General features: G+C 45.3%; 37 protein-coding genes (1 of these 37 running past the window's edge). 8 read left to right on the top strand and 29 right to left on the bottom strand.

From position 1 onward, the window contains the following. Window positions 1–517 precede the first annotated feature (517 nt). Both ACED45_RS09065 and ACED45_RS09060 read right to left on the bottom strand, forming a co-directional pair. A complete protein-coding gene (locus ACED45_RS09065) occupies window positions 518–2,146 on the bottom strand; it encodes an ABC transporter ATP-binding protein (RefSeq protein ID WP_371713822.1) in 1,629 nt (542 codons plus the stop codon). 12 nt (window positions 2,147–2,158) lie between these two features. Further along, window positions 2,159–2,653: a hypothetical protein gene (locus ACED45_RS09060; RefSeq protein ID WP_146490225.1), complete on the bottom strand. Its 495-nt coding sequence runs from the start codon at window positions 2,651–2,653 to the stop codon at window positions 2,159–2,161. A 240-nt stretch (window positions 2,654–2,893) separates the two neighbouring features. Here ACED45_RS09060 and ACED45_RS09055 point away from each other — a divergent pair, with 240 nt between their 5' ends. Continuing rightward, on the top strand, window positions 2,894–5,254 hold the full coding sequence (locus ACED45_RS09055; protein ID WP_371713821.1) for a Lon protease family protein: 2,361 nt from the start codon (window positions 2,894–2,896) through the stop codon (window positions 5,252–5,254). A 173-nt stretch (window positions 5,255–5,427) separates the two neighbouring features. Here the strand turns inward: ACED45_RS09055 and ACED45_RS09050 are convergent, their stop codons facing one another. Continuing rightward, window positions 5,428–6,174, bottom strand: a complete 747-nt coding sequence (locus tag ACED45_RS09050; protein WP_146490227.1) for a flagellar brake protein — start codon at window positions 6,172–6,174, stop codon at window positions 5,428–5,430. Window positions 6,175–6,447: 273 nt separating this feature from the next. Between ACED45_RS09050 and ACED45_RS09045 the strand changes: the two genes are divergently transcribed. Both ACED45_RS09045 and ACED45_RS09040 read left to right on the top strand, forming a co-directional pair. Then, a complete protein-coding gene (locus ACED45_RS09045; RefSeq protein ID WP_146490228.1) occupies window positions 6,448–6,732 on the top strand; it encodes a GNAT family N-acetyltransferase in 285 nt (94 codons plus the stop codon). Between the two features lie 11 nt (window positions 6,733–6,743). Then, window positions 6,744–7,874 (top strand): phosphotransferase, encoded by a 1,131-nt coding sequence (locus ACED45_RS09040; protein ID WP_371713820.1) that lies wholly within the window; start codon window positions 6,744–6,746, stop codon window positions 7,872–7,874. A gap of 82 nt (window positions 7,875–7,956) precedes the next feature. Here ACED45_RS09040 and dsbD read toward each other — a convergent pair whose 3' ends face one another. From dsbD to ACED45_RS08950, 18 genes are all read right to left on the bottom strand, one after another. After that, the gene (gene dsbD, locus ACED45_RS09035; RefSeq protein ID WP_371713819.1) at window positions 7,957–9,753 is read right to left on the bottom strand and encodes a protein-disulfide reductase DsbD; all 1,797 of its coding nucleotides are present in this window, start codon (window positions 9,751–9,753) and stop codon (window positions 7,957–7,959) included. Further along, window positions 9,750–10,709, bottom strand: a complete 960-nt coding sequence (locus tag ACED45_RS09030) for an FAD:protein FMN transferase (protein WP_371713818.1) — start codon at window positions 10,707–10,709, stop codon at window positions 9,750–9,752. The genes dsbD and ACED45_RS09030 overlap by 4 nt, the downstream gene beginning before the upstream one ends. Next, complete coding sequence (locus ACED45_RS09025) at window positions 10,699–11,925, bottom strand: DUF3570 domain-containing protein (RefSeq protein WP_371713817.1); 1,227 nt, start codon at window positions 11,923–11,925, stop codon at window positions 10,699–10,701. Before ACED45_RS09025 ends, ACED45_RS09030 begins: the two co-directional genes overlap by 11 nt. Before the next feature lie 51 nt (window positions 11,926–11,976). Then, window positions 11,977–12,468, bottom strand: a complete 492-nt coding sequence (locus tag ACED45_RS09020) for a DUF4266 domain-containing protein (RefSeq protein WP_004732808.1) — start codon at window positions 12,466–12,468, stop codon at window positions 11,977–11,979. Further along, window positions 12,468–12,932 carry a TlpA family protein disulfide reductase gene (locus ACED45_RS09015; RefSeq protein WP_004732809.1) on the bottom strand — a complete coding sequence of 155 codons (465 nt, stop codon included), beginning with the start codon at window positions 12,930–12,932 and terminating at the stop codon, window positions 12,468–12,470. The genes ACED45_RS09020 and ACED45_RS09015 overlap by 1 nt, the downstream gene beginning before the upstream one ends. An 84-nt stretch (window positions 12,933–13,016) precedes the next feature. Then, window positions 13,017–14,231 (bottom strand): VWA domain-containing protein, encoded by a 1,215-nt coding sequence (locus ACED45_RS09010; RefSeq protein ID WP_371713816.1) that lies wholly within the window; start codon window positions 14,229–14,231, stop codon window positions 13,017–13,019. After that, window positions 14,224–14,784 (bottom strand): tight adherence pilus pseudopilin TadF, encoded by a 561-nt coding sequence (tadF, locus tag ACED45_RS09005; protein ID WP_054541441.1) that lies wholly within the window; start codon window positions 14,782–14,784, stop codon window positions 14,224–14,226. The genes ACED45_RS09010 and tadF overlap by 8 nt, the downstream gene beginning before the upstream one ends. Further along, complete coding sequence (locus ACED45_RS09000) at window positions 14,771–15,220, bottom strand: TadE/TadG family type IV pilus assembly protein (RefSeq protein ID WP_004732812.1); 450 nt, start codon at window positions 15,218–15,220, stop codon at window positions 14,771–14,773. Before ACED45_RS09000 ends, tadF begins: the two co-directional genes overlap by 14 nt. After that, window positions 15,220–15,960, bottom strand: a complete 741-nt coding sequence (locus ACED45_RS08995; RefSeq protein WP_371713815.1) for a tetratricopeptide repeat protein — start codon at window positions 15,958–15,960, stop codon at window positions 15,220–15,222. Before ACED45_RS08995 ends, ACED45_RS09000 begins: the two co-directional genes overlap by 1 nt. Beyond that, on the bottom strand, window positions 15,957–16,808 hold the full coding sequence (locus tag ACED45_RS08990) for a type II secretion system F family protein (RefSeq protein ID WP_017076994.1): 852 nt from the start codon (window positions 16,806–16,808) through the stop codon (window positions 15,957–15,959). The genes ACED45_RS08995 and ACED45_RS08990 overlap by 4 nt, the downstream gene beginning before the upstream one ends. Next, window positions 16,805–17,719, bottom strand: a complete 915-nt coding sequence (locus ACED45_RS08985; RefSeq protein WP_371713814.1) for a type II secretion system F family protein — start codon at window positions 17,717–17,719, stop codon at window positions 16,805–16,807. The genes ACED45_RS08990 and ACED45_RS08985 overlap by 4 nt, the downstream gene beginning before the upstream one ends. Then, entirely contained in the window at window positions 17,716–19,062 is a 1,347-nt protein-coding gene (locus ACED45_RS08980; protein ID WP_371713813.1) for a CpaF family protein, read from the bottom strand. The genes ACED45_RS08985 and ACED45_RS08980 overlap by 4 nt, the downstream gene beginning before the upstream one ends. After that, a complete protein-coding gene (locus tag ACED45_RS08975) occupies window positions 19,062–20,222 on the bottom strand; it encodes an AAA family ATPase (RefSeq protein WP_371713812.1) in 1,161 nt (386 codons plus the stop codon). The genes ACED45_RS08980 and ACED45_RS08975 overlap by 1 nt, the downstream gene beginning before the upstream one ends. Then, window positions 20,219–20,842, bottom strand: coding sequence for a CpaD family pilus assembly lipoprotein (locus ACED45_RS08970; protein WP_017092306.1), 624 nt, complete (start codon window positions 20,840–20,842; stop codon window positions 20,219–20,221). Before ACED45_RS08970 ends, ACED45_RS08975 begins: the two co-directional genes overlap by 4 nt. 7 nt (window positions 20,843–20,849) lie before the next feature. Continuing rightward, window positions 20,850–22,247 (bottom strand): type II and III secretion system protein family protein, encoded by a 1,398-nt coding sequence (locus tag ACED45_RS08965; RefSeq protein ID WP_371713811.1) that lies wholly within the window; start codon window positions 22,245–22,247, stop codon window positions 20,850–20,852. Next, window positions 22,240–23,121, bottom strand: coding sequence for a Flp pilus assembly protein CpaB (gene cpaB / locus ACED45_RS08960; protein WP_371713810.1), 882 nt, complete (start codon window positions 23,119–23,121; stop codon window positions 22,240–22,242). Before cpaB ends, ACED45_RS08965 begins: the two co-directional genes overlap by 8 nt. Before the next feature lie 30 nt (window positions 23,122–23,151). Further along, window positions 23,152–23,331 (bottom strand): Flp family type IVb pilin, encoded by a 180-nt coding sequence (locus ACED45_RS08955; RefSeq protein ID WP_371713809.1) that lies wholly within the window; start codon window positions 23,329–23,331, stop codon window positions 23,152–23,154. A 64-nt stretch (window positions 23,332–23,395) separates the two neighbouring features. Then, entirely contained in the window at window positions 23,396–28,246 is a 4,851-nt protein-coding gene (locus tag ACED45_RS08950) for a DUF1566 domain-containing protein (RefSeq protein ID WP_371713808.1), read from the bottom strand. Window positions 28,247–28,488: 242 nt separating this feature from the next. Here ACED45_RS08950 and ACED45_RS08945 point away from each other — a divergent pair, with 242 nt between their 5' ends. Together ACED45_RS08945 and ACED45_RS08940 are read left to right on the top strand one after the other, a co-directional pair. Continuing rightward, window positions 28,489–30,495: a hypothetical protein gene (locus ACED45_RS08945; RefSeq protein ID WP_371713823.1), complete on the top strand. Its 2,007-nt coding sequence runs from the start codon at window positions 28,489–28,491 to the stop codon at window positions 30,493–30,495. Between the two features lie 215 nt (window positions 30,496–30,710). Next, window positions 30,711–31,892: an MFS transporter gene (locus ACED45_RS08940; RefSeq protein ID WP_065607971.1), complete on the top strand. Its 1,182-nt coding sequence runs from the start codon at window positions 30,711–30,713 to the stop codon at window positions 31,890–31,892. A gap of 109 nt (window positions 31,893–32,001) precedes the next feature. Here the strand turns inward: ACED45_RS08940 and ACED45_RS08935 are convergent, their stop codons facing one another. From ACED45_RS08935 to ACED45_RS08920, 4 genes are all read right to left on the bottom strand, one after another. Then, on the bottom strand, window positions 32,002–33,348 hold the full coding sequence (locus ACED45_RS08935) for an MATE family efflux transporter (RefSeq protein WP_108161102.1): 1,347 nt from the start codon (window positions 33,346–33,348) through the stop codon (window positions 32,002–32,004). A gap of 101 nt (window positions 33,349–33,449) precedes the next feature. Further along, on the bottom strand, window positions 33,450–34,292 hold the full coding sequence (locus tag ACED45_RS08930) for a helix-turn-helix domain-containing protein (RefSeq protein ID WP_017096162.1): 843 nt from the start codon (window positions 34,290–34,292) through the stop codon (window positions 33,450–33,452). A gap of 247 nt (window positions 34,293–34,539) precedes the next feature. Continuing rightward, window positions 34,540–35,457, bottom strand: a complete 918-nt coding sequence (locus tag ACED45_RS08925) for a DMT family transporter (protein WP_371713807.1) — start codon at window positions 35,455–35,457, stop codon at window positions 34,540–34,542. Window positions 35,458–35,721: 264 nt separating this feature from the next. Next, window positions 35,722–36,624 carry a LysR family transcriptional regulator gene (locus ACED45_RS08920; RefSeq protein WP_371713806.1) on the bottom strand — a complete coding sequence of 301 codons (903 nt, stop codon included), beginning with the start codon at window positions 36,622–36,624 and terminating at the stop codon, window positions 35,722–35,724. Between the two features lie 114 nt (window positions 36,625–36,738). On the opposite strand from ACED45_RS08920, the gene ACED45_RS08915 reads away from it, so the two are divergent. Next, window positions 36,739–37,047, top strand: coding sequence for a putative quinol monooxygenase (locus tag ACED45_RS08915; RefSeq protein ID WP_102539496.1), 309 nt, complete (start codon window positions 36,739–36,741; stop codon window positions 37,045–37,047). Beyond that, window positions 37,047–37,442, top strand: coding sequence for a RidA family protein (locus tag ACED45_RS08910; protein ID WP_371713805.1), 396 nt, complete (start codon window positions 37,047–37,049; stop codon window positions 37,440–37,442). The genes ACED45_RS08915 and ACED45_RS08910 overlap by 1 nt, the downstream gene beginning before the upstream one ends. Window positions 37,443–37,725: 283 nt before the next feature. On the opposite strand, the gene ACED45_RS08905 is transcribed toward ACED45_RS08910, so the two are convergent. Both ACED45_RS08905 and ACED45_RS08900 read right to left on the bottom strand, forming a co-directional pair. After that, window positions 37,726–38,301, bottom strand: a complete 576-nt coding sequence (locus ACED45_RS08905) for an ABC transporter substrate-binding protein (protein ID WP_240701561.1) — start codon at window positions 38,299–38,301, stop codon at window positions 37,726–37,728. Window positions 38,302–38,387: 86 nt separating this feature from the next. Continuing rightward, on the bottom strand, window positions 38,388–39,281 hold the full coding sequence (locus tag ACED45_RS08900) for a DMT family transporter (protein WP_371713804.1): 894 nt from the start codon (window positions 39,279–39,281) through the stop codon (window positions 38,388–38,390). 123 nt (window positions 39,282–39,404) lie between these two features. Here ACED45_RS08900 and ACED45_RS08895 point away from each other — a divergent pair, with 123 nt between their 5' ends. Then, the gene (locus ACED45_RS08895; RefSeq protein ID WP_004732835.1) at window positions 39,405–39,887 is read left to right on the top strand and encodes a MarR family winged helix-turn-helix transcriptional regulator; all 483 of its coding nucleotides are present in this window, start codon (window positions 39,405–39,407) and stop codon (window positions 39,885–39,887) included. Between the two features lie 127 nt (window positions 39,888–40,014). Here ACED45_RS08895 and ACED45_RS08890 read toward each other — a convergent pair whose 3' ends face one another. Together ACED45_RS08890 and aceB are read right to left on the bottom strand one after the other, a co-directional pair. Then, the gene (locus ACED45_RS08890) at window positions 40,015–40,455 is read right to left on the bottom strand and encodes a GlcG/HbpS family heme-binding protein (RefSeq protein WP_004732837.1); all 441 of its coding nucleotides are present in this window, start codon (window positions 40,453–40,455) and stop codon (window positions 40,015–40,017) included. A gap of 102 nt (window positions 40,456–40,557) precedes the next feature. After that, window positions 40,558–41,860, bottom strand: the 3' portion of a protein-coding gene (gene aceB / locus ACED45_RS08885; protein ID WP_371713803.1) for a malate synthase A. It continues 323 nt past the right edge of the window; 1,303 of the gene's 1,626 nt are visible here — the last part of the coding sequence; its start codon lies off the right edge, out of view; its stop codon occupies window positions 40,558–40,560.

Genomic DNA, 41,860 nt, shown 5'->3' with positions numbered 1-41,860 from the left:
GAAGGTACAAACAACCTGAGTGACAATATCTGATATCACCTTTGTCACTCGCGCTCGTTAAAATGTAGAAATCAAGAAGCCTCCAGCATTGGAGGCTTCTTTATATTCACAATGTGTAAAAGGACTAAGCTCGGATGGGAAGGTGCAGTGGATAAATGAATTTGCCCTCAAGGTTAGAGGTTTTTCGATAACTAAGATAACCCGCTAAATGCTAATTTAGAAATGACGCTAACAAGGTTTTGTCCAAAAACGAGTTGAACGAATCTGCTCTGCGACTGTGATCCGACTATCAGCTAACCCTGTTTAATGTCCGTCAATTTTAGAAAACCTTCATAATCACTGGCTCGAATCACTGAGTTGATTTTTCATATACGCCAGAAACGAAAAATGCCGCATCCATGCGACATTTTTCTTTTGGCGGCCAAACCAGTTTTGCTATATCCATTCTAGATTTCAATCCATTAGGAGATTATTCAGAATGTACATATAAGACGCTGTTAATCTTGATTAGTTCCCTTTACGCGGCATTTTTTTTCGATTTATTTTCTAAGTCGAATGACGCTGCGATGAGTTTCTTGGTGTAGTCGTTTTTCGGTGCATTGAAAATCTCTTCTGCAGACCCTTCTTCCATCACTTCACCTTTCTGCATCACCAATACACGATCCGATAAGGCTTTGACTACCGAAAGGTCGTGGCTGATGAATAGGAAGCCGATATTGTGCTTGGCTTGAATGTCTTTCAGTAGGTCAATCACGGTCAGTTGTACAGAGCGATCGAGTGCTGAAGTCGGTTCATCCAATAGAATGAAAGACGGCTCAAGAATCAACGCGCGAGCAATCGCAATACGTTGTCTTTGTCCGCCCGAGAACTCATGCGGATAGCGGTTAATTGAATTGGGTTCTAAACGAACTTCAATCAATGCTTTGCGAGCTCTTTCTAAACGATCTTGTTTAGAGAGGTGAGGTTGATGTACCGTTAAACCTTCAGTGATGATTTCCCCAACGGTCATGCGTGGTGATAAAGAACCATAAGGGTCTTGGAATACCATCTGAACATCTTTCTTGAGCTTGTGACGTTCTTTATCGGTTAACAAACTTACGTCTTGGCCTTTGTAAACAATACGTCCTGTACTTGGCAGTAAGCCGATCAGTGCGCGTCCCAGCGTTGATTTACCTGATCCAGATTCACCAACAATGCCTAACGTTTCACCTTGTTTTAGGGTCAATGAGATGCCTTTAACTGCTTCGAAGTACTGGTTCTTACTTTGGATAAAGTGAGATTTGATCAAGAACTTCACGCGAATATTTTCTGCACAAAGCAGTTCAGGTGCGGATGCCTCAACAGGAACCTTAGCGCCTTTCGGAATGGAGTTAATCAGCATGCGTGTGTAGTCGTGTCTTGGGTTTTCGAATAAGGCTTGAGTCACCCCTTCTTCAACCAGTCCACCTTTACACATCACCAGAACACGGTCGGCAAAGTGCTTCACTACACCGAGATCATGGGTGATGAACAAAATCGCCATGCCCATTTTGCCTTGAATCTCTTTGATAAGAGAAAGCACTTCCGCCTGAACCGTTACGTCCAATGCGGTTGTGGGTTCATCGGCAATCAGAATATCTGGTTCATTGATCAGCGCCATTGCGATCATGATGCGCTGTAACTGACCACCTGAAAACTCATGCGGGTACTTGGTGTAAGCCTGCTCTGGCATTGGTAAATGAACCAGATTGAAGAGCTCTAATACGCGCTGTTTTGCTTTTGATCTCGATACCTTACGGTGACACATAATGGCTTCTGCCACTTGAGTGCCGACACGCAGGTATGGATTCAAAGATGTCATTGGCTCCTGAAAGATCATGCCGATTCTATCGCCACGAATCGACTGCATTTCTCGCTCAGTTTTGCCAAGAATCGATTGACCTTCAAACTCGATATCTGATTGTTCATCGATAATCGCGTTATCAGGCAGCAAACGCATCAGCGCGTTGGAAGAGACGGATTTACCTGAACCTGATTCACCAACAATGGCTAAGGTTTCGCTTGAGTTAAGGGTAAAGTTAATCTTTTTGACCGCATCAATGATTCCATCATTGGTTTTGAAACTTACGGAGAGGTTATTAACTTTAAGAATGGCCCGGTCCGACATGATATATCCTTATCAATTTAAGACATTAGGTGAAGATTGAACTTCTGACGTTGTTTTTAGTTGCCCAAAATGGTGATGAGCACGTTGAATTTGTTCTAGTTCGAGCATCCAATGCGAACTGCGCTGAGCACTGCAAAAAGCGATCAGGTGATTGAGTAAATCTTCGCTCTGCTTTTCCAGTAACCCAAAGGTACGTTGAATCAGATCAGTGTTCTCAAGAGAGATAAATTGCATCAGCGCGTAAGATTGATTCAAGGTATCGAAGGCTTGTTGATGCTGACCTAAGCGGTTGAGTATCTCGGATTGAGCGACACTGGCGTCTCTCAACCCGGCAAGCAGGCATGCAAATTGGCAGGGTTTGATATCGCTTTGGTATGCGGCATCTTGGATGTGATGAGGAAGAGAGGTTAGAACATCACCATAGAGGCGCTGTGCTTCGGGCCAGTGACCTTGTTCCATTAACTGTTCAGCTTTTAGGTAGTGCATCCAACATCGTTCAATTTCCATATCCACATCCTCAATTTATAATATCTTAAAATGTTAATGATATTTATTATCAATTGCAAATTAAAATCATTCACATGTTAAGTTGGTGAATTAAATGACGGGCTATTCCTAAATATGGCTTAAATTGTGTGTTATTTGTTCGGTTGAACAGCTGTGTAGCGTAAGTCACTAAATTTGTAGGAAATTACATCTACACTGATTTTATCTACACCCAAGTAATGAAGGACTAAGGAGGCGGCGATGGCGATGCAAAGGCTCAATACAGAACAACTGTATCAGGTAGCGGAATTAGACAAGCTACCATGTAAGTCGACCAAAGAACTGGCTCCAATTGACGAAATCGTCGGACAGGAACGGGCACAAAAAGCCGTTGAGTTCGCGATGTCAATTAAGGAAAAGGGTTACAACATTTATGCGATAGGGCGAAATGGTCTGGGTAAACGCACCATGATCTTGCGCTATCTAAACCGTCACCCTCAAGAAGTGCAGGAGCTTTTTGATTGGTGTTATATCGCGAACTTCGAAGATATTCGTACACCTAAGGTACTGAAATTGCCTCGTGGCGTAGGCAGCAGCTTAAAGCAAGATATTGAAAAATTGATGCGTAAGTTGCTAAAAGGTATGCCTCTAGCGTTTGATAACGAGATGTACTTTAGCCGTGCTGACAGGCTTAAAAACCAATTAGCAGCTAAGCAACAAGCCGCGTTAGAAAGCATTAGCCAAGAAGCGAAAGATAAAGGTATCAACCTGACGATCACCACTCAGGGTGATTACCAGTTCGTGGCAATGAATGGTGATGAGCTCCATACCGAAGAGAGCTTCGATCTACTTTCGCCGGAAGAGCAAGATCAATTTGATAAAACCATTGATGGATTGGAAGTCGGACTGCGAACCATTTCTCGTGAATTGACTGAGCTTGAAGAGACGTACACAGAGAAAATTCAAAAGCTAAATGATGATACGGCGCGAGATGTGATTACTCACTTTATCAAGCAGTTGAAGCAGGATTACAGTCAATATCCAGAGATCAAGAAGTATCTCACGGCATTACGTAAGGATATTGTTGATAACGCCGATATTTTTCTAGAAGAGAGCACAGAGCAAGCCGAAGTTGCAACGGCCTCTTTGGATAAGAAAATGCCGCGTCGCTACAAGGTCAATGTGATTGTGAGCCAGAAAGAGGAAGCGATGCCGATCGTGGTAGAGGAGAATCCGAATTACCACTCTCTGTTTGGCCATGTGGAAACCGCGACCTTTAAAGGCACCGTATTTACTGACTTTTCATTGATTCGCGCAGGTAGCTTGCACAGAGCAAACGGCGGCGTACTGTTGATGGATGCGGTCAAGGTACTTGAGCAGCCGTACGTTTGGGAAGGCTTGAAGCGAGCGCTGCGTTCACGTCAATTGAGTTTCACTTCACTAGAGAAAGAGGTGACCTTAACGGGGGCGGTATCGCTTGATCCTAAGCCTATTCCATTGGACGTTAAGATCATTCTGTTTGGTGATTACCGAACTTACCAGCTTCTGCAACACTACGATGCGGAGTTTGGTGAACTGTTCCGTGTGACAGCCGATTTTGAAGATGAGATGAAGCGTACTCCCGACTCTGAAATGCATTACGCGCGTTTCATTTCGAGCATCGTGCATGACAACAATATGCTGCATTGTGACCGTAAAGCGATTGCTCGCATCATTGAGCACAGCTCTCGTCAGGCGGGTGACCAAGGCAAGCTTTCCCTGCACTCAGCACACATTGCTAACCTGCTTCGTGAGTCAAACTACGTGGCTAGAGGATCAAAATCGAACCTGATTCGTGCAACACACGTCGACCAAGCGCTATCGAACCAACAGATGCGTGTCGGACGACTGCAAGACAGCGTGATGGAAACCTTCACTAATGGTACAACGCTAATCCATGTGGATGGTGAAGCGGTTGGACAGGTCAATGCTCTGTCTGTGTTAAGTACAACTGACCATATGTTTGGCGCGCCGAACCGAATCACGGCTACCACGGCTTACGGTGACGGCGAAGTAATTGATATCGAAAGAAACGTCGACCTAGGTGGCAGTATTCACTCGAAAGGTGTGATGATCTTGTCGGCTTATCTTTCTTCTGTGTTTGGTAAGACAGCGAAAGTACCGCTTACCACTAACATCACCTTCGAGCAATCGTATGGTGGCGTCGATGGTGACAGTGCGAGTATGGCCGAGTTCTGTGCGGTGGTGTCGGCGTTTTCTAAGCAGCCAAACCGTCAAGATATCGCAATTACTGGCTCGATGAACCAGTTTGGTGAGTCTCAACCAATTGGTGGCGTGAACGAGAAGATCGAAGGCTTCTTTGATGTGTGTGAAATTAAAGGTCGTTCAAGTGAGCAAGGTGTGATCATCCCGCGTTCGAATGTTCATAACCTGATGCTGCGCAGCGACATCGTCAAAGCGGTTGAAAAGGGAGAGTTCAACATCTGGGCCATCGACCATGTAACAGAAGCGATTGAACTGTTCACAGGTAAAGCTGCTGGTGAGGCTAGTGATGAGGGGAGCTACCCAATCGATACTATCTTTGGTATCGCGCAAGCTAAACTGAACGCACTGCGTAAATAACCGTATAGCTAATTAGTTTAATGCTTAGATAAACAGTTAAACAAATAGCTAGAACACAAAAGCCATCGATTTTAGAGTCGATGGCTTTTTTATTTGTTGAGGTTTGGCTCGCTAGGAGCCATTTGTTTTTGGTCAGCTTACGGTATTCGGAGAAAGTCGCGTCTTAAAAGGCGTTAACCGTTTCGTAAGCAGAGCTTGGTGCCATCGAACTTCAACTTTGCCAATAAGTGTTTGGCGTTAGCTCGGCCAATATCATCAAATTCAACACCGTATCGAGCGTAGTGCGTCGATTTTTGCAGATTACAGATAATGCCTCGCAATGGCGGAATCAGCGGACCGTTGTAATTCTCAGGAGTTATCTCAATAGACACTCGATCGGCAATCTGAATCGCACGAGAGGTCGGTGAGGTCACAAAGCGACAGCCACTTTTCGATAAGTCTCTTATCTCGCAGTTTGCTCGTTGGTCGTTGAAGATGATTCTTGAAGCTAAATTCACTTCATAGCGTGTCTCTTTACGCAGCTGAGTCACTTGCATCGTGCTTGGTGTAGACAGCACAAGAATAGGGAAGGGTTCACCAATCTTGTGGTGAATTTGGCTTCTAAAGTGGATAAGCGCACCTTCACCTCGTAGAGAATAAGCCCGAGCGGTCATCCAAAAACCTTCTTGAAAGAAAAAGTTCAGATCTTCATTGGATACATCAGGAACCTCAACCACAATACAATTATCACTGTGCGTACCGATAAATTTGGTGGTGGCGAGAAACTTAGTGCCAACGGGAGTTGAGACATTTAATGTCAGTTCACTGCCGTGCTCAATCATCGCTAGCGCATCAGTGCTATTGATGGTGGAAACGGTGCGATTACGAGGGTCTTGAAGTGCCTGATTATGCTCCAAAGGCTTCTTCAGGGGTGCGTTCATTATAGGTTCTCCATGCGCCAACATGCGTCTGTTAGTTATATTGGTAGCTTGCTAACAAGGGGTTATTACGTGCTAGATTTAGTGGACGTACTCACATAGATTTATAGAGTGCCTTTATCATTGCTGATTTTATATTAAGCCGATTGCACTAAATTATTTACTGTGTTTGTAAGTACTTAGTTTTATTTATATGCACTTGCGTTAGTCTATTACAAGGAACTCATACTTCAAACTTTTATTGTTTGTCGTATCAATTATTTGCAGGAGTTGAGAATGCAGGCAGTAAAATGGGATCAAGAAGTGAACCAGATCACGGTTGAGCTAGAACCCGACCAGTTCGCAGTCGTTAAGTATAAAAAGGACGGAGATGTACTACATATCACCTCGACACGCATTCCTGATGAGCTGCAAGGCAAGGGCTTTGGTAAGGTGATGATGGAGTCGGTTTTGCCCGAAATTGAACAAGCGGGCTTCAAAATTGTGCCGGTTTGTAGCTATGTTGTTCACTATATGAATAGGCAGCCACAGTGGTCACATCTTCTATCCGACAAAGCATAACAACGAGTAATATGTCTCAATCAATATCGTCGAATAATCGAGCTCAACTTCAAACTAGCTCAGATAAAAATCAGTCGGAACTCTATCAAAAAATTGCCGTCTCACTTGGCTTTAACCAAGGGTTTGGTGTCCAAGTGATTCAAAGCCTGTGGGGCGGGTATGGCGAGTTAGTTCGCTTGGTCTTTTCTCAAGAAAACAGTGCTGAACTCAAGAGTGTGATTGTTAAACATGTCGCATTGCCAGATAAAGCCGAACACCCAAAGGGTTGGAACACCAAACTCTCTCACCAACGCAAGGTGCACTCTTATCAAGTTGAGACGGAATGGTATCAATCGTTCACTCAAGAATGGGATGAGCGTTGCCCCGTACCTGTTGGGCTGCAATGTGAGTTGCAAGAGAACGAATGGCTGATTGTGATGCAAGACTTAGCGGATATCGGTTTTCCGTTAACCTCTCAATTTGATGTGCTTGCTGTGTCTGACGATCTGGCAACCAAAGATACTCAGTCTGAACTGGCGTCTGCTTACACTCTAGAAGAGCAGAAACAACGCGATGCTTGCCTTAAATGGCTCGCTAACTTTCACGCAAAGCACATCAATGTAGATCAAGAACAATCAGCCTCATTGTGGCAAGTCGGTACATACTGGCATTTAGACACACGCCCTGATGAGCTGAACGCATTGTCCGATTTACAATTAAAGCACCAAGCACAGCACATCGACCGCATACTCCGAGAGTGTCCATATCCAACCTTAGTGCATGGTGATGCCAAGCTCGCCAACTTCTGCTTTGATCCTGAGAGTGAAAAAGTCGCTGCAGTCGATTTCCAGTACGTCGGTCACGGATGTGCGATGAAAGACGTGGCTCTGTTTATGAGCAGTGCTGTCAGGCCGCAAGATTGCGCTGAACTTGAGTCACATATGTTAGAGACATACTTCCGATACTTGGAAGAGGCATTGACGTACTATCAGCCACAGCTTTCGTTTGATGAAGTCGAAGCCGCTTGGCGACCAATGTTCTATGTGGCGTGGGCTGATTTTCAACGTTTTGTCAAAGGTTGGAGTCCAGAACACTGGAAGATCAATCCGTATACTGAGCAATTGACTCAAACGGTGATTGAGCAGCTAGAAAGCCCAGAATAAATTGCCTTATATCTGTAAACCACAAAAGAAAAAATCGCCCAATTTATGATTGGGCGATTTTGATTTTATCTAGCGTGTGTTTTTAATTCGTTAGGCTATCAGCTTCTGTCGTTCGTGTGTAAGCGAGCTTATTGGCAAGTTTGAGTTTGTTATTGAACCCCTCTTTATCAATATCCCCCATTACTCGCGCAGGCTTTATTTCACCGCTGGCGGGTGAGTAAAAGAAAATCGCTGGAGGGCCAAATACATTCTTATCATTGAGCCACGCCATTTGCTCTGGAGAGCTTTCTGTCACATCAAGTTTTATTGTCTTCCACTCTTTAAGTTTTTGGCTCACTTGTTGGTCGTTGAACACGTTGGTTTCAATCACTTTACAAGACACACACCAATCTGCGTAAAGGTCGACTAGCACCTTTTGGTCGCTGCTCGCTGCGGTTTGCAACTGTTGTTCTAGCTGAACAATAGAGTCTGTTTTTTCAAAGGGAGTGATCGCAATGGATTGGACTGAGTCCCTGTTTTCAAGTGGGTTCAGAGGGTCTGTATTACCTAAGAAAAATCCGACAAATAAAATTAAACCATAGCTCAATGGTAGCAAAGCAGAGAACTTACGAGTACGCGTCCAACCCGGTTGTGCGGCTTCTAAAGCACCGAAATGTACACCAGAACCGATGGCGAGCAGCGCCCATAAGATCATAATGACCGATGGAGCGACAAAGCGGCTTAATAGCACGATAGCAACAGCCAATAGCAGCACGCCAAACACTTGTTTAACTGAAACCATCCAAGCGCCACTTCTTAATAACAGACGCCCGCCACTTGCGCCGATAGCGATAAGCGGTATGCCCATACCAAGCGCCATAACGAACAGAGTCGCCCCACCAAACATCCAATCTTGAGTTGTTGAGACGTACAGCAACGCACCAGCCAATGGAGCACTGACACAAGGTGACACAACCAAGGCTGATATTGCGCCCATGGCAAAGACACTGGCGATCTTACCGCCTCCAAGCTTGTCTGAGCCGCTGTTGAGCTTTTGCTGGAGGGCGGCAGGCAGTTGGAGTTCATAGAATCCGAACATCGCCAATGCGAGCAGAACAAAAACCGCTGCAAAGCTACTTAACAACCAAGGCTGTTGCATCGCGGCTTGCAGGTTGACGCCTTTTGCCAAGGTGGTGACTAAGATCCCCGTCATGGCATAGCTGGTCGCCATACCCAGAACATAGGAACTGGAGAGTGCCGCACCTTTTTTGCCTGTCATCGCTTTTTCGCCACCGATGATACTGGCTAAGATTGGAATCATCGGCAGTACACATGGCGTCAGAGACAAGCCTAGGCCAAGCAAGAAGAACACAAGAAGCGCTTGTAACTTACCGGCTTGGGATAGGAACGAAGATAAGCCATTCGTATCCTCACTGATCTCACCTAAGGTTTGATATAGAGAGTTTGATGTCTCCTCAACTTGGGCTTCAGCTACGGTTTCGAGCATCGGCAAATCGAGCACTAACTTTTGCGGCAGATAACAAAGCCCTTTGTCTGCACAGCCCTGATAGCGGACAGTGAGCTTGCCACTTTCTGTGTAAGGCACGGTAACGGTAAGCGGTTCGTGAAATACGATGACGTTACCAAAGTTAGGATCCTCTTTCTGTTCACCTGGCAGCGAATAACTCGGTTCTAACGTAGATAATGACGACTCACCTTTGAACGAAAATCGAGATTGATACAGGTAGTAACCCTTGTGCGTATCAAAGCTGATTACCGCGCCTTGGTCTGTGGCTTCCCATGTGACGGGGAAGGCCTCTTCAACGGGAAGAAACTCGTTTTCTTGAGCATGTAACAATCCGCTAAACAATAGAATTAACGTAAGTAGGTAGCACTTCATGGATGAAGGAACTCCGTGTTTTGGTGAATGTGTAATTGATCGTCGATGTAGATAACAGCGCTATCTTCAGGTACTGATATGTTGGGATTCAATGTCAGTGAAGTACTGAGCACGCCTGCTTCTAATGTGGACGACGAGATAGCGGTAACAGAAAGGATCTTCTGCTCGACATCTTGCTTTGACAGAATATGAGAGGTGGTCTTGTCACCAAATTGCACCTGGCGTTCACTGTGAGCTGAGGTCGTGAGCGCTGCGTTCGTTAACGGAACTGCGAAAAATGGGGTCTTGTTGTCTCTTGGATCTAAGACAGCAATGTTAAATGCCGAGCCATCCGGTTTGGTTCCTAGCGCATAGATGTCACCGCCAAAATTCACTAACATCGACGTCGCGCCGAGTTGTTTTCCGATCGCTACGGCTTGGTCAACGGCGTACTCTTTGATGACGCCGCCAAAGTCGAAGCGAGTGCGTGAATCAGGGACGTGTAGCCTTGTCTTTTGTAGATCGAGGGTCCCTTGTAGATCGACGGCCCCTTTTAGATCCATTGTCCCTTTCAGCTCCCACGCTTGCTTACCCAAAGCAGAAGACAGGGCTTGGAAAGCATGACTGTGCAACATCTTCGGCTTTTGTTTTAAAAGATGTTTGATGCTGCCGACCGTAGTATCAAAGGTATCGAACGTGAGTTGACTTAATCGGTCGAGGTGTTGGAAAACCTCGGCAGATTCAGAATCGAGTTCGACATCACATGATGCTCGCTGATTAATGCGCTGTGTTAGCCACGAGTCGTCGCAGTAGAAGTTATATTTGTCTTCCAATCGGCGTGTGTTTTGCTCTATCTCAGTCGCTATTGCTGTTGCGCTTGCCTCTGGAAAGTTAGCCAAATCCATCGACAAAATTTGCACTTCACACGGCACTGTCATCGCATGAAAGCGGTGCACAAAGGGTAGATTAGAACTCATAGGTTGCTCCAACCGCCCACCATTGCGCTTCAAAACCGTTGCTCTGTTCGTAATATGCAGCAAGCGCATTTAAGCGTAATTTCTTATGCACCTTGATACTCGCACCTAGCTCATAGGCATTGGCGGTGAAGTTACCTAAGCGCAGATCTGAAGTTGCGTATCCGGATGATGCAAATGAAGGATCCGCATTACTTGGGTCGCGATAGAAATCGGCCGCATCTTGCGTGTACCAGAAATAACCCGGTGCTAACGTTAACCATTCACTCACTCGCCAAGATAATTTACCGCCTAACTGGTGAGACATTACGCCCCAATCATCCATAAACCATTTGTATCTTGGTCGGATTTTTAGATTGTCGGATAATGAGTAAAAGGCTTGGATATTGATACCGCCAGAGAGTCGCGTATCCGGTCGAGAATCTTGCCCCAAGAACACTTCATCATCATCGATTTTACCGTCGTCATTGATATCGACTTCACGCAGAACCGTTAAATAGTGATTGCTCAAATAGCCACTGCGGTAACCAGTGTAAGCAGTAAAAATGCTGTATAGATTGGGCGTGAAGGTTTGTGATAAACCAGCTTCTAAACTACCAGTAAAAATATCTTCCCAACTCTGGCTGTTTGATGAAGCCAATGAGTATTTGCCGAACGCTTGAGTCTGATCGAAAAGGGCAGAGCCACCTAGACTGTAAGAGCGGTTTTTAGTGCTGTCGGCATAGACCAAACCTTTGGCGTTAATGCCAAGGCTTTCATAATCTTTTTCTTGAGAGGCGTTGCCACCTAAGGTCCATTCGTTACGTAAGGTATCGCGATAGGTCGCGCTTAAGCTGATGGACTTTCTGGTGTCTTCAAGCCCTACTTTTTGGATTTCATAGCCACTGCGGTGAGGATCATAGCCTGCACGAATAACCTCGTCGGTTTTATTTTGTGCTTGTTGAGTTTTCAGGGCGCGGTTTACCTGATCGGCATTGGAAGCAGGAGGTGTTGTAGGCCCCCATGCTGGAGAGGCGCCTGAAACACTATCGTAGCTTATCTCTGCGTTGAGTGTCCAATCTAAGCCGATACTTTTCTCAATCGAAACCATGGTGTCATTGGCTGATACTCTGTCATCGTATTCCTCATAGCTAAGGTAATGAACAGAGATATGATCTTCAGCTAATGCCACGTTAGCCACTGCCGCTGCACTCAGCAGCGTAATTGGTAATTTTTTCATTTTTTTCTTATTTTGTTTTTTTAAATACTGATTTGTTCGTTGATGGATCGGTTAGTTACAACCACAGCCACCGCCACCAACACCACTGCCGCCGACGGAACCTTGTTTGTAAGCGAACACCTTTTCAGAAAAGACGTCGAATTCAGGCACCGTGCCACCGGGTTTCATCTCTTTTTGAGCCAATGTGCCTTTTTCCCAAGGCTTTACGGGTTCAATACCAAGGAACTCATCAACGAAAGCCAAAGCAGAAGGTTTGTTACTCTCTTCTGGTGCTTTCTGTTCGATAACCAGTTGCTTTGCCTTGGGTTTAACCATTTCAATGTTTCGTCTGGTTGCACGTTTTGCTTCTTGGTTTGAATAATCACCGCCACTTGAATAAACGGTGCTGGAGATGATCTCCTCTTCAACGAGAGGACCTTCGTTTTTGTCAGTGGCTTGCTGCTCAACGGGCTTTTTGCCCAGACCACTGAGGTCGAGTTCTAGCGTGGCATTAGCCGTCATTGGAATAGCGAGTAGCCCAACAAGGGTGACTTTGATTAGCATTAAAGTTGCACTCCCATCTTGGTGAGGTCATCAGTAATCACGTCACTAATGTGGTTAATGGCACCAAAACGAATCTTGATAACCTTGCCTTGGTAGATGTAGTAAAGCGCAGGCATGCCGATAGGTTTAAACTCTGCGATCAACGCTTGTTCAGGGTCGTTAACAACAGGGAACTCCAGTCCGAGTTGTTTTTGAAACTCCAAGCCAACCTCAACATCTTCATCCACATCAACGCCTTTAAACGTGACGCCTGTGCCTTTGAGTTCGGTGTAGAGCTGATTGACTTCTGGTAGCTCTTCGCGGCAAGACACGCACCACTCTGCAAAGAAGTCGACAATGGTCAGTTCATCCTTGTTGAGTTGAAGTTTTTCGATGACGTCTGGCGACAACGAATCCCCTTCTTGATAAGCCAATGCAGGTAAAGAAAGGCACAGCGCCAATAGCGCTAGGGCTCGTGTAAACATGTTTTTCTCCATATTGTTTTTAACTTGTTTGTTTTTAATTCAATGCTTAAATTCAGGTGTTTCGAATCAAACGCTTTGTTTGGATTAGCGAGTGAGTTTGATGGTTGCCGAGTATTCAACCGCTAAAATATCGGAAAAGTACTCGTTGAGTTGAGCCGTGCTGGTGGCACTAAACACGCGTTGTGGATCCCCGGCACAGTTCTCGAATTGAGCGATTCGAGAAGGGTTGACGCCATAGCCGATGAAATTCATTTCGATGCCATATTGATTGATTGCGGTAGTACAGAACCCGGCGTTAACCAGTTGGGTAAACGCGTCTCCACTGTCATCACCGTCGGTAAAAAGCACCAATTTTCTTCTGGTTTCGGGTACTGTGCTGGCGTTCAATCCCCACGCTTTTTGCCAGCGTGGGATAAGCTGTCTCACTCCCCATACCAAACCGTGATAAGAGCGAGTGCCGCCATTTGCTGTTAGGTTGTTTATCGAGTTTTGGACGCGGGAAAATACGCTGGTCAATGGCAGCATTGGTGAGTCTTGATTGCAGTCGCTTAACCATTGACTTGGCGGTGTAAATTTCACTGGTCGCTCTGAGTGAAGCGTCGCGAGGTTATCGACGGTCAGTGCCGCAGAGAAATTGCCATTGCGATAGCTAAGCCCATCAATACAGTAAATTCCTGCCGCTTCTTTGGATAACCAAGGTGGGCGCTGCGCTGCGACTCCAGAGTCGAAGGGAACGATTGAAATGCTTACAGAATCTAAATCGTTAGCGTTATTGCTCTGAGATTGAATCGTATTCAATGCATTGGATAAAATGGATTTCAACGACTGGATGTTTGAACCCATCGATCCAGACACATCAAGTACTAAAACCAACTCCGTTGGAATCGAAGATTGCTTGCTTTCAACCACACTTTTATAACCACCACCCGTCGCCGTTACCTTGGTTGCATAGCTCTCATATTGGAAGTTGGGCAGTAAGGGTGACAATGAATAACCTAGGCTAATACGGCATTCTGAGCCTATGATTTCTGGTTCTAAGCCACTCACACCTTTTAGGGTTGGCTGATAGTACTCTTGGTAAGCCCGCATCATTGGGAGTGTGGCTGTATCAGCAAAGGCACAAGCTAATGCGGCAGAATCGGCGGCTTGCGCTGCTCGGTTTGAAACCATTACTTGAGCCGAGATCATCAGGGTGCCAACGGCAATGAAAAGCGCTGGAAACAGTAACGCCAACAATGAAATGGTCATGGAGCCTTGCTGTTTTTTAAGCGCAATGCTGCCGAATATTGGTTTAACCATAATGCTTTCCTATCACGGCTGATGAACTTGAGAGTGTTTTAGGAAGATTGAGTCGCTTGTAGTCAAACGGTGTATTCACACATAAAGTGAGTTGAACCAAGGTGGATGGTCTTCCAACTAACGCAGGGTCGCCGCTACCCTCAACGATAAGTGTCTCTAGTTGATCGATGGGTGTGTACTTTTGACAGATGATCCCGGCATGGATGTGCTTGTATTCCCAGTTCGAAGCAGTGGTATCAAATACACGGCTTTCAAGTACCAACCCAATATCGCTGCGCTTGATGTCTTGCGGAAGATAACGTTCGGCGAGATCGAGAAGCTGATCCTTTAACGTATTAGGTAATCCGTTTGGGCCTTGCTCTGGTTTCAGTTGCGTTAGTGAAACGGCGTTGACTAGGTTATATGTTACGTTGTCGAGCTGAGTCTGTAGGTTGAATAAGCGGTAGGTAGCAACAAGCCCCCACAAAATGATCATGAGTGCGAGTACAACGAAGGGGAATTCAATCGCTGCTGAACCCGCTTGTTTTTTTCGAGGTGTTTTATTTGTTGTCATAACTAACCAGTACCTTTCTTTTCAAGGTTGTCATGTTGCCGATAGACTCAGAAAACTGAGTTGATAGATTAGGTAATAAGGCAAATGAAAATGAGTAAGACACCTTGTACTCGCCTAACACTGCTCTGCTTTTGGATACCGGTTTCTCATTAACTAAATCTGAGAAGTTTTCGGCGTATAGCGGCGATGGATCCAAGACGAGCTTGCTCTTATCTATCAGTGGGAACTTTGCGATAGTCTCGGCAAAAGCTTGGTCTGAAATAGGACTAATCGGCCGTGTCTTGGCCTCACGAACACCCGCATTAACGGCTACATCAAGGATGATGTTGACCAACAGCAGGCGGCAGATCTCAAAGAACCCGATGATCAGTATCAGGAACGGTACCACCAACATTGCAAACTCGACGGTCTGTGCACCTTTTTGACGTGAGAGCATCACTGTTCTCCTTGCTCAGTTTTAGCAGCAAGCTCTTGGTAATACAGACTATTGTTGGCGAGCTCAGGTTGAGATAGATTTGCACGAGCGATACTTTTCGCGGACGCACTGTCTCCAGAAAGCGCATAAGCCAGTGCTAGATTGAGTTGCAGTTTTACGCTCGCTTCACCTCGGACAAAGATCGGGTGCAGAATTCGAATCCCTTGCTCTGGTTTACCATCGAGTATCCAAGCCATGGCTAAGTTGTTGCGATACTCATTACTGGATGGCATCAAGCTGAGGGCATGAGAGTAAGATTCACGCGCTTTTGAATACTGCTTATTGAGCGAGTAACTTACGCCTAAACTGTTGTGGGCGACATCATCAGTTGTAACTAATCTGACAGATTCTTCGAGTGCTGATGTGGCTTGTTCAAGCTCACCAAGCGCCAACCACGCGCGGCCAAGTTCTCTGTAAATCGCGCTCGATTGATTAAGCTCGATACCGTGCTTTAGATAATGCAGTGCCTCATCATAACGACTGGCTTGATTCGCAGCGGACCCCATTAGCAATAGTAACTGTGGGTCATCAGGCTTCGATATCAGCATCTTTCGGTACAGATCCATGGCACTTTCTGGTTTGCCATTCATAAGTGCAACCTCGGCGACTTTCATATCTTCAGAGGTCTCTTTTTCAACGTTATTCGTTGACTGACAGCCAACCAAAATCAGCGCTAAACCCAACAGAATAATCTTGTTCATAAGCCCCCCAGAGTTTGTTTAAGGGATAACATGATTGGCACGACAATAATGCCCACGACAGGTAGCATGATGAAGACCACTAAAGGGAATGACATCTTGGCTGGTATTTTTCCTACCCACTCTTCAAGCTCTAAGAAGTGATATTGGCGGCTATCAGAGGCAATCAGCTTTAACGCTTCAGCGAGAGGCGTACCGTATTGAAGCGCTTGATTCATGGTGGTCACAATATTGTTGATGTCAGGAAGCTGGACTCGTTTGTCTAGGTTTGAAAGTGCCGTTTGTGGTGAATCAAGAACCGATATCTCAGTCGCAGTGAGTAGCCATTCTCGTGACAACGCTGGAGAGATCGCACGCATCTCTTCACCGACACAGCGAAATACCGCTTCGAGTGTTAGACCTGATGCGACACATACCACCATCAGATCGACTGCATCAGGAATAACGCGACTAATTTGCATTCGGACTTGGTTCACACGCCAATCTAGAATGCGGTCGAACAGGATGCCAACCACAATGGCGATTGCGATACATTCGGCCACAGAGTTCATGTTGAGTACTTGGATTCGAGTGACATACCAAGCAATAGATCCCGTCACCATCGTCAGTAGTCTTAAGCCAAGAAAATAGATCTCTGCATTAGGACTCAACCAGCCAATGAGGATTAACTTCTGGCGTCGTGGTTTTGCACCTTGGAAGCGCCATTTACTTGAAGCGGTGGTGTACTTAGAGGAGTAGCTCGATACGCGAGTCAGTCGTTCAGCGACAACATCTCGTTTGAAAGAAGACAAGTGTGCGACAACTGTCAGTAGTAATGCACATCCCAACAGAAGCAAGGCAACATACATCATGATGAGAACCTTTTGTTACGAGTCAGAGCGTTCAAAATGAGTGTGCCTGAGCTAATACTAATGACGGCGTAGGTCAGTACACGCTGTCCCGATTCTGTGTTGAACAATTGGATTATCATGGTGGGTTCCATCAAATAGATACCACCCAATAACCCCAAGGGTAAGATAGAGAGAAAGAGGGCTGTCATACGAGGCTCCGAGGTTAAGCTCTTGACCTTTTTTCTCATCGCTCGGTTGTCATGCATGGTTCTGCTTAAGCTTTGAAGAATGTCGCGCAGTTGGCCACCATTGGATTGATTCAGGATTAACGCGACCGAGAAGTAGCGGAAACTGCTGTAAGGAAGACGAATGCACGCATCATCGAGACTCTGACGAAGACTAAGGCCAAGCGCGAGATTATCGCGAAGGTAAGAGAACTCTCGTCCTAGCAAACCAGGTTGCGTTTGTGCCACTTGATCAATCGCTTGTGGGATGGATAACCCTGCTGATACCGCTCTAGAAATTAATCCAAGGACGTTGATGATGTCTTTTTCAAACTCTTCTACTTGTCTCTTTCTGCGATAAAACACAATGGCGCAGGTACATATGAGCCACAGCCCAACCGCTGCAAGTAATCGAAGGTGTACTGGAAGCTCTGGCACTAACAGGTAACCAGCAACTGGCAAACCAACAACCATTGAGGCGATAAAATACTTATCCCAAGCAGGTAGCAAAGCATTTATTCGCAGGAAAAACGCATGCAGTTTGTTGGTGCGCTGGTGGCTCGACTTTTTGATAGAAACGTCTGCAGGGCTTGCTTTGTATGAACCAGATACCAAGGACAGTCGCTTATTAACAATGGCTTGTTTTGAGTTGAGCTTTATTAGCCAAACCGTAGCCAGCAGCGCAGAAATAGTAAGAACAAAAATCATCCGGCTTCAAGCTCCATTGCCACCCTTAGTTGAGCGTCTAACTGGTGATATTTCGCTTTTTCGTTGAAGCTTGGTACGCACTTGGCACTCTTATATTCACCAATTAGGTTGCCTTGCTGGTCTTCCGATAACGTTTTAAAGGCGAACAGTTCCTGAGTGACGTATTGCTCGCCCTCTAACCCTTGCACTTCGGTTATTGAAACAATGCGTCGCTTACCATCGCGCATTCGTTCTACTTGGATAACCACATCAATGGTGTCTGCGATTTGGCGACGCAGTGAAAATAGAGGCAGTGTCGCCTGGCTCATCATTAGCATGTTCTCCATTCGCACCAGTGCGTCCGTTGCAGAGTTGGCGTGAAGTGTACACAGCGAACCATCGTGGCCTGTGTTCATCGCTTGCATCATTTCAAAGGCTTCATCGCCACGAACTTCGCCTAAAATGATGCGATCTGGTCGCATACGTAGAGCATTTCTCACCAACTCTCGCTGGGTAATTGGCGTTAAGCCCTCGGCATTGGCTGGGCGAGTTTCAGCGCGCACAACATGAGGTTGCTGTAGACGCAGTTCTGCGGTGTCTTCAATGGTAATGATGCGTTCTTGAGGTGAAATGCTAAAAGACATCGCATTGAGCAGTGTGGTTTTACCTGCACCAGTGCCTCCCGCAACAAGCACATTAAGGCGTGAGCGAACAATAATATCGATAAGCTTAACCATCGATTTCGACATTGCGCCAAACTGAGCCAATTGGCTGAGTGTTAGCTTATTCTCATTGAATTTCCGGATGGAAATGTAGGTTCCATCCAGCGCTAGCGGTGGGATCATCACATTGACACGGCTACCATCATCCAATCGAGCATCGACTAATGGATTCGATTCATCGATTCTTCGTCCAACCTTGCTGACGATGCGTCGCGCTAGGTTGAGAAGTTGTTCTTCATTACGAAATTGAACTGCCGTTTTTTGCAATTTCCCTGAGCGTTCTACGTAGACTTCACGGTACCCATTGACCATGATGTCGGTAATGCCTTGGTCTTCAATTAAGGGCTGCAGTGGGCCTAATCCTAGAAACTCATTGAGCAATTGTTCCACCGAATGAGCGACATCTTTGTGACCAAGTGGTAACTGCTTAGAGACCACGATATCTGACACCATTTCGGCAATTCTAGCTTCAAGATTGGGTGCGCTTAAGCTCACTACAACCGATGGGTCGATCGCCTTGATGACCTCTTCATGAATCACATGATAATGCTCACGAACTGAGGGTGTTGATGCGAGGGCTTCATGAGACCGAGCTCTATTCGTTACAATCGGATTTATGGCTTGTGTGTTCTGACCAAACATTATGCGCCTCGCTTCCAAAAACGGCGGCTGCCTTGTTGCGGCTCACCAGTGACTAGTTCAAGTAGAGAGTTAAACGCGAGCTTCACTTTCCTATTGCCTTTATGGGCAGGCTGACCAAGCGATGACTTGCTCAAGAAATGGTTTGGCAAAAATGGAATCATGACGTCTACAGATGTACCAAGTGATTTCTTAACATCATGGGCTGAAATAAGGGATGCGGAATCGGACTTACAATGGTTCAACACCACAATGGTTTGTGAAGCCGCTTGGTTTTGAAGTCGTTTGATTATCTGACCGGCATTGCGAATGGAGCTGAGTGTAGGTTCAACCACAATGATTCGAATATCGGCACTTTTAAGCGCTTCAAAGCCAACCTGGTCACGCAATGAATAGGTCGGAATGTCGATCAGTAAGTAGTCTGAACTTTGCAGGCAGAACTTTGTAAACTGATCGAATACACTCTTTTGTGGCCAAAATGGTGTGGTGTCTAAAGGTAGATAACCGGTAAAGAGCGTGTGCTCGGGTGACACACTGATCCCACTGCGCTCAAACACGAGAGGTTCTAATCTTTCTGGGTATTGTAAAAGCTCTACCAACGCCGTGTTGCCTTCGACATTGAGTAGCAAATCTAAATCACCCATCGAAAAATCGAGGTCCATACAAGTTACTCGTTTATCGAGTTCGGCAAGCTGCTGCGATAACGTCGCTATAATGGTGCTGCTTCCTGAGCCACCTTTTGCACTGACAATGGAAACGATTTTTTCATTTCGTTTTTCGTTGTTGAGTTGCAAAGCAGCAAAGGAGACGTGTTCAAGATCTTGTGGTGTCACAGGGTTGACTAAATAGTCACTGGCACCGGATGCGAGCATTCCACGGTAAGCAAAAATTTCGGTTGAATGACCAATCGCGATAACTTGGCACCCAGTACGTTGTATTAAACGTTGCACAACCTGTTTCGACTCTGGCAATTCGCTATTCAATACATCGAGGAAGATGGTTTTAACGTCATTCTTAAGTACCTCTCTCACCACGTCATCTTCTTGATTCGAAGAGGTTGTGATGTTGTTGATACCGAAATCATTCAGTGTGTATGTGAGCGTTAATGTATCGAGTTGCTCCGATGCCGCGATCAGTACCGTTAAGTTGTGTACTTGATTCATTGTGAACCTCCTAGCGTGGTATTCGAAGAGCCAGAGTTTGTCTGTTGGTTTTGTGCTGGTGGCGCAAAGTAGTTATCGATGCTAGACACCGCTTTTTGTCCTTGTGCACTGTCGATGGGCTGACCAACAATCAGGTCTTTTGGATTTGCGACCATTTGCGCCAGTGCATTGGCATTCGCACAGCCAAAATTGCGCTGAGTACGATAAGCGTTGAGTGTGGTTCTTGGTGTTTTACCCGCGTCACATGCCGTTACTTTGGCACGATAAGATTCAACAAAAATCGTGATGTCGCCTTTACCTTGCGCCGCAGTGTCTGACACTGAAATTTGCGAAGGGTAGAGGCCTGACTCGATCAGACGAAGCCTAACTTTTTCACTTTGGCTTTCTCCTTTCTGAGTCGTATTTTCAATCTTGACCATTAAGTTGGATAGCGTGCCTCGGCGAGCAATAAAGTCAGAGATATCAGCTTTCTCTTGAGCCGATAACGTTTTACCCGACAGTGTTAAAGTCAGCTTGTTTGTCACGGACACCACATCCACAGAAGGTTGTTGGGTTGTAGGCGTTGGCGCGCAACCCGCAAGCGCAAAGAGAGCGGGCAGTAATAAGGATAATTTGTTCATGATGTCCTCAGTAGTAGAACCCGTTGTCACCCAGTAAGCGAGGCTTCTGGTTGTCGGTATAAGTCGCTTTATTATTTGATGTTTTTTGTTGCTCTCTTGGCCATGCCAGTAAACGTTCAACATCGCTCAATGGGATTAAGCCATCGGTTGGTAGTGGCATTGTGTCCGAACGAGTCGGTTGAACTAGGTAAGCCGTTACAATGATGATCAGCTCTGTTTCTCTACGAGTGAATTCAGTCGAGCGAAACAGGCTACCGAGTACTGGTATCTCACCGATGAGCGGTACTTTTTGTAGTTGTTCGATGTCTTCCGATTTCAATAGCCCACCTAAAGCAAAGCTCTGCCCACTTGCCAATTCAATGGTGGTGGAGGCGCTACGAGTGGTAAAAGAAGGGAAGTTAGTTCCGTTTATCACTTGTTGGCTCTCGATTGAGATGTTACTGACCTCGGGATTTACTTTTAAGCTGATACGGTTTTGACTGAGCACGGTTGGGGTGAAGTTCAGTTTTACACCGAAATCCTTGTATTCGATTTGAGTGGTGTCAGCCGTAATCAGTGGCAGCGGTACTTGCCCACCCACCAAAAACTCCGCATCTTCGCCTGACATCGCGGTCAAGTTAGGTTCAGCAAGCACAGACATCATGCCGTTGGTTGCTAGCGCATCAATCAGAGCAGTAATGCTCGGCTTGCCCCAACTACTGACATTAGGCAGCTTTGAAAACGAAAATTGCCCCACACCGCCAGCGATTGAACCCCATTTGATGCCCAACTTATTGGATACATTTCTTGAGACTTCAGCGATTTTTACACGAATGTTGACCTGATTTGGCATGGTGACAACCAATTGATTGATCAGCTCATCATCATTGGGTTGAGTCTGCTGATTTTGATTGGTTGAACTACTGCTGTTGTTACTGTTTCCCTGTGAATTCGAGCTCTCTGGTTGTTCGGTAGAACCGACAATAGGGGATAAGTAGCCTTTCGCGATCGACACGATATTGTGTGCCATCATCGGAGAAGGAACGCGTCCTTTAAGCCATAACTTTCCGCCCAGAGATTCCGCGTTGACTGACGCTTCTGGGAACTTGTTTTTAACCAGTTCATTGAACTCGCGGCTGTTATGCGTGACGCGAATCTTGTTGGTATAAATCACGCGTTCTTGTTCATTCAAAACGGTGATCGTAGCGCTGCCAGCTTGCTTACCGAATATCATCACCTTGGTATTGGTTAAGGTTTGGTAATTAGCGATATGGGTGTTAGAGATGAAAATGGATTTCGCTTTTTCAGGTAAGCGAATCATTCTCGCCTCATTGATCGTCACATCAAATGTTGATGCTGCAGATGCAAAAGAGACACATAGGCTTGATAGTAGGAGAACACCCCACCAACGACAGATATTAGCCATTGTTATCAGCTCCAGTTTTATTATTGACGGTTTTATTTTCGGCTCTAAATTCCACTAAACCCACATCAGGTAATACCTGAGTTGTGTCTGGAGAAATGACTTTCAGCGTCACGGCATTTGCGTGTTGAGGTTGATCTTGAGCCTCGTTTTGCCCGCGTAATACAAGCGTTAACTTTCCTAATTGCTTCGCAAGTACTACTTGGTTTGCTTGCTCGGGTGTCACTTCTAAAGAGACACTGCTGTCGTCAGGGACAACTTTTTTATGTTGATTAGATTCACGGGCCTTTTGATAAGACTCTGCCGTTTGTTTGTCATTAAATGCCAAGACTCTTGCATCATGTACTATCGTTGTAACGTACAATCCTTGAGATGAATTACCGTAACGAAGTAGCTCGCCATCTTGTGAACCAAGTAGGAGAATATCCACTCGGTCGCCCGGTTCAATGAAGCCTGAATTAGACGTGACTTGATCGACAGGAACCGAAATCGCGCGATAGCCCGGTTGCAACTTCAATGAGAGCGAGTAGCCACCTTTAGGTTCTGTAATATCGGCCTTCGATAACACTGAGTCTTTGACTAACTTGGTACGTGCTAGCCCTGACATCGTGTGAGCCGCAGAAATATCTTCCGGTGTCACGTGGTCGATGTAGTTCTCTAACTCTTGCTGTGGAACTTCTTTCCATCGGAACGAGTTTGGTGTGTAGGCTTGACCTATCTCGATAGTGCGAGTTGGAACCAGCACTTTGACCGTTTGCTTAACGGCTTGTTTAGAAGAGGTGCTCGCAGACTCGTTATTGGTTTGGCTCAACAGTAAAACGGATATTCCGAGCACCGAGCAAAATAACGACAGCAACATGAGTCGCTTGGCAGTCATAACTATTCCTTTAATTTACGGTAAACGGGCTTATTCTGATTTTTGAGCGTCTTTGAGCTGAACGACGACAGTTTGGTAAGCGTCAGTAATGGCTTCGGTTAGATCACCATTCTCGCCGCCTACAAAATTAAGCAAGACCACTGACATTGCTGCTGCGAGGATTGCGTATTCGATAGCGGCCGCGCCGCGCTGCTTTTTTTTGTTAAACATGTTGTTATTTCCTAGATAAAAGCAGCCTCAGCTGAGGCTGCTGTGGTAATTAGTAAAGGTGTCGTTAGTCTGCAACTAATCGATATAGATAAGCTGATGAATAGCTCGCGGTAGACACATCAGTCTCCGTCATGGTTGTCATATTTAACCCTTTGAAGCGGCCATAAGGTGCAGGGTCGCTGGTGATGTAGTAGCCATAGTTACCACCAGTTGCTTCGTTGAACTCAAACACTTCGTTGTTAAGTGGCAATAAGCTATAGAGTTCAGCTTTTGCCGGGTAACGCCAATTAGCTTTGCCACAAATACTCTTGGTATTTTGTGCTGTGATAAGAGGAGCAATATCTACGTATTTCTTGAAACGGCTACTATCACCTCGAGAGAAGAGTTGCCAAACCAAGTTGCTGTCTGTGTCTTGAGCACACACTGCATTTTGTCGGTTGGTTACTACCGTTCCTTGCGCATTTAGATACTGATAATTAGCAGACTTTTCTCTGAATAATCGAGCTAAGACGACTTTGTCTTCAGAACCATCGGTACGAGCTTTATCTAAGGTTTGGCTACTTTCTTTAGTGTCGTAACTTGTGATGTATTGTTGATCACCGCTTGCTGCACTAGACCAGTAATAAAACGTGGTTCCATTATCGAAATAAGATTTGTCGTATTCTGGCTTGAGTCCCAAGTAATTTGGAAATACGTCTGTATCCAAGGTCATTTTCGAATTTGAACCTTCGACAGCTTTGGTATTAATCGACAGCAGCTGTGCTAAGTGCGGAACTTCCCAGTCACTAAAACCACACAGCTTGTTGTTATTAGTGCTCGCGAGTAATTCGTTACTGCCTAGTATGCTCGCGTATCCGGTCGCTGAAGCATCATAGGCAAGATCGTCAGCACCATGCGGTAGTCCATCTTTGAGCAGTGCCCATACTCGACGTTTTCCTGTAATTTTCGTGTCTTCAACACAGCGCCAACCTTGTTGATAGGTTGTGTCGCTTGGCAGGTAGTTTCCTAGTTCATCCAACTTGGCGAAGCGATTACTTACCATTGCGTTGGCTTGAGAAACACTAAACCCATTGTCTGCCGCTTGTTTTAGCCCATCTTTTGCTAACACTTTGGATTGAGCGAGATCGTGGAGTGTGGCTGTTGTGCTCATCTCTTTGATGAGTGTTTGATATAGAGCGATGAGCGAATCAAACTCAGAGCTAATTCCGTTAGTTGCGGTATTCAGTTGGTTAATGAAGTCAGTGACTTGCGCATATTGGCTCTCTAATACTGAAATGGCACTGTAGAGGTCCAAACTTGCTTGATGCAGCTCTGAAGCCAATGAGGCTGAGCCTATTGCACTTGTGGCATCGGTTAGCATCACCGAGTTTTTCTGGATGAATGCCATTTTTTGAGCAAACTTAGCACCTTCAACTAGTGCATTTAACCCGTTCGAGTTTTGCTGTAGTTTCGCTGCTTTTTCTTTGTAAGCTTTTACTTTGGTAATGAACTCAAGGCTCTCCGCATCAGTACGGCTTTGAGCAACCGACACCTGAAAGTCGTAAATAGTGAGCTTCGTGGTCACTGCACTCAATTCGTCAAGCCATGGTTTAGTAAAGGCCGCCAGTTCAACAGCTTTAGCTTGTGCTTGGGTTTCTAAAGTCGCGTAGCTTTGCGCTTTTTTCTGATTGTTTGCTAGCCATGTTGTTAGGTAAGCCTCAGCCGCCTTTACTATTGAACTTTGTGTATTGAGTAGGGTTTCAACAGCAGTTGTTGAAGCATCAATGTGACTGACTAGCTGCGGCCCAGACGGTAATTCCCATTTAGCGTATGCGTATTTTGAATAATATTGCTCAACAGATTCCTGGCCTTTGTTGATAGTGACAGCGACGCCATTTTTATCCGCTAATATATTCATTGACTGATTCGATACCAAGTAACCACCACTTCTTAGATTTGATGGCAGTGTTGCAGGATCTCGTTGCGATAGCGTAATCACTTCATTGGTGTTTGGAAGCGTCCAACCAGCGATATCACAATCATCCATTTGTGCGACTTTATCGAAGACGGTATCGGTTTCTGAAGAGAATCGCTTCGTCCAAAACGTCGGCTCCCCTTGTCCTTTGTCATCGTATTCAGCAATACAATTTAGGGAGTAGGAATTCCATGAGCCACCGTAACTAAAATCAGCGGCCTGCGAACGGGTTTTCATCGGTACGAATTTTAATGCAGTGAAGCTACTAACAGCATCTGTAGCCCAAAGGGTGTCACTGATTGAGTTTGATACACCTTGCTTCGCATTCCTTTTTAATCGAATTCCGACATTGGTTTTGTCGTACGCTTCTGGGCCAATAAATTGAGGTTTTGAAACAACAGGATGCCAAGTGAGGCCTTGGTCATTGGTGAACTCATAGTATTCGGCTTCATCAAAGCGAACAGATTGGCCATCAACGTTGGCAGTTAAGTAGTCCCACTCAAAACCATTGGTCTTGATTGGGTTTGAGCTAGTAAAAGTGTTAGTAATCTCAGGCGATGTTGGTGATGGAATCTCAAACACTTTGGTGAAGGCTTGTGTTGTTAATGCTGACGCGCCGTGAGGCATACCATTGTTAGGGTTTGCACTTACTCGTAATTGTACTTCAGCGATGTTCTTGTCGATATTGCCAATCACTACAGGCTTAGCGGTTACTTTTGTCCAAGTTGAGCCGGAGTCGAGCGTGACTTCGAAGTGCTCGGGCTGAGTGAATTCGCCGAAGTATGTCCAATCGAGAGTATTGTTTGTGTCGTTAACCACCAGATCCGTCGGGGCAATTGGTGCTGACGGACGAACAGTAAACGCCATATCGTTGGTTAACTCTGAACCACTAGGGCGACCCGTAATCGGATCTCGTTTAACGCGTACTTGGATTGAATCAATAGCGTAAGCTTGGTCATTTAGCTGATATGGCTTTGTGGTAACCACTGCCCAGCCGGTGTTGAGTGTATTGATCTCGTAATCCGTTACCTCTGAAAACCCGGTAACAAATGTCCAGTCAAATGTATCTAATCCATCATGAGAGATTGGTGATGTCGGTGCGGCAGGCATACTAGGAGTAACAGAGTAGCCCTTGTCTGAACACAGCGCTTCGCCAGGATCATGTTGAGGATCTGTACCTGCTTTTACTCTTACACAAATTTGCCCTTTGGCAAACGCCTCATCTGGGATAGCTTGTGGGTTGCTAGTTACAGGGGTAAAAGTAATGCCTCTATCGAGAGAGTATTCGTAGAAATCACTTCCTGTAAATCCTTCAACGTCTGTCCATGCGAATGTGTTTTCTGCATCGTCAACAATCGGTGAGGTTGGTGCTATAGGTTGATTTTCTGAGCGAGTGAATACAGAGCTGATAACCAACGGAACTCCCGCGGGGCGGGCATCCAGTGCATTTGACTTAACGCGAACCGAAATCGTGTTTGCAGGAAGTGAAACATTGCCAACAAGATACGGCAGTGCAGTTACGTCCTGCCAATCATTACCTAGATTAATCTCGTAGAAAGACGGATCCTTGTATCCATTAACCCAAAGCCAATTGATTTGATTGGTGCTGTCGTTAGCAAAATCTAGTACTGGTTGCGCGGGTTGGACTGGGGTTACCGTCATCGATTGTTCTGATGCTGAACTTAATCCTGTTGGGTGACCTAGCGAGTCATCCTTGGCTACACGAACTTTTAGATGTCCAACTGGAATATCTAGATCTGGAATGTCTTGAGGTTTTTCAGTTGCTTGCGTCCAGCTTGAGCCGTTATCTAATGAATATTCATACAAACCTAGTTCATTAAACGAGTCGACAAATGCCCAATCAAATTGATTGATCGCGTTATTCACACTAATCCAAGCTGGAGCAGCAGGCACTGTCGTTAGCGTAAACGCTTTGTCTGAAAGCATGGGCTTTCCGGCAGGGGTATTACGAACGTTAGATGCAGCAACTCGAACTTGAACGGCTCCTTTGTCGAACGCCAGTTTCCCTATAACAATCGGCTTACGAATTACCGTTGTCCAAGTCTTCCCTGAATCCAATGAATATTCGTAATCTGTGTTGTGAGTGAAGCCACGCACAAGCTGCCAATCGAAGGTGTCTGAGGCATCATTGACTTGACCGTGCTTAGGAGCTGGCGGCCTAGTGATGATTTCATTTCCATCGATGTCTTCTTGGGAAACTTTGAGTTGGTCTCGGTATTCCTTACCAAGTTGTTTCAATGCGCTATCGGTTCCTGATGCGCCATGAGACAGCAAATCGGTCTTGGCTTTAAATTCTGTTAAATCAAGCTCTGCCAGCTTGTACATAGATCCTTTTCGAGCATTTACTTGGTCGACACCTGCATCAACAGAAGCCATTTGTGCTTCCTGAAGTACGCGAGTAACACCGCGCGCAAACATGTGTACTTCACGGCTTTTGGTTGAGTTTGATGCGGAATAATCACCAACAGCCAGTTGTTTATCTATGCCTAAGTCGCTGGCTACAAGCTGGGTTGCTTCATCAAAACTGATTCCACTGGTTCTCGATACACTTGCAATGAGAGACGTCACGGGGCTAATCACGTCCGAATTGCTACTCGGTACTTCTAGCGTAAATCCGGATTCAATAGGCTGATTCGGTGAATCCATATCGATGGTTATACCGGCAACCGCTTCGACCAATATTGGGTATTGGGCGACATCATTGTCGACGTCTAGTTGGAATCGTCCTTCGGCGTCCGTAGTGGAAATTTCTCCATCAGCAGAGTCGCACATAGCATTGCTGTTTCTGTCTAAACAAACCTTCGCGTTGCGTAAATAACCATCCAAAGCAATGCCCGAAATATTCTGAGAACTTGGCTTAGTTTGTGACTGTTTGAGCTTCGGATCTGACTCTGCTCCGCCACAAGCAATCAGCATTGTGGAAACGAGTGAAACACTCATTAATTTGTATGGATTCCTTACCACCTGAACTCCAAATAATTTATAAATTACCCATAGGAAAGGCGGAGGATATTAATTTAAATGATAGTAATTATCAATATCATTTGATCTTTTATTTCGTTAAGTGATTTAATAGCCAAATTAAATACTATCAATCCAATAATAAACTAGGTGAATCGGTCGAAAAAATGCACAATAAATTCTTAATATGCAAATTGTCACTAGCAATCTCTAGTGCCTTGATGGTCTCAGGATGTGGAGGCAGTTCTGATAGCGAAAACCCAGTTGGGTCTACGGCTTCAGGCTATGCGTTTTTAGATTCATTAGTCTGCGCTGATGCAGATCTGAATGGCGTATGCAGTGATCAAGAGAAACAGATTGCTGATGTTTCTGGGTACGCACAGCAAAGGCAATATGATGGTGCAATTTTGACTGCTTCTCCTGGTATGAAAGTGGTGACGCCTTTCACTACTTTGATTCATAGCGAGATGATGTTTAACCCAACGGTAAGTAACGATGTAGAACAAGCAAAAGCATCACTTCAAAGTAAGTTAGGCGATCATGTTGGCATCAATTTTAGTGTGCTGGACTCAACTCATGGAACTAAAGATCTATCAAATCTGTTGTTAAAATCGCTGAAAAAGGCGCAAAGTGACGGTAAGCAGTCTTCTTATACGAATATTGCTCATGCTCTTGATTTGATGATAGAACATAAGACTTTAGACTTATCTAATATTGACGTTGCTGGTACGGTTTCTCGACATCTACAAATTGAAGATTCTTTGGTTGTTCGCGGTTCACAATCGGTACCGCAATTGTCTAATGCGAAGTCGATAGCTCTGAATCCAGCGAGCAGTCAGATTGTGTTTTTAACGGCCAATGATGTGGTTATGCAAATTGATAGTTCTTCACGCAATAAGCCGGTGACAATCAATGGTGACAATGCATCTCAAGCGGTTTCTAGTCTGGTTAGCATCCGTTCACACGACGACGATGATTACGACGACCATGATGACGATGATGATGACGACGATGATGATTACGATCACGGAGGTGGTACTGGGGGTGGAGAAATACCGGTAGACTCAAGTGAAATCATTCAGTTAGTTCCTGCGTTAAATGGTGTTCAGGCATACAAGGTTTATAAACCGACCGCTTACGTCTCACCCACATCGAGTGATATTTGTAATAGCCAAGGCGCTAATGGTGTTTTCCTTACAAGCCTCAATGGTTCGAATAACAACAATGTTGGCGTGAAGGCTTTTGCGATTGATACATACAGCAGTCGTAGTGGCGGTACGCTTCCACCCATTCCAAAACCTAATCCAGCCGTGCCGCCTAAATCGAGTGAGTCGTGCATCAATGATAACTTCGCAGCAGTGGTTCCTCTGTTACAAAGTGGCTCGTTACTGGCGATTAAAAATACTGGAAGTTCGATATACTCACAGCAAGAACTCAAATTGCTAAGTGCTAATAAGCTTGATATGAAAAGCTGGAGTCACGCATTGAAAGCTTCCTCACCGCAAGTCATGTCATCTTACGACGAAAGTGAAGCATTAATTGTTTATAAGAATTACTTTTCAAACAGTAATTTAGCGGCAGAAGTTATCGATACGGCTAACCTATCCACTAAAATGACGATTGATAAGTTAAACCTTAAAACAGCCAATATTGTCGTGAATCAGCAGATATTGTTGGGGTTGGATAGCAATAAGGTTGAGTGGGTGTCTAACTCGATACAACAAACTGTACTTGGGGAGCTGACCGTTGATTCTGCTATTAGCAAGATCGCGACATCGCGAGACGGAAAAACCAGTGCGATTACCACAGCAAGTTCTCTTTATATCGTTGATAACATGACGAGAACCTTACTTGTAACAGAGTCTCTGAGTAACAATGCTATCAAGTCTTTGTATGTGTTAGAAGATAAGGTGATTGTGTTAACTTCTTCGGGTGCGGACTATTATCAGTTCCGAAATATCATCGGCCCGGCTCTAAAAGTTGGCAGCCAACTGGTGACCAAAGAACTCCTCAAAAAGTGGGAAGACAGCGGCAATTCAAGTTGGAGTTCAACGAACTTGGGCTACATTCTTTCTCAAACGGGTACAGAAAGTGAACTCTCCGATAAATTTAAAAACGTAAATCTCTCGTTTTCTCCGACCAATGCGACAACTTCAAGTGGCATCTCTGGTGTGCACGTCAGTGGCTTAGAACGAGGTGAATGGCTAACTTTCTATAAAGGCCTTTAACGGTTTATTGCTTCAAAGAAGGGAGGCTTGCTCCCTTCTTATTCCTCCTTTTTTATTTCACCTCTCTTTTTCATAACGACCTATTTCTCTTGTTTATTTCTTTTCGCACCATGCATTTATGCTCTGTATAAACACTAGAAAACAAAAGTTAATCGTTTGTTAATTCCCATAAAACCGGAGTATGATACTGGATTACTATTTAGGATTTGGCTGTCATGAGTGCATCAACCGCGAGCTGGAAAACGCCGCAAAACTTCTTATTACTGATTTCGATTGTTGTCCCGATCGCGTTTTCGAGCTGGATGGCTCTGCTGAATAACTTCGTGATTGAGAAAGCGAACTTTGATGGTGCCGATATTGGCTTGCTGCAAAGTGTTCGTGAGATCCCAGGCTTCTTAGCGTTTACTGTGGTGTTTGTTTTAGCCTTCATTCGAGAGCAACGCTTTATGTTGATATCGCTGGCGATGCTGACTGTAGGCACGGCGATTACCGGTTTATTTCCTACACTCACAGGCTTGTTGTTGACTACGGTTTTGATGTCTACGGGTTTTCACTATTTTGAAACGCTGAAGCAGTCTCTGTCACTGCAATGGTTGAGTAAAGAAGAAGCGCCAGAGATGCTAGGTAAGATGATCTCCGTTGGCGCGTTAGCCTCGTTAATCACTTACGGATCTATCTGGGTGATGTTAGAACAGCTCAAACTCGATTTTGCTTGGGTGTATGGCATCACTGGCGGTATTGGCTTGATTTTGGTTTTGGTGATGACCTTTGGTTTCCCGGAGTTTCAGACCAAGACCCAACAGAATAAGAAATTGGTGCTGAGAAAGCGTTACTGGCTCTACTACGCTCTTACCTTTATGAGCGGAGCAAGAAGGCAGATATTTACCGTGTTCGCGGGCTTCTTGATGGTAGAGAAGTTCGGTTACTCGGCTGCTGACATCACGCTACTGTTTTTAATCAACTATCTGTTTAACTTCTTGTTCGCAAAACGCATTGGTAAATTTATTGGTGTCGTGGGTGAGCGTAAGGCTCTGATCTTTGAGTATGTGGGTTTGATTGGTGTGTTTGTTGGTTATGGCTTGGTGCAAAGCGCTGAGTGGGCGGCAGCACTTTACGTGGTAGATCATCTGTTCTTTGCGTTGGCATTGGCGATCAAAACCTACTTCCAGAAAATTGCGGATCCTGCTGACATGGCATCAACCGCGGGTGTCTCTTTCACCATCAACCATATTGCAGCGGTTGTTATTCCAGTCGCGTTTGGTGTGATTTGGCTGTCTTCCCCTGCAACGGTTTTCTACATTGGTGCAGTGATGGCGGCGGTTTCTTTGGCACTGTCTTTAAACATTCCTAAGAAGCCTGAAGAGGGTAACGAAGTCCGGATGTTCAGCTGGCGCTAAGTTGTTTTCAATCTGGTGAGATAGACAAAAAGCTCCAATAGCGATATTGGAGCTTTTTTGTATGTGCTATTTGGTAGTCAAAGGCGTGACGTACTAAACGGATTACTTCTTATGCCACCTGTTTTTCTAATGAGCCTGAAAAGCGCTTCTTGTAGCTGCGTAACATGCTCAGGCTGAATATGGCTGTTACGGTTTCCGCGAACAGGATACTTGCCCAAATTCCTTGTTCTGGGAATAGCTTTGGCAAAATTATGATGCCCAAGGCGACGAACACAAAGCCGCGGCCAAGAGATATCAGTGTCGCTTGTTTTGGCTTAGCTGTTGCCTGAAACAGGTTGGCGATCACTAAGTTGATGCCCATCAGTGGTACAGCAAAGAAGAAGAACGTTAATGCATTGGCTGACAGTGCAATCAAATCACTTGAATCACCCAAATAGAGGGCTGCGATTTGAGGCGCAAGCAGGTACACAATAACCATAAACACCAAGCCGCTACCAATGGCACTTTTTAAACCTAAGCGAAAAATCGCTTCGATTCGGTTTGGCTGGTTGGCACCATGATTAAAGCTGATGATTGGCTGGCAGGCTTGAGCGATTCCGACCATCACAAACAAAGCGAATACCCCGATATTTGCCGTTAAGCCATAGGCGATAATATGATTCTCACCAAACTGATGCAGCAACACGTAGTTGAACAGCAAGATTGTCATCGCGGCGGTTACCTCAATAAAGAAGGTCGGTGTACCTATTTTTAGGATGCTTGGCAGTTTGTCCAAACCAATTCCTTTTAGGCTCAGTTCCAAGGTGCCTTGTTTACGTACAAAGTGGCTCAATAGAATACAAGCGATAACACCTTGCGCAATGGCTGTACCGTAGGCTGCCCCTTTCATACCCCAGCCCCACTTTAAGACGAAGAAGTAATCCAACACTAGATTGACCACAGCACCTATCGACATCGCGTAAGTCGCCAGTTTTGGGTTGGTGTCGTTACGAACAAAGCACGACATGACCCAAGCTAACGAGTACAACACAAAGAATGGCAGCATTACAGCCAGGTAATCGTGAGTCAGTTCAGCCATGTATCCAGAAGCGCCCATTAACGCAATCATGTCGTCTAGAAAATACAGAGCAATGCTGACTGAAATGGTGCTAAGCACGGCGGTACTGAGCATTGATTGGCTAAAGAGGGTTTGACCCGACGCTGAATTTCCTTTGCCAACTTCGATAGACATAAGCGCTGCACCGCCAATGCCAACCATCATCGCGATAGCGGTAAATATTGAGAAAGCAGGGATGGTCAAAGCGATAGCACCAAGTCCATCAGGGCCAACACCACGTCCGACGAACCATGCGTCTCCCATGATGAAGAGAGACTTGATCACCATGCCAGTTAGCGCTGGCCAAAGGTACTGATAAAAGGATTTAGATATAGGATCGGTTTTAAGGTTGATGGCCATTCGAGAGTGCTCCCAACAAGTTGGATGTAACCAAAGTGGATGAAATAAAGAGGGAGCATTATCCGAACTTAACTGGGTTCTAAAAAGGGATGATCTGCGTGTTATGTTGCACTATCTGCACATCGAGTTCGAAACTCTGCAGGTGACTCATTCATCTGGCCACGGTAAAAACGGCTGAAATAGGCGGGGTCTTCGAAGCCAAGTTCAAAGGCGATGGTTTTAATTGTCTTGGTCGAAAAAATCAATTCTCGGTTCGCTTCCAAGATGATTCGATCGTGGATCAATTGGGTGACCGTCTTACCTCGTTCAGCCTTCACGATCTCATTGATGCGCTTGTTAGTTATCGATAGCGCTTGCGCATAAAACTCACAATGTTTGTGGGTAGTGTAGTGTTGCTCAATCAAATCGACCACTTGGTTTACTCGGCTGTCGCGCACTTCGCCTTTCAATGATGATTGGCTGGCGAAACGTAATATGTAGCGCAAAAAGCTATTCATGAGGGACTCTACCAAATCCCAGTCGCTCTCTTCTCGTGCACACTCCTCTTTAATCATAGTGAAAATAGGCAGTAGGTAGCGGTTGCCTTCTTCACTGCAATCTAAGTAGGGAGGACGACTTTGATGCATGGCAAAAACGGTGTCGACCAGCTGTGTGTTGCGATGGTTGGTTTTGACAAAGCCCGGCGTAAACACCAGTAAACGAGCGCTTTCTCCCACTAGTTCAGATCGGTGAACCTGACCCGGAGCAATGGTAAAAATACGGCCGACCTTGTTGTCATAGTCTACAAAATCAATGCTCTGACTGCCTAAGCTATCTACGCACCACACCAACTCCCAGTATTCATGTCTGTGCGGTTCTAAGAATGCGTCGTCGCTGTTAGTCAGTTCCTCAACCCTACAAGGTTGACCTTTAATCAGGCGCATGTGTTTGATGGGAGTTCTCATGACATTCCTTGGTTGAAGACAGATGGTGCAGTTAAGACTAGAGTCGGTTGTTCTCAGCGTTTCTAATGTAGTCGATTGCGACTTTTAAGTCATTCGCTTGCCATTATCAATGAGTGATGGGCAGTGAAAGAATGGACGCGGTGAAATAGATAGGAGTGTGAGAGGGGAGTGAGTTAAAACTTAGATTTGAGCCGCTAAATAGAACCCTAGAAGCGCATTGCGGGCTTCTAGGGTAAATTCATAGAACTTAGTTGCTACTTACTGTTTTCAAAGAAGAGCGCAGCTTGAAGATTCCCTTTGGTGCCTTGGTCAGCAAGATGCCACAAAGTAGAGGGAGCATCATAAGCAGAGACTGTTCAGATAAAACCTCACCATTGATGTAGCAAGAGATCAGCAGCGCAACCACTGGGAAGATTAGGAAGCAGATAGACGCTTGGAACGGCGTCGAAACCTGTCCTAATTTAAAGTAAGCCACAATGCCGCCCACACTCGCCACAAAACCTAGGTACACGACTGCTGAGATTGAATCCCAAGTGAAGGATTCAACATTAACGCTTTCACCCATCGCTGAAACTGCGAACAAAAATAGAGAAGCAATTAAGCTCGGAACGGCGTTGTAGGTAAGTACTTCGATGCCTTTACAGTGCTTTTGAACTAAAACATACATCACTGCGTGAATGGCAACAGCAAGGCCTAAACAAACCGTGCCAATAAGGTAGTCATCACCACCCATTTGCATTTCATTGCCAAGGATTAAACATAGGCTCACAACAGCTGTGACTAAACCAAAGATTTGATGTTTCGCCAATCGTAGGCCTAAGAATAAACCCGACATCAGCATGACAGCGACTGGCATGTTGGCGAAGATGATCGATGCTAGACCAGAAGAGATGTATTGCTCACCATAGATCATCAAAGTGAACGGAATAGCAAAATACATCAGTGCCACAATGAGCAACCATTGACGCTTACCCTTTGGAAATAGCAAAGGTTGTTTAAAGACTTTCGCTAATACCGCGAGCAACGGTGCTGCAAGTAAAAAGCGTAACGCAGTGGCAAAAATAGGTGGGATAGAATGCAATACCACTTCCATAGCGAACCAAGTGGTTCCCCAAATTAAGCAAACAGAGACAAAAAGCAAGATAGTTAGCGACTTCGAATTCATGGTGACTACTCATTAATAATTATTTGAATCATAGGCTTGTGGCGCCTTAATGACGTGGCACAGTATAGAAAGGTAGTCGGAGAAAAGTTTTGCCTTTTTATCTCTAATTTTAGTTTATTGTGGAAATTAAATCTCTAATATAGTTATTTTGAAGAAAATTATTTTATTTTAGATAACTTAAACAAAGTCATTATTCTTTGTGAGGTTTAATGTTGGTCGATAAATCGTCAGTTTAGCGACGTATGGAAATTTGGTTGAAAGATATTAAGAATAAGATTCAGCGTGTTGTTTTAGGTGTTCAATAAAGGCGCGAATTCGGGCTGGCACCTGTAACCCATAATTATGGACGACATAGAAAGAGGCTTTAAGAACTTGATCTTTGGGCAAGATGTTTACCAATGTCCCTTTTGTCAGGTCTTCTTCAATTGCTTGTTTAGGTAAACAGGCAATCCCCAACCCATTTAAGGCCATCATGCGGATGGTCGGAACGCTATCTCCGATTCGACTTGCCCTGAATTGATACGTGCTTACTTTGCCCTTATTAATTTCAAAGCTTCTTTGGCTGTTGATTCCTTCCCACTGATTGGCAATGTAGTCATATTGGGAGAGGTCACTTGGCGTGATTGGCTGCGGTATTTGCGCCTTAGTAAGATAATCTGGGTGACAACACAGTACCTGATGAAGCTCTCCGAGCTTAATTGCACGAGACGTTGAATCAGGAAGAGCCCCAACAGTGACCGACAGGTCTATGTATTTCTCGATAAGATCTACGCGCATATCGTTAGCCAATAGTTGAGGCTCGATACGAGGGTGGCTTTTCATAAACTCACACATTGCAGGTCCAATAAGATGTGTCATCAATGTGTGTGGGGATGTGATGGTGATAGTGCCTGCAAAATCAGAACAGGACTCGCGCACTTCTTCTTCCGCAAGCGACATTAATTTTCGCATTTCTAAGCATCGTTGATAAAAACGTTGTCCAGCGTCGGTTAAGGATTGGCGACGTGTTGTTCGAGTGAGTAATTTCACACCAAGCTGTTGCTCAAGCCCTTGTAAGTGATGGCTAACGACAGACTTTGAGAGATCTAGCTTATCAGCTGCTTTCGTTATGGAGCCCGATTCTACAATTTGGGCGAACACTTGCATGCGATGCAATTCGTTTTTCATGGTGGTTTATTGTCTTGTTGAATCGAACTATGTTTCAAATATTACTGTATTTATCTATTTTAACAAACAAGTAAGATTCTCCTCGTACCTTAACAAAATAAGAAAACGGAGAGAATGATGACTATTTTAGTGCAATTTACCTTGAGCCATACTGAAAATAAAACGGCAGAGATCGGTGAGTTTTTTAACGAAATATTGCCAGATACTCGTACTTTTAACGGCAACCTTTCTGCGGAGCTTTATCAAAAAGATTTGGCAGAAAATTCCTTGGTTTTATGTGAAGAATGGGAAAGTACCGCTCACTTTAATGAATACATTGCTTGGCGCAAAGATATTGGTGATTTTGACCGTTTAGGCGCGATGCTTACGGATATGCCAATTATCACCGTCATGTCAAAAATCGTCACAGCCTCTGAGGCGTAATGATGAATAAGATATGGAGCCCTTCTTCAGTACCCGCTCCAGCCGCTAATTATCATCAATGTGCTTTGATCCCCGCAGGTTCAACGCGGTTGCACATCGCTGGGCAACTAGGGATTGATAGCGAAGGGATGGTGGCTGAAAGTGCGGAACAACAGATTGTACTGGCTTGGGAAAATCTGAGAGGTGTGCTTCAGGCAAACCAAATGGATATCGAAGATTTAATCAGTGTAAGGCTGTACTTAGTTGACCGGAATGATATGTCTGACTATCAAGCCGCAAAGCAGCGATTGCCTTTCGATGTTGGTGGTCTCCCAACGACATTACTGTTTGTACAAGGGCTCTTTGATGAGCGATGGAAAGTTGAAATTGAGGCCGAAGCGGCGAAACTGATTTAAGTCGATCGCTGTATGCTCAATTGATACGAAAGACATGATATGAAGCAAAAAGCCCCTTTATTTAATCGGACTATAAAGGGGTGATTTCTTATCTAGAAATATTGCTACTCAGCGACGCATAGTGATTTGGTTGAAATCGATCCAACCATTCGCCAGCTGCTCAACTGGATTAACTGTTTTAGCATAATTGAGTTGCTGTTATACGTGGAAAATCGGTCTATAAACACCGAACTCTATTAATTGTGCCTCAAGCTCTAGAAAGGCCGATTGTCGCTGGTGGTAGTCATTGAGACCCCATACCCCATAGCTGTTCAAGGCTTTTGTTACGCCACTGTTTTTGCTCGTCAGTTAAACAAACCTCTAAGGCAATAGAACTTTGTAGCCATCCCATCCAGCTGCTGTCGAGATTGTCTGAAAACACTTCACCACTGATCAATATATCCGCATTTTGTAGATTGCTTTGTTGGCAAAAGTCCGGGAATTCGAGCACTTGATATTCGCAAGAAAAACCAAGTTCATTCAATCGCTCACAATAATGGCGAGCCATTTTGATGTGATCAAACAATTGGTAGGTTAGGATCTTTATTGGTTGGGTCGGTTTAGTTAGTGAGTCAGCCAGATGCCGGGCGGCTTTCAATACGTCTTGGTCACTGTTGTTAATAAGTTTAGAGCTTGATGGCTGGTTAGACGTAGCAAGCATTCCGCAGGCGTAGCCGACAGTGTCTAGAGGAATATCTTTAGCGACACCAAGTATGCGGAGTAATTCATTTAGTGATTTAACGCGCTTTGCTTCTCCGAACCAAGGATGGCGATGTGGGTTTATCAATGCGTGTTCACAACCTTTTTCCCACTGCTCCATCTCTGCTAGTTCACCGATGGCCTGGCCACCAACAAAAACGCGCCTATGTAAGGCGCGTTTTTATCAATACGTTTAGGAAACAGTATCTACTGCGTAACAGGCTTAACTTGTTTAGTTTGTCTTACCGCAAGGATAAGCTGCGGCAGCAGTGACATCACGATCATGCCAGTCATTAGTGAGTATTGGACTGGAGTAAATGATTCACTCATTAACACCATACCGGTCACGATGCCTGCAACTGGGTTTGCAATACCACCGAAGGTGAAATCAACCACTGACATACGTTGTAGCAGCCACACATACATGCCATAACCCAGAGCTGTGTTTAGTCCAATCACCCACAATAGCCCCATAGCATTACGAGAATCGAAATGAGTGACAGCGTTAACATAAGGCTGCGGGTCGATGAACGCATGAACGCCAGATGCGACAGATAAAATCGTACCGCCTAGAATCAGCTGCCACGTTAATACTTTCCACCAGTGCATGCGATTACCCAGTGATTTGGTAATGCTGCTGCCGATAACGATACACATGATTGCCGCGAACATGGCACCTAAACCGATCGGGTTTAATGCGATCTGACTTGGATTAAACAATATCCACGCTAAGGTGATCAAGCCAATACCAGACAGGGCTTGAATCAGATGTGGGCGTTGCTTTTTCACTACCCAGTGGAAGATCATCGCGAACACCGGCACAGAGATCATACCCACGCCAGAGATCGCCGAAGGTAGCGTTAGCGCCATTACGAAGATCAAGCCAAAGAAGGTCGCAATATTGATAAGGCCCAATGTGAAAATGATCTGCCACTCGCCTTTTTTAGGCAGCGTTGGTTTTACCGCTAGCAATAACAAACCAGCAGGTAATGCACGCAAAGCACCCAATAATAATGGTGGCCACTCCTGTAGCGTAAATTGCGTCACTGCATAGGTTGTTCCCCAAAAGAATGCGGGGATCATTGCTAATAATATGTTCATCTGAAATATCTTTACGTTAAGATAACTATTGTGTGAACTGTATACTGAGAACTAGTGGTTGTAAAGTATCTTTATGTTAAACTAGTTTGAAGTAATCAGACTAATAACGGAGCGAGATTGCAAATGGATGCTATCGACCGCGTAGTAGAGCAATGGGCAAAGGAAAAGCCTGAGCTAGAAACTGAGCCTATGGCAATGATGGGCCGGATTATGCGTATTGCCAAGTATATGGAGACGCAAGTTGCCGAGCTTCATAAAAAATACGACATGAAGCTGGGTGAGTTTGATGTGCTGGCGACGTTGCGACGTTCTGGAAAGCCTTACCGACTGACTCCGTCAGAACTGATCGGGTCGATGATGCTGACATCAGGCGCGATGACCAATCGCCTTGATAAGCTAGAAGCCAAAGGGCTGATCAGTCGTGAGCACAGCAAAGAAGACAGACGCAGCGTGAGTGTTCAGTTAACAAAAGATGGTCTTATTCTGATTGATCAAATGATGACAGAGCATGTCGAAACGCAAAAAAAGCTCGTTAAATCACTGTCTACTAGTCAAAAGAAGAATACTAACCAGTTGCTTAAAACATGGCTGAGTGCTTACGAGTAATTGACTGGCTGGATCGGCTTGCTGAATTTATTGAACTGAGCTAACTCAAACTGATTTGAAAACCGAAGTGATGAGCTTCGGTTTTTTTGTGCTTGTTTAAGAACTTCAAGTACAGCGAATTCGCGAGTTAAGCTTGCAGCATCTCGTCACTGAATAGCTCAGCACAACCAATACCATTAATGGCGCAGCTCTCGTCGATGTCTGAGATGTCACCGCTCACTCCAATCGCGCCAAGTACCGTTTTATCCTTATCTCGAATCAGTAGGCCCCCTGGCACTGGCACCATATTTCCGTGTGCCAACACGTTTACGGCGGAGATAAATGCTGGTCGGTTGTCAGCATCTTGGGCGAGTTTTCTAGAGGAACAACCCAGTGCGAGTGCCCCCCACGCTTTAGCAATCGCGATGTCTGGTCGCATCATGCTAGAGCCGTCTTGACGTTGCAGAGAAATCAGTTTGCCACCGCTGTCTAAGACGGCGACCGTCAAAGGCTCAGTGTGGATCTTGTTTCCTGCTTGTAAGGTGCCATCAATGATGGTTAACGCTTGTTGTAGAGTCAAACTTCCCATGTTATCTCCTAGTTTTTCAAGGGGCCGTGTACCAAGCTAAGTCAGCCAATTATGACTCTTGTTGGTGAGCATCATTGACTGATTCAGTTCGGTACAAGAGTCCTAACTGGACTCTTGTAACAGCCCATAGCTGGGTAAAGTTAGGAAGGCAGCGAACTCATCGGCTGTAGAAAGTTGATAGAAAAGATCAGCTGTCTCTTCAAATCGACCTGCTGCATAGCGCGAGTCTCCGACTTCATGTTTTATGGTGTCTAGCTCTTGGTAAAGCCAAGAGTGGAATAGTGATTTGGTAAAGGTTTGGCCATCATCGAGTGTTACCCCGTGGTGGATCCATTGCCAAATATTGGCTCTCGATATCTCAGCGGTAGCGGCATCTTCCATAAGGCCGTAGATAGGTACACAGCCGTAGCCTTGAATCCAAGCCTCAATGTAATACAGCGCGATGCGTATATTCTTACGAACGCCCGCTTCATCGCGGCTACCTTCACAAGGTTTTAGCAATAAGTCTGCATTGATCACATGCTCTGGGCTTTGGAAATCCATTTGGTTTACTTTACCATCGAGGTGCTTATCGAATATCGACATCGCCAAATCAACCAGTGCAGGGTGTGCGACCCATGTGCCATCGTGTCCGTTCTGAGATTCTCTCTGTTTATCTTCAATTACTTTGGCAGTCACACGCGCCATCTCTTGCGGGTCTTTCGCTGGAATAAAGGCTGACATGCCACCCATCGCCAGTGCGCCACGAGCGTGACAAGTGCGTACCAACAGCTGGCTGTAGGCATTTAGAAACTCTTGATCCATTCCGATCCCGTGGCGGTCAGGCAAGATACGATCTTTATGGTTTTTCAGCGTTTTGATGTAGCTGAAGATGTAATCCCAACGGCCGCAGTTCATTGCTACGATATGATCACGCATGGCGTACAAGATCTCTTCCATCTGGAATACGGCAGGTAGCGTTTCGATCAATACTGTCGCGCGAATAGTGCCTTTGGGTACTTGGAAATAGCTTTCGGTGAAGCTGAAAATATCGTCCCACCACTGCGCCTCTTCCATGCTTTCTAACTTTGGAATGTAGTAGTAAACCCCTAAACCTTGTTGTGCACGTGATTGATAGTTGTGGAAAAAGTACAAGGCGAAGTCCATCAAGCAACCGCCGATAGGCTGATTGTTGAATTGAATAGACTGCTCAGGTAAATGAATACCACGTGGACGAGCGATCAGCAGTGCTGGATCGTCGTTTAATTGGTAACTCTTCTGCTTCTTCTCATCGAAGTAGCTAATGGTGCCAAGGTTGGCGTCTCTTAGGTTGATTTGCCCTTCGACCATATTGGCCCAAGTTGGGGAAGACGCATCCTCAAAGCAGCACATGAAGACTTTCGCGCCTGAGTTTAGCGCGTTGATC

This window comes from Vibrio crassostreae (assembly GCF_041439375.1).
Lineage (GTDB): Bacteria > Pseudomonadota > Gammaproteobacteria > Enterobacterales > Vibrionaceae > Vibrio > Vibrio crassostreae_D.
Note: the sequence above shows the minus strand (reverse complement) of the source record. Positions and strands in the feature narration are given on the sequence as shown.

Excerpts from the sequence above, each read along its gene's own strand:
- ACED45_RS09065 (WP_371713822.1), bottom strand. The coding sequence starts at position 2,146 with ATGTCGGACCGGGCCATTCTTAAAGTTAATAACCTCTCCGTAAGTTTC.
- ACED45_RS09060 (WP_146490225.1), bottom strand. The coding sequence starts at position 2,653 with ATGGAAATTGAACGATGTTGGATGCACTACCTAAAAGCTGAACAGTTA.
- ACED45_RS09055 (WP_371713821.1), top strand. The coding sequence starts at position 2,894 with ATGGCGATGCAAAGGCTCAATACAGAACAACTGTATCAGGTAGCGGAA.
- ACED45_RS09050 (WP_146490227.1), bottom strand. The coding sequence starts at position 6,174 with ATGAACGCACCCCTGAAGAAGCCTTTGGAGCATAATCAGGCACTTCAA.
- ACED45_RS09045 (WP_146490228.1), top strand. The coding sequence starts at position 6,448 with ATGCAGGCAGTAAAATGGGATCAAGAAGTGAACCAGATCACGGTTGAG.
- ACED45_RS09040 (WP_371713820.1), top strand. The coding sequence starts at position 6,744 with ATGTCTCAATCAATATCGTCGAATAATCGAGCTCAACTTCAAACTAGC.
- dsbD (WP_371713819.1), bottom strand. The coding sequence starts at position 9,753 with ATGAAGTGCTACCTACTTACGTTAATTCTATTGTTTAGCGGATTGTTA.
- ACED45_RS09030 (WP_371713818.1), bottom strand. The coding sequence starts at position 10,709 with ATGAGTTCTAATCTACCCTTTGTGCACCGCTTTCATGCGATGACAGTG.
- ACED45_RS09025 (WP_371713817.1), bottom strand. The coding sequence starts at position 11,925 with ATGAAAAAATTACCAATTACGCTGCTGAGTGCAGCGGCAGTGGCTAAC.
- ACED45_RS09020 (WP_004732808.1), bottom strand. The coding sequence starts at position 12,468 with ATGCTAATCAAAGTCACCCTTGTTGGGCTACTCGCTATTCCAATGACG.
- ACED45_RS09015 (WP_004732809.1), bottom strand. The coding sequence starts at position 12,932 with ATGTTTACACGAGCCCTAGCGCTATTGGCGCTGTGCCTTTCTTTACCT.
- ACED45_RS09010 (WP_371713816.1), bottom strand. The coding sequence starts at position 14,231 with ATGGTTAAACCAATATTCGGCAGCATTGCGCTTAAAAAACAGCAAGGC.
- tadF (WP_054541441.1), bottom strand. The coding sequence starts at position 14,784 with ATGACAACAAATAAAACACCTCGAAAAAAACAAGCGGGTTCAGCAGCG.
- ACED45_RS09000 (WP_004732812.1), bottom strand. The coding sequence starts at position 15,220 with ATGCTCTCACGTCAAAAAGGTGCACAGACCGTCGAGTTTGCAATGTTG.
- ACED45_RS08995 (WP_371713815.1), bottom strand. The coding sequence starts at position 15,960 with ATGAACAAGATTATTCTGTTGGGTTTAGCGCTGATTTTGGTTGGCTGT.
- ACED45_RS08990 (WP_017076994.1), bottom strand. The coding sequence starts at position 16,808 with ATGATGTATGTTGCCTTGCTTCTGTTGGGATGTGCATTACTACTGACA.
- ACED45_RS08985 (WP_371713814.1), bottom strand. The coding sequence starts at position 17,719 with ATGATTTTTGTTCTTACTATTTCTGCGCTGCTGGCTACGGTTTGGCTA.
- ACED45_RS08980 (WP_371713813.1), bottom strand. The coding sequence starts at position 19,062 with ATGTTTGGTCAGAACACACAAGCCATAAATCCGATTGTAACGAATAGA.
- ACED45_RS08975 (WP_371713812.1), bottom strand. The coding sequence starts at position 20,222 with ATGAATCAAGTACACAACTTAACGGTACTGATCGCGGCATCGGAGCAA.
- ACED45_RS08970 (WP_017092306.1), bottom strand. The coding sequence starts at position 20,842 with ATGAACAAATTATCCTTATTACTGCCCGCTCTCTTTGCGCTTGCGGGT.
- ACED45_RS08965 (WP_371713811.1), bottom strand. The coding sequence starts at position 22,247 with ATGGCTAATATCTGTCGTTGGTGGGGTGTTCTCCTACTATCAAGCCTA.
- cpaB (WP_371713810.1), bottom strand. The coding sequence starts at position 23,121 with ATGACTGCCAAGCGACTCATGTTGCTGTCGTTATTTTGCTCGGTGCTC.
- ACED45_RS08955 (WP_371713809.1), bottom strand. The coding sequence starts at position 23,331 with ATGTTTAACAAAAAAAAGCAGCGCGGCGCGGCCGCTATCGAATACGCA.
- ACED45_RS08950 (WP_371713808.1), bottom strand. The coding sequence starts at position 28,246 with ATGAGTGTTTCACTCGTTTCCACAATGCTGATTGCTTGTGGCGGAGCA.
- ACED45_RS08945 (WP_371713823.1), top strand. The coding sequence starts at position 28,489 with ATGGTCTCAGGATGTGGAGGCAGTTCTGATAGCGAAAACCCAGTTGGG.
- ACED45_RS08940 (WP_065607971.1), top strand. The coding sequence starts at position 30,711 with ATGAGTGCATCAACCGCGAGCTGGAAAACGCCGCAAAACTTCTTATTA.
- ACED45_RS08935 (WP_108161102.1), bottom strand. The coding sequence starts at position 33,348 with ATGGCCATCAACCTTAAAACCGATCCTATATCTAAATCCTTTTATCAG.
- ACED45_RS08930 (WP_017096162.1), bottom strand. The coding sequence starts at position 34,292 with ATGAGAACTCCCATCAAACACATGCGCCTGATTAAAGGTCAACCTTGT.
- ACED45_RS08925 (WP_371713807.1), bottom strand. The coding sequence starts at position 35,457 with ATGAATTCGAAGTCGCTAACTATCTTGCTTTTTGTCTCTGTTTGCTTA.
- ACED45_RS08920 (WP_371713806.1), bottom strand. The coding sequence starts at position 36,624 with ATGAAAAACGAATTGCATCGCATGCAAGTGTTCGCCCAAATTGTAGAA.
- ACED45_RS08915 (WP_102539496.1), top strand. The coding sequence starts at position 36,739 with ATGATGACTATTTTAGTGCAATTTACCTTGAGCCATACTGAAAATAAA.
- ACED45_RS08910 (WP_371713805.1), top strand. The coding sequence starts at position 37,047 with ATGATGAATAAGATATGGAGCCCTTCTTCAGTACCCGCTCCAGCCGCT.
- ACED45_RS08905 (WP_240701561.1), bottom strand. The coding sequence starts at position 38,301 with ATGGAGCAGTGGGAAAAAGGTTGTGAACACGCATTGATAAACCCACAT.
- ACED45_RS08900 (WP_371713804.1), bottom strand. The coding sequence starts at position 39,281 with ATGAACATATTATTAGCAATGATCCCCGCATTCTTTTGGGGAACAACC.
- ACED45_RS08895 (WP_004732835.1), top strand. The coding sequence starts at position 39,405 with ATGGATGCTATCGACCGCGTAGTAGAGCAATGGGCAAAGGAAAAGCCT.
- ACED45_RS08890 (WP_004732837.1), bottom strand. The coding sequence starts at position 40,455 with ATGGGAAGTTTGACTCTACAACAAGCGTTAACCATCATTGATGGCACC.